Origin of the sequence: Allobosea sp. OK403, from assembly GCF_900113835.1 — a bacterium.
Lineage (GTDB): Bacteria > Pseudomonadota > Alphaproteobacteria > Rhizobiales > Beijerinckiaceae > Allobosea.
The window spans coordinates 1-57,671 of record NZ_FOQV01000011.1 but is presented as its reverse complement, the minus strand read 5'-3'; the positions used below and the strand labels follow the sequence as shown (position 1 = coordinate 57,671).

At 66.5% G+C, this 57,671-nt stretch carries 50 protein-coding genes (1 of these 50 running past the window's edge); 21 read left to right on the top strand and 29 right to left on the bottom strand.

The window, feature by feature from the left end:
* On the top strand, positions 1–504 hold the end of the coding sequence (locus BMZ97_RS25600) for an MFS transporter (RefSeq protein ID WP_210188331.1). Its footprint begins 735 nt before the window's first position; 504 of the gene's 1,239 nt are visible here — the last part of the coding sequence; the start codon falls outside the window, past its left edge; its stop codon occupies positions 502–504.
* Positions 505–513: 9 nt separating this feature from the next.
* Here BMZ97_RS25600 and BMZ97_RS25595 read toward each other — a convergent pair whose 3' ends face one another.
* Positions 514–834 carry a 2Fe-2S iron-sulfur cluster-binding protein gene (locus tag BMZ97_RS25595; protein ID WP_092176838.1) on the bottom strand — a complete coding sequence of 107 codons (321 nt, stop codon included), beginning with the start codon at positions 832–834 and terminating at the stop codon, positions 514–516.
* Between the two features lie 216 nt (positions 835–1,050).
* Positions 1,051–1,389 (bottom strand): Hpt domain-containing protein, encoded by a 339-nt coding sequence (locus BMZ97_RS25590; RefSeq protein ID WP_092176573.1) that lies wholly within the window; start codon positions 1,387–1,389, stop codon positions 1,051–1,053.
* A gap of 267 nt (positions 1,390–1,656) precedes the next feature.
* Here BMZ97_RS25590 and BMZ97_RS25585 point away from each other — a divergent pair, with 267 nt between their 5' ends.
* Both BMZ97_RS25585 and BMZ97_RS25580 read left to right on the top strand, forming a co-directional pair.
* Positions 1,657–7,458 (top strand): apolipoprotein A-IV repeat region-like domain-containing protein, encoded by a 5,802-nt coding sequence (locus tag BMZ97_RS25585; protein WP_092176570.1) that lies wholly within the window; start codon positions 1,657–1,659, stop codon positions 7,456–7,458.
* Between the two features lie 110 nt (positions 7,459–7,568).
* Positions 7,569–8,663, top strand: a complete 1,095-nt coding sequence (locus BMZ97_RS25580) for a serine hydrolase domain-containing protein (protein WP_210188330.1) — start codon at positions 7,569–7,571, stop codon at positions 8,661–8,663.
* A 167-nt stretch (positions 8,664–8,830) separates the two neighbouring features.
* Here BMZ97_RS25580 and BMZ97_RS25575 read toward each other — a convergent pair whose 3' ends face one another.
* From BMZ97_RS25575 to BMZ97_RS25550, 6 genes are all read right to left on the bottom strand, one after another.
* Positions 8,831–9,682, bottom strand: coding sequence for a hypothetical protein (locus BMZ97_RS25575; RefSeq protein WP_092176567.1), 852 nt, complete (start codon positions 9,680–9,682; stop codon positions 8,831–8,833).
* Positions 9,683–9,913: 231 nt separating this feature from the next.
* Entirely contained in the window at positions 9,914–10,462 is a 549-nt protein-coding gene (locus BMZ97_RS25570; RefSeq protein WP_092176832.1) for an ABC-type transport auxiliary lipoprotein family protein, read from the bottom strand.
* Between the two features lie 175 nt (positions 10,463–10,637).
* Positions 10,638–11,780, bottom strand: coding sequence for an MlaD family protein (locus BMZ97_RS25565; RefSeq protein WP_092176564.1), 1,143 nt, complete (start codon positions 11,778–11,780; stop codon positions 10,638–10,640).
* An 11-nt stretch (positions 11,781–11,791) separates the two neighbouring features.
* Positions 11,792–12,505: an ABC transporter ATP-binding protein gene (locus BMZ97_RS25560; RefSeq protein WP_244546597.1), complete on the bottom strand. Its 714-nt coding sequence runs from the start codon at positions 12,503–12,505 to the stop codon at positions 11,792–11,794.
* A gap of 151 nt (positions 12,506–12,656) precedes the next feature.
* The gene (locus BMZ97_RS25555) at positions 12,657–13,802 is read right to left on the bottom strand and encodes an MlaE family ABC transporter permease (protein WP_092176559.1); all 1,146 of its coding nucleotides are present in this window, start codon (positions 13,800–13,802) and stop codon (positions 12,657–12,659) included.
* Between the two features lie 4 nt (positions 13,803–13,806).
* Positions 13,807–15,039: an MFS transporter gene (locus BMZ97_RS25550; RefSeq protein ID WP_175525740.1), complete on the bottom strand. Its 1,233-nt coding sequence runs from the start codon at positions 15,037–15,039 to the stop codon at positions 13,807–13,809.
* A 121-nt stretch (positions 15,040–15,160) separates the two neighbouring features.
* On the opposite strand from BMZ97_RS25550, the gene BMZ97_RS25545 reads away from it, so the two are divergent.
* Complete coding sequence (locus tag BMZ97_RS25545) at positions 15,161–16,033, top strand: hypothetical protein (protein WP_092176554.1); 873 nt, start codon at positions 15,161–15,163, stop codon at positions 16,031–16,033.
* Between the two features lie 187 nt (positions 16,034–16,220).
* On the opposite strand, the gene BMZ97_RS25540 is transcribed toward BMZ97_RS25545, so the two are convergent.
* The 4 genes from BMZ97_RS25540 to BMZ97_RS25525 form a co-directional block, all read right to left on the bottom strand.
* Positions 16,221–17,609: an FAD-binding oxidoreductase gene (locus BMZ97_RS25540; protein WP_092176551.1), complete on the bottom strand. Its 1,389-nt coding sequence runs from the start codon at positions 17,607–17,609 to the stop codon at positions 16,221–16,223.
* A gap of 177 nt (positions 17,610–17,786) precedes the next feature.
* Complete coding sequence (locus BMZ97_RS25535) at positions 17,787–18,677, bottom strand: ABC transporter permease (RefSeq protein WP_092176549.1); 891 nt, start codon at positions 18,675–18,677, stop codon at positions 17,787–17,789.
* Positions 18,674–19,489 (bottom strand): ABC transporter ATP-binding protein, encoded by an 816-nt coding sequence (locus BMZ97_RS25530; protein ID WP_244546596.1) that lies wholly within the window; start codon positions 19,487–19,489, stop codon positions 18,674–18,676. The genes BMZ97_RS25535 and BMZ97_RS25530 overlap by 4 nt, the downstream gene beginning before the upstream one ends.
* 169 nt (positions 19,490–19,658) lie before the next feature.
* Positions 19,659–20,687 (bottom strand): ABC transporter substrate-binding protein, encoded by a 1,029-nt coding sequence (locus BMZ97_RS25525; protein ID WP_092176546.1) that lies wholly within the window; start codon positions 20,685–20,687, stop codon positions 19,659–19,661.
* A gap of 214 nt (positions 20,688–20,901) precedes the next feature.
* Between BMZ97_RS25525 and BMZ97_RS25520 the strand changes: the two genes are divergently transcribed.
* The 5 genes from BMZ97_RS25520 (at position 20,902) to BMZ97_RS25500 (ending at position 25,998) form a co-directional block, all read left to right on the top strand.
* Positions 20,902–21,696 (top strand): GNAT family N-acetyltransferase, encoded by a 795-nt coding sequence (locus BMZ97_RS25520; RefSeq protein ID WP_092176543.1) that lies wholly within the window; start codon positions 20,902–20,904, stop codon positions 21,694–21,696.
* A 26-nt stretch (positions 21,697–21,722) separates the two neighbouring features.
* Entirely contained in the window at positions 21,723–23,129 is a 1,407-nt protein-coding gene (locus BMZ97_RS25515) for an FAD-binding oxidoreductase (protein ID WP_092176824.1), read from the top strand.
* A 2-nt stretch (positions 23,130–23,131) separates the two neighbouring features.
* Complete coding sequence (locus tag BMZ97_RS25510) at positions 23,132–24,085, top strand: oxidoreductase (protein WP_175525739.1); 954 nt, start codon at positions 23,132–23,134, stop codon at positions 24,083–24,085.
* 53 nt (positions 24,086–24,138) lie between these two features.
* On the top strand, positions 24,139–24,798 hold the full coding sequence (locus BMZ97_RS25505; RefSeq protein WP_092176538.1) for an NAD-dependent epimerase/dehydratase family protein: 660 nt from the start codon (positions 24,139–24,141) through the stop codon (positions 24,796–24,798).
* Between the two features lie 399 nt (positions 24,799–25,197).
* Complete coding sequence (locus BMZ97_RS25500; RefSeq protein ID WP_092176535.1) at positions 25,198–25,998, top strand: creatininase family protein; 801 nt, start codon at positions 25,198–25,200, stop codon at positions 25,996–25,998.
* A gap of 103 nt (positions 25,999–26,101) precedes the next feature.
* Here the strand turns inward: BMZ97_RS25500 and soxR are convergent, their stop codons facing one another.
* Entirely contained in the window at positions 26,102–26,560 is a 459-nt protein-coding gene (gene soxR / locus BMZ97_RS25495) for a redox-sensitive transcriptional activator SoxR (protein ID WP_092176533.1), read from the bottom strand.
* A 74-nt stretch (positions 26,561–26,634) separates the two neighbouring features.
* Here soxR and BMZ97_RS25490 point away from each other — a divergent pair, with 74 nt between their 5' ends.
* Together BMZ97_RS25490 and BMZ97_RS25485 are read left to right on the top strand one after the other, a co-directional pair.
* Positions 26,635–27,225: an NADPH-dependent FMN reductase gene (locus tag BMZ97_RS25490; protein ID WP_092176530.1), complete on the top strand. Its 591-nt coding sequence runs from the start codon at positions 26,635–26,637 to the stop codon at positions 27,223–27,225.
* Between the two features lie 333 nt (positions 27,226–27,558).
* Positions 27,559–28,323, top strand: coding sequence for an MBL fold metallo-hydrolase (locus BMZ97_RS25485; protein WP_092176528.1), 765 nt, complete (start codon positions 27,559–27,561; stop codon positions 28,321–28,323).
* Between the two features lie 121 nt (positions 28,324–28,444).
* Here BMZ97_RS25485 and BMZ97_RS25480 read toward each other — a convergent pair whose 3' ends face one another.
* The 3 genes from BMZ97_RS25480 to otnK all read right to left on the bottom strand — a co-directional run bounded on the left by BMZ97_RS25480 (position 28,445) and on the right by otnK (position 32,726).
* A complete protein-coding gene (locus BMZ97_RS25480; protein WP_092176525.1) occupies positions 28,445–29,992 on the bottom strand; it encodes a malonate--CoA ligase in 1,548 nt (515 codons plus the stop codon).
* Positions 29,993–30,031: 39 nt separating this feature from the next.
* Positions 30,032–31,363 carry a malonyl-CoA decarboxylase gene (locus tag BMZ97_RS25475; RefSeq protein ID WP_092176522.1) on the bottom strand — a complete coding sequence of 444 codons (1,332 nt, stop codon included), beginning with the start codon at positions 31,361–31,363 and terminating at the stop codon, positions 30,032–30,034.
* Between the two features lie 97 nt (positions 31,364–31,460).
* Positions 31,461–32,726, bottom strand: a complete 1,266-nt coding sequence (gene otnK / locus BMZ97_RS25470) for a 3-oxo-tetronate kinase (RefSeq protein WP_092176520.1) — start codon at positions 32,724–32,726, stop codon at positions 31,461–31,463.
* Positions 32,727–33,087: 361 nt separating this feature from the next.
* On the opposite strand from otnK, the gene BMZ97_RS25465 reads away from it, so the two are divergent.
* From BMZ97_RS25465 to BMZ97_RS25445, 5 genes are all read left to right on the top strand, one after another.
* A complete protein-coding gene (locus tag BMZ97_RS25465; protein ID WP_092176518.1) occupies positions 33,088–34,593 on the top strand; it encodes an ABC transporter substrate-binding protein in 1,506 nt (501 codons plus the stop codon).
* Between the two features lie 184 nt (positions 34,594–34,777).
* Positions 34,778–35,722 (top strand): ABC transporter permease, encoded by a 945-nt coding sequence (locus BMZ97_RS25460; RefSeq protein ID WP_092176516.1) that lies wholly within the window; start codon positions 34,778–34,780, stop codon positions 35,720–35,722.
* Complete coding sequence (locus tag BMZ97_RS25455) at positions 35,722–36,627, top strand: ABC transporter permease (protein WP_092176513.1); 906 nt, start codon at positions 35,722–35,724, stop codon at positions 36,625–36,627. The genes BMZ97_RS25460 and BMZ97_RS25455 overlap by 1 nt, the downstream gene beginning before the upstream one ends.
* A 163-nt stretch (positions 36,628–36,790) precedes the next feature.
* Entirely contained in the window at positions 36,791–38,596 is a 1,806-nt protein-coding gene (locus tag BMZ97_RS25450; RefSeq protein ID WP_210188334.1) for a gamma-glutamyltransferase family protein, read from the top strand.
* Between the two features lie 13 nt (positions 38,597–38,609).
* Positions 38,610–39,338: a DUF1028 domain-containing protein gene (locus BMZ97_RS25445; RefSeq protein ID WP_092176508.1), complete on the top strand. Its 729-nt coding sequence runs from the start codon at positions 38,610–38,612 to the stop codon at positions 39,336–39,338.
* A gap of 185 nt (positions 39,339–39,523) precedes the next feature.
* On the opposite strand, the gene BMZ97_RS25440 is transcribed toward BMZ97_RS25445, so the two are convergent.
* Entirely contained in the window at positions 39,524–40,456 is a 933-nt protein-coding gene (locus BMZ97_RS25440) for a LysR family transcriptional regulator (protein WP_092176505.1), read from the bottom strand.
* 242 nt (positions 40,457–40,698) lie between these two features.
* Between BMZ97_RS25440 and BMZ97_RS25435 the strand changes: the two genes are divergently transcribed.
* The 3 genes from BMZ97_RS25435 to BMZ97_RS25425 all read left to right on the top strand — a co-directional run bounded on the left by BMZ97_RS25435 (position 40,699) and on the right by BMZ97_RS25425 (position 42,464).
* Complete coding sequence (locus BMZ97_RS25435; protein WP_092176503.1) at positions 40,699–41,286, top strand: chromate transporter; 588 nt, start codon at positions 40,699–40,701, stop codon at positions 41,284–41,286.
* Complete coding sequence (locus BMZ97_RS25430; RefSeq protein ID WP_092176500.1) at positions 41,283–41,813, top strand: chromate transporter; 531 nt, start codon at positions 41,283–41,285, stop codon at positions 41,811–41,813. The genes BMZ97_RS25435 and BMZ97_RS25430 overlap by 4 nt, the downstream gene beginning before the upstream one ends.
* 135 nt (positions 41,814–41,948) lie before the next feature.
* Positions 41,949–42,464 (top strand): DUF2345 domain-containing protein, encoded by a 516-nt coding sequence (locus tag BMZ97_RS25425; RefSeq protein WP_092176497.1) that lies wholly within the window; start codon positions 41,949–41,951, stop codon positions 42,462–42,464.
* A 33-nt stretch (positions 42,465–42,497) separates the two neighbouring features.
* Here the strand turns inward: BMZ97_RS25425 and BMZ97_RS25420 are convergent, their stop codons facing one another.
* The 11 genes from BMZ97_RS25420 to BMZ97_RS25370 form a co-directional block, all read right to left on the bottom strand.
* The gene (locus BMZ97_RS25420; RefSeq protein WP_092176495.1) at positions 42,498–43,574 is read right to left on the bottom strand and encodes a D-TA family PLP-dependent enzyme; all 1,077 of its coding nucleotides are present in this window, start codon (positions 43,572–43,574) and stop codon (positions 42,498–42,500) included.
* A complete protein-coding gene (locus tag BMZ97_RS25415) occupies positions 43,571–44,029 on the bottom strand; it encodes a RidA family protein (protein WP_092176821.1) in 459 nt (152 codons plus the stop codon). The genes BMZ97_RS25420 and BMZ97_RS25415 overlap by 4 nt, the downstream gene beginning before the upstream one ends.
* Before the next feature lie 43 nt (positions 44,030–44,072).
* A complete protein-coding gene (locus BMZ97_RS25410) occupies positions 44,073–44,552 on the bottom strand; it encodes a GNAT family N-acetyltransferase (RefSeq protein ID WP_092176492.1) in 480 nt (159 codons plus the stop codon).
* 121 nt (positions 44,553–44,673) lie between these two features.
* Complete coding sequence (locus BMZ97_RS25405; protein ID WP_092176489.1) at positions 44,674–45,837, bottom strand: amidohydrolase/deacetylase family metallohydrolase; 1,164 nt, start codon at positions 45,835–45,837, stop codon at positions 44,674–44,676.
* Between the two features lie 164 nt (positions 45,838–46,001).
* Positions 46,002–46,937: an N-carbamoyl-D-amino-acid hydrolase gene (locus BMZ97_RS25400; protein WP_092176487.1), complete on the bottom strand. Its 936-nt coding sequence runs from the start codon at positions 46,935–46,937 to the stop codon at positions 46,002–46,004.
* A gap of 218 nt (positions 46,938–47,155) precedes the next feature.
* Positions 47,156–48,055: an ABC transporter permease gene (locus BMZ97_RS25395; RefSeq protein ID WP_092176484.1), complete on the bottom strand. Its 900-nt coding sequence runs from the start codon at positions 48,053–48,055 to the stop codon at positions 47,156–47,158.
* Positions 48,052–48,993 (bottom strand): ABC transporter permease, encoded by a 942-nt coding sequence (locus tag BMZ97_RS25390; protein WP_092176482.1) that lies wholly within the window; start codon positions 48,991–48,993, stop codon positions 48,052–48,054. Before BMZ97_RS25390 ends, BMZ97_RS25395 begins: the two co-directional genes overlap by 4 nt.
* Positions 48,994–49,176: 183 nt before the next feature.
* Complete coding sequence (locus tag BMZ97_RS25385) at positions 49,177–50,775, bottom strand: ABC transporter substrate-binding protein (protein ID WP_092176479.1); 1,599 nt, start codon at positions 50,773–50,775, stop codon at positions 49,177–49,179.
* A 220-nt stretch (positions 50,776–50,995) separates the two neighbouring features.
* Entirely contained in the window at positions 50,996–52,408 is a 1,413-nt protein-coding gene (locus BMZ97_RS25380) for an amidase (protein ID WP_092176477.1), read from the bottom strand.
* Between the two features lie 16 nt (positions 52,409–52,424).
* Positions 52,425–53,654, bottom strand: a complete 1,230-nt coding sequence (locus BMZ97_RS25375; RefSeq protein WP_092176474.1) for a M20 family metallo-hydrolase — start codon at positions 53,652–53,654, stop codon at positions 52,425–52,427.
* 154 nt (positions 53,655–53,808) lie between these two features.
* Positions 53,809–55,272: an amidase gene (locus tag BMZ97_RS25370; RefSeq protein WP_092176472.1), complete on the bottom strand. Its 1,464-nt coding sequence runs from the start codon at positions 55,270–55,272 to the stop codon at positions 53,809–53,811.
* A 293-nt stretch (positions 55,273–55,565) separates the two neighbouring features.
* Between BMZ97_RS25370 and BMZ97_RS25365 the strand changes: the two genes are divergently transcribed.
* Together BMZ97_RS25365 and BMZ97_RS25360 are read left to right on the top strand one after the other, a co-directional pair.
* Complete coding sequence (locus BMZ97_RS25365; RefSeq protein WP_244546595.1) at positions 55,566–56,960, top strand: MATE family efflux transporter; 1,395 nt, start codon at positions 55,566–55,568, stop codon at positions 56,958–56,960.
* A 66-nt stretch (positions 56,961–57,026) separates the two neighbouring features.
* A complete protein-coding gene (locus BMZ97_RS25360; protein WP_092176469.1) occupies positions 57,027–57,440 on the top strand; it encodes a globin family protein in 414 nt (137 codons plus the stop codon).
* A 40-nt stretch (positions 57,441–57,480) separates the two neighbouring features.
* Here BMZ97_RS25360 and BMZ97_RS31465 read toward each other — a convergent pair.
* On the bottom strand, positions 57,481–57,671 hold a 191-nt coding region (locus tag BMZ97_RS31465; RefSeq protein WP_210188328.1), incomplete at its 5' end, for a hypothetical protein.

Sequence of the window (57,671 nt, the reverse complement as noted above, 5' to 3'; positions counted from 1 at the left end):
GTCTCGGCCACGGCGACGCTGCTGCTGGCGACCTATGGCATCAACACCTTCATGGGGCCGATGCTCGGCAAGCTCATCGGGCGGGTTGGCGAGCGCGCCACGATCCAGATGGAGAATGTCTCGCTGGTCGCGGTCTTCGTCGGCTATGCGCTGGCAAGCCGCGGGCATTTCGCCGAACTGGGTTATATCGTCGCCGGCTCTCTCTTCGTCATCGACGGCATCTTCACCACGCTGATGCTGGCCCAGCGAACCTATTTCCAGAAGATCGCCGATCCCGCCGACATCGCGCCGACCTCGGCGGTCGCCTTCACCATCAACCACATCGCGGCGGTCTTCCTGCCGGTGACCTTCGGGCTGATCTGGATCTACGATCCGGCGATCGTCTTCATCATCGGCGCAGGCGTCGCGACCGTGTCGCTCTCGCTCGCCTTCCTCGTGCCGCGCCATCCCGCGCCTGGCAACGAGACCTTGATGGCGCGGGCCGTTCCCGTCGCCGCGGAATGAGCCGAAGAGTCAGCCCTGCCGGGCCGGCGTACGGACGATCAATCCGTCGAGATCGTCCTTGACCCTGATCTGGCAGGACAGCCGCGAGGTCGGGCGCACGTCGAAGGCGAAATCGAGCATGTCCTCCTCCATCGATTCCGGGTGGCCCGTCTTGGCGGCCCAGGCGTCGTCGACATAGACATGGCAGGTGGCGCAGGCGCAGGCGCCGCCGCATTCGGCCTCGATGCCTGGAATGCCGTTGCGCACGGCGACTTCCATCACGGTGGAGCCGGTCTCGCCCTCGACGGTCCGGCTTTCCCCTTGAGCGTCGATGAAGGTGATCTTGGGCATCATGAACTCCGGCGGGCGAATGACGCGCTCCGCTTAGAGCATTTCCAATCGTCGAGGAAAGGACTTTTCCAACGGGAGCGGAAAGGAGCCGGAGCGTTTTCGAGCGAAGTGGGCACCGGTTCGCGTGAAGAAAACGCTTAAAAATTTAAGCCGGAGCGGTTGAACGATCCAATCGGATCGCAAACGGCTCTGGCGCCACTCAGGATTTGGCGCCGCTCAGGCCGCGCAATCGAGCCGCGAGATCGCGGCGCGCGCCTCCGCGGCGGCCAGGGCCAGCGCGTCCATCGCCGTTTCCGTCCGGCGAGAATCCGGCTCGGCCAAATGCTGCTCGATCGCGTCGGCCGCATCGGCGACCTGCCAGGCTCCGATGGCGCGGGCCGCGCCCTTCAGGGTGTGGGCTGCGTCCATCCGGGTCTGGGCGTCGGCGCCGGCATGGATGGTGCGCAGATGGCGGACGCATTGCTGCGCGAAGAGGGCGAGAAGCTCGCGCTCCAGCGCATGATCGCCGCCGCTCTGTCGGGCGAGATGAACAAGATCGATGGCGGTCTGGGGCATTTCAGGCTCGAGGCGATGACGTTTGGAGAGCCGCAGATGCGGCGGTTCTAGGCATTAACAAGCGCCATCATAGTGAACGAGGCGTTAACGACGTTTGTGAATCAGCCACTCAAATGGGTTTCCATCACCAGGTGCGTCCACTACCCTTCACAACTGGTAAATGATGGGCGCAGTGTCCTTCCGTAGCGAGAGAGCCAGAGGCGGCTCTCAATCGCGGCGAAGGCACGAGCGGGCGCCCATCGGCAGTGGCGTAGCGAGGCGGCAAGCATGACCCGGCAAAAAAAGCTCCAAGACCCGACCGAGGCCGCGATGTCGGCGATCGAGGAGGCGCTGCGGCTGGACCAGCCGAAAGACGACGCCGAGACCGGCACGGCAGCCGAGCCCAAGCTGCCCATGACTGCCGATACTGATCTGAAGATCGAGCTTCCCCGCGTCGAAGCCGCTGCGCCCGCCCAGCCGCAGCAGGCTGCACCTGCGCCGCCATCGACGCAGCGCCCGCTGATCGCGCCCGATACGAGCCGCGTCGCCAATGACGACAGGCGCGATTCGAGCTCGCTGGTCCAGGCCTTCTCCGCCCGCCCCTCCTTGCGTCCCTACTGGTTTGCTGCGCTCGCCTCGCTCGGCTGGCTCGGCGGCGCCTTCTTCCTGCTGGTCAGCCGCTACGGCACCCTCTCCAACGGCCTCTCCGAGCGTCTCACCGCCTTCGGTATCGGCGAGTGGACGCTGCTGGCGCTCTTCGCCGGCGCGCCCGTGATCTTCTTCTTCGTCCTGGCGGCGCTATACCGGCGCACCCAGGAGATGCGCCTCGTCTCGCGCGCCATGACCGAAGTCGCCCTGCGGCTGGCCGAGCCCGAGATCGTCGGCGCCGATTCCATCCTCTCGCTCAGCCAGACTATCCGCCGCGAAGTCGCCGCGATGGGTGACGGCATCGAGCGCGCCGTCGCGCGCGCCGGCGAGCTGGAGACGATCGTGCGCGGCGAGATCGCCACGCTGGAACGCGCCTATGCCGATAACGAGATCCGGCTGCGCTCGCTGATCGACGAACTCGTGACGCAGCGCGAAGCGGTCGTCGGCAATGCCGAGCGTGTGAAATTCGCCATCAGCGGCGCCCATGAGAGCCTGTCCAAGGACCTCGACAACGCCAGCCGCGTCATCGCCGAGGCCGTCACCCAGGCCGGCGACAGGGTCACCGGCTCGCTTGGCGAAAAGGGCGACCAGATCACGCTGGCGCTGGGACGCGCCGGCGAACGCATGGTCGACGAGATCAGCGGCCGCGGCAACGACCTCGTCGAGCGCCTGCAGATCACCTCCGGCGAGGTCAGCGAGCGGCTGGCTGGAGCCAGCGACAACCTGTCGACGCTGCTCGATGGCCGTGCCCAGGAGATCGCGACCTCGCTGGAACGCACCGGCGCCATCCTCACCGAGGGCCTGACCACGGGCGCCAAGGACGTGACCCGCGCCATCAGCGAGACCGGCACGCAGGTCGTCGATTCGCTGGCCCAGCGCGCCGAGACCGTCAACGAGACGCTGCGCCTCACCGGCGAGGGCCTCGCCAAGGAAATCTCCACCCGCGGCGCCGATGTCGCCGAGCGTTTCGAAACCTCCAGCCGCGGCATGATCGCGCTGATCGAGGGGCAGAGCGAGGCGCTGGGCGCCAAGCTCGCGGAAACCGGCGAAACCTTGCGCGCCTCGCTCTCCGAGGAGGGCGAGAGCGTCACGACGCGTCTTGCCGAGGTCGGACGCGGCGTCCACGGCCTGCTCAGCCGCCAGAACGAACATATCGCCTCGCGCCTGCTCGAGATCGGCGAGAGCGTGAACAGCCTGATCGGCACCCAGGGCGAGACCCTGGTGACGCGCCTGAACGACACGGCACGGACGGTCGACGACGTGCTGCGCGAGCGCAGCGACGCCATCATCCTGCGCGTCGACGAGGCCGGAAAGTCGATCGGCGAGACCGTCAGCCGCCATGGCCAGGACCTGACCTCGCGTATCACCGAGGTCGGCGCCTCCGTCCACGGGCTCTTCACCGAACAGGGCGGCAACCTGGTGACGCGCCTGGCGGAAACCGGCGAGACCGTCCACGCATTGCTCGACGGCCAGGCGGACAAGCTGGTCTCGCGCGTTTCGGGCGCCGGCAATGAGGCCGTCAGGCTGCTCGATGGCCATAGCGAGGCCCTGGTCTCGCGCGTTTCAGGCGCCGGCAACGAGGCCGTCAGGCTGCTCGATGGCCATAGCGAGACCTTGGTCTCGCGCGTCACCGGTGCAGGCCAGGAGGTGCAGGGACTGCTCGCGGCTCAAAGCGAGACCCTGGTCTCGCGCGTCACTGGCGCAGGCCAGGAGGTGCATGGGCTGCTCGCGGCTCAAAGCGAAGCCCTGGTCTCGCTTGTGTCCGGCGCGGGCAAGGATGTCGTCGCGCTGATGAACGAGCAGAGCGACGCTCTCGTCACGCGCGTCTCCAATGCCGGCGGCGAGACCGCCAGGCTGCTCGACAGCCGCAGCGAAGCGCTCGTATCGCGCGTTTCCGGCGCGGGACAGGATGTCGACAGCCTGCTCGAGGCGCGCACCCAGTTCCTCGTCTCGCGGCTCGGACAGGCCACGCAGGAGATCGACGTCCTTGTCGGCAAGCATGGCGACGCACTGGTCGAGCGCCTCGGCCTGGCGGGCGAGCAGCTTCACGGCCTGATCGGCACGCAGAGCGCCGCCCTGATCTCGGGCCTGTCGGAGACGGGCTCGCGCGTCAGCGCGCTGCTCGACGAGCAGGCTGGCGCGATGACCGTCAAGGTTTCGCAGGCCGGGCTTGAGATCAAGGACCTGCTCGGCAATGAGAGCCAGGCCCTGGTGATGCGCATCACCGATGTCGGCCGCTCCGTGCATGGCGTGCTGGCCGAGCGCAGCAGCGCCCTGATCACCAGGCTCGGTGAGACCGGCGATTCCGTGAACCGCCAGCTCGACGAGCAGGCGGCGGCGCTGACTGAACGTGTCAAGCAGGCGACCGACGGCGCTCGTGCCGCGCTCGATGAGCAGCAGAACGGCTTCCTCACCAGACTGGGCGAGACCGGCGACCAGGTCGGCGCGCTCCTGGGCGGGCAGCGTGAGGCGATGGTCCGCGATCTCGTCGCGACCGGCCGCGAGGTCCACGGCCTGCTCGGCGAGCAGAGCGAGGATCTGGCCCGCCGCATGACGGACGCCACCCGCACCTTGACCGAGACCATCAATGTCGACGGTCGCCATGTTGCCGAGCGTGTCACCGAGGCCACGCAAACCCTGCGCGACACCTTCACCATCCATGCCGAGGATGCCCGGACCCTGCTCGCCGGCACCGGCCGCGAGATCGTGCTGGCCCTCACGCAGCAGGGTGGACGCGTCAACGAGGCGCTCGCCGCCAACGCCGAATCGATGCTGCGCTCGGTCGAAAGCCGCTCGCAGGCGCTCAATGAGGCGCTCGCCGGCAAGCATGACGCGCTGATCCAGCTCTTCGACGCGCAGGGCCGCGAGATCACGGACGGTCTCGGCGCACGGCTCGCAGCCTTCGAGGATATCGTGCTCAACCAGGGCGGCGCGCTTGCCTCAAGGCTCGCCGACAATGCCCGCGGCTTCACCGACACCGTGACCACGCGCCTCGCCCAGGTCGAGCGCCTGCTCACCCAGGAGGGCCAGGCGCTCGCCGACAAGGTCGGGGCGCGCTCCAACGAGGCCTCCGAGCTCCTGGCGGCGCGGACGACCGAGGCCGCCCAGGCGATGGAACTCCAGATCCGGGTCTTCGAGGAGCGCTCCAGCGCCAAGAGCGCCGAGATCGGGCAGTCGCTCGACGGGCTGATCGCGCGGATCGACGGCAATCTCGGTTCGCGGGCGACCGCGCTCAACGAGGCGCTGGTCGAGCGCACCGTCGATATCGCGCGCGTGCTTGCCGAGGGCGGCCGCGAGGTCACCCGCGCGCTCGCGGCCAAGGCAGACGAGATCGGCGAGGTCGTGACCTCCAAGAGCGAGTCGCTGACGCGCACGCTCAGCGACAAGGCCGATGCTATCAATGCGACGCTGGGCGGCCGCGCCCTGCAGATCGCCGATACGCTCGACCAGAGCGTGGCGCGCTTCGAGGAGCGGGTCGTCAACCGTCTCGACACCGTCTCGGGCACGCTCGACGTCCGCAGCCGCGAATTCGCCGACACGCTGCAGACCAAGTCGGACGCGATCACGGCCGCGCTCGGCACCCGCGCCGACGAATTGCGCGTCATGTTCGACGAGACCGGCGGCGGCATGCTCGGCGCGCTGAGCCAGCGCGGCGAGGCCATCGCCGGCGAAGTCGCCAATGTCGGCCAGACCGTGGTGCGCGCCATCGAGAGCCGCGGCACCTCGATCATCGAGGGGCTGCGCGATCGCGGCGCCGAGATCACGAGCGCGCTCGACGCCTCGTCCAGCGGCCTGCGCGAGACGCTGGAATCCGGCACGCGCCAGTCGGTCGACACGCTCGTCAGCACCAATGAGCAGCTGCGCGACGAACTCGGCGGCATGCTGGGACGCCTCGGCGAGGCCAACAAGCTGATGCAGCAGATCGTGACCGGGGCGAACAAGAACCTCGGCGCCGTCGAAGGCAGCCTCTCGGCCCGCGTCGGCGAATTGCAGAGCGTTGTCGCCACGGTGATGGAGGAGACCGGGCGCGCTTCCGAGCAGGTCGCGGCCCAGGTCTCCGAACTGAAGACCTTCTCCGAGGGCACGCTGCGGCAGACCACCGCGCTCGTCGGCCAGCTCGATGACAAGGGCGCCTCGCTGACCGAGGCGACGCAGGCGAGCGCTGCCGCGCTTCACGCCGTCGCGACACGGCTGGAGCAGGTCGAGGCCCGCGTCGGCAAGGCCCTCTCCGATCGCAAGGACACGCTGGAGGAGCTGCATGGGCTGATTGCCACCCGCACCGACGACGTGGAATCGATCACGCGCTCCTTTGCCGCCCTGATCGACGATTCGCTGAACTCGGCCGAGGCGCGCGCGCGCCAGATCGGCGGCGTGCTGAGCGACTCGGCCGAAGCCACAGCCACCGCGCTGACGCAGCAGTTCGAGCTGATCCGCGCCACGACCGGCAAGGAGCGCGAACGCACCGCCCATGCGCTGCGCTCGGCTTATGAGCAGGTCACCAACGAGGTCGGCGGCGAGCTCGCCAAGGTGACCGAACGCTTCCAGGGCGCGGCCCAGGACATGCGCTCCGTCACAGCCGACATCAAGCGCGAGCTGGAAGCGACGCGCGCCGAGCTCTCGCGCGGTGTGCTGGATCTGCCCCGCGAGACGCAGGAATCGACCGCCGCCATGCGCCGCGTCGTCTCCGAGCAGATCAAGGCGCTGAACGAGCTGACCGAGATCGTCACCAAATCGGGTCGGCGCAACGACGTCACCCTCCCCGCCGAGGCTCCAGCCCGTCGCGCCGCCCCGGTGCAGACGGTGACGGCGCCGGCCTATACGACCGTGACGCAGACACGCCTGCCCGCGGTCAGCGAGCCGCCGCAATTGCGGCCTTCCTTCGACGCGGCGCCCCAGCAGCCTGCCCGCAGCGAAGCGCGGGTCGAGGCTCCCAAGCCGACACCGGTGCCCCGCCCCGCCCCTGCCGAGGAGGCGCCGCGACGCAGCGCGGCGCCGCAGCCGGAGGTCCAGCCGCCGGCGAAGGCGGGCTGGCTCTCCGACCTGCTCAACCGCGCCTCGCGCGAGGAGCAGCCCAGCGAGGCCAGCAAGCCGACCGCGCATTCGATCGAGAAGCTCGATTCGCTCTCCGTCGACATCGCCCGGATGATCGACCACGAAGCGGCTGTCGAGTTGTGGGACCGCTACAAGCGCGGCGAGCGCAACGTCTTCACGCGCCGGCTCTACACGTTGCAGGGCCAGCAGACCTTCGACGAGATCCGGCGCAAATACCGCCGCGACACCGAGTTCAAGGAGACGGTCGACCGCTATATCGACGAGTTCGAGCGCCTGCTCGGCGAGGCGGCCAAGGACGATCGCGACTCGATGGTGGCCAAGACCTACCTGACCTCCGAGACGGGCAAGGTCTACACGATGCTGGCGCATGCCAGCGGACGCTTCGAGTAAGCGCGAGCGGACGGACGAAAGCCAAAGGCCGCCCCGGGGGGCGGCCTTTTTCGTTTGAGCGCAGCGTCGCGTTCGCGGCCTATTGGACGAACTCGCTGGAGAACGACCTCGTGTCAGTCAACCGCCGCAGCCTTCTGGCACTGCCCCTCGCCTGTCTGACATTACGCGGCTCTCCGCTTCGCGCCGCGCCGTTGTCCCATCTCGATGACTGGCCGGGGAGCGAGTGGGATCGCACAGCACCCGAGCAGGCGGGGTGGGATACGGACATCCTGGCCCAGGCACAGGCCTATTCACTCTCCATCGGCACGGCGAGCTGCATCGTCGTGCAGCATGGCCGCATCATCGAGAGCTGGGGCGATATCGGCCGCCGGCTGCAATTATACTCGGTGCGCAAGAGCCTTCTGAGCGCCCTGATCGGCATTGCCGTGGCGGAGGGCAAGATCGAGCTCGACACCACGCTGGGTTCGCTTGGCATCGATGATGTTCCGCCCGTCCTCACCGAGGTCGAGAAACAGGCGACGGTTCGACAGTTGCTGCAGTCCCGGTCGGGCATCTATCGACCCGCCCTTGCCGAGATGCCGAGCCAGGTCGCGCGCCGCCCCGTTCGGGGAAGCCATCCACCAGGCGCGTTCTGGTACTACAACAACTGGGACTTCAACGTCCTTGGAACGATCTACGAACGCGCTGTCGGCGCGTCGATCTTCGAGATGTTCCAGCAACGCATCGGCAATCCCATCGGCATGCAGGATTATCGGCCGCGCGACGGTCGCTACATCAGGGGCGAGGCTTCGCTGCATCCCGCCTATCCGTTCCATATGAGCGCGCGGGATCTGGCGCGGTTCGGCCTGCTCTATCTGCGTTCCGGGCGCTGGCGCGACAGGGCCCTGATCTCGCCATCATGGGTCAAGGAGAGCACGACCGCCTCGTCGCAAACCTATCTTCGGTCCGGCTACGGCTATATGTGGTGGACCGGTTTCCCTGACCGGCGCGTCGCGGTCATGAACCTGTCTCCCGGCGGCTTCTGGGCCGATGGGAATTATGGACAGTTCATCATCATCGACCCGGTGAACGATCTCGTCGTCGTCCACCAGACCGATACGGCCAAGGTCAATGAGCGGCAGATGGGCCATTTGATGTGGCTGCTTCTGACGGCGGCGCGCGCCCGCGATCCGGGACGCGACCCCAACGCGACGACGCGCCGGTAGAGTCCCGACGTGCTGGCGGCTCACCACGCCCAGCGCATGATCTCGATCAGCACCTGCAACAGCGCTCTGCCAAGCCCCTGCGCGGCCGTGCCGCCATCTCCGGCGCTCGCCGGCACGCGAGCCATGAACACGCATGCGTGCTCGACCTTGCTGGACCAAAGCCGCGCTCAACTATCCGGCGGACTCGCAAATGTGAGGTTGGCGGGCTCAAAGCACATCAGCCGCTTCCATTCATGCAAACCGCGCGAGCCATGTTCCATGGCGCCGTACATGTACCAACGCAGGCACTGGACTTCAGGAGCTTGCCGATCCATCAGCCAGCGAGCCACCTCGAGGAACAGACGTTTCATGGCTCCGGCTTGCAGATAGTCGCCATGGCACATGAGTTCGTGCGTGCGGCACATGTCGCCTACGCGTCTCAGCGAGAGATATGCGACCAGCCTCGGACCCGCCGATTCCTGGACGAAGGCGCCCCATGCCAAGGTCCAATGCGAGGGGCAGGCCGGCGCCGCGGGAGCGTCCCGCGTGTCGACGCGCTTGGACCCGGCGCCGAACCAGGCGGACAGGACCGGCCCACCGGATCGGAAACGCTTCGACTCGGAGATGGCCGCCATGCTCGCCGCATAGCTTTCCAGTTGAATGGGCGCGCAGTTGATGCCGAGGCGGGCTGCTTTCCTGGCTGCCCTGGCGATATTGCCATGGGAGCGCTTCGAGACGGCGCGCATATAGGCGTCCGACGTCGGATAGCGGGCCAAGTCCAGCAGCATTGCGGTCGGCACGAACCGGCGCCTGAAACCCGGTCGAGGCGCGTTGCGTTGATGGAATCGACGCGCATCGGCAATCAAATGGCCGCAGAGAGGATGTTTGCAGCGATGAGGCGCTTCGGGCCGCAGATGCGCGATCGACAGCACGTCGTCCGGTGTCAGATCGAAATCCCGCAGGCGCACCTTCCGAGCCGCAGATTGCCAGGGCTCAAGCAAGTTGTGCAGCCGGCTCGTGAAAAGTTTTGCAAGCGTCATGGCGAGCGCGCCGATGTCCTCGAAGAATTGATCAGCAGCCTCCTAGAGCGGTTCCCAATACAATTTGATCGTTGAACAGCTCCAGCTCTTTGTCTTAATGCGGTTTCTTCACGCGAACCGGTGTCGACTTCTCTCGAAAACGCTCTAACGCCAATCGCCGCAAATCCGCGATGGCACAAAGAGCATGGATCGAATCAACTCAGCATAGCGAACCCGTTGCTGGGCGCGGGCTCACCGCGCCCAGCGCACGATCTCGATAAGCACCTGCGACAGCGCCCGGTCGAGCGCCTGCGCGGCTGCGCCGCCATCGCCCGCAGCGGCCGGCACGCGGGCCGTGAACAGGCGCGCGCGCTGCACCTTGCCGGAGCGGTCGCCCACCAGCTTGGCTGTGATCTCGACGACGGCAGCCCCGCTCGCAGTGTCGATGTTGAAGCTGCGGATATCGGTGTTGAGCTGGGCGTCGGGCACGATGCGCCCGCCGGGGCGCGCGACGGAACCGAGGCGATTGCCGTTCTCGAAGGTCTGGATGAGGCGCGTCTGCACCAGTTTCGGCACGCTGTCGGCCCATTGCGCGCCGCCGAGGAAGGAGAGCGCGCCCGATGCGTCCTTGACGATGAGGCGGTCGGAATCGAGCGCCTGCACCGTCGTCGGCTCGGCGACGACAAGGAAGACGCGCGAGCCAGCGATGCGGCCGAAATCGCGCGGTGCCGAGAGATCATAGGTCGTCGGCGTGGATCCGCCGCCGCAGCCGGCGAGCATCAGTACCGCAGCGAGCAGCATCGTCGGGACGGCAAGAGCATTGCGCGAAAAAGTGGGAACCGGTTTTTCGCTGGAGCAATGCTCCAAGCTTCTAGAATCGATCACGTTTTTCGCATTCGGACGGAACCGTCCGAATGCGATGTGATCGAGACGGGCGGGCCGCGAGCGCGCAGGCGGGATCGACATCGTCATGAGGCTAGCGCGACCCACCATATTGAGGAAGCGGCGGCTTGCCGCCGAAGATGAATTGCTGCGGATTGCGCTCGATATTGCGCAGCGTCCGGTTGAGATCGGTCAGCGTGCGCTTGCCGTCGCTGGCGAGCGTCTCGATGTCGCGCAGGCCCGGGCCGGTGAAGCGGCTGATGCCGGCGGTGATCTCGGCGGTGCGCTTGTCGAGATTGTCGGCCAGGACGCGGATCGACCGCGCCGCCTCGCCGATATCGGTGAAGGCGCTCTTGCCGTCCGGCCCGGCGGCCGTGTTCAGGAAGGCCTGCGCGCCCTTGAGCACGCCTTCGACCTGATCGGCGGCCTTGTTGAGCTTTTCGGTGATCGAGGCGACGTCCTTGACCGCCTTGCCGACATCCTCGCTGGAGCCGCCCAGCGCCGCGGTGAACCTGTCGACATTGTCGACGATGTTGGTGACCTTCTTCTGGTCGACCGAGCGCACGATCTGGGTGAGTTCCTCGCTCAGCGTGCCGAGCTTCAGGGCGAGTGGCGAGATCGTCTCGGCGATCTGGCCAAAGCTCTTCATCAGCTTGTCGACACCATCGGAATTGTCGCCGAGCGCGGCCGAGAAGCGCTCGACATTCTTGACGGTGTTGCTGATCGAGCCGGCATTGTCCTTGACCAGCCCCTCGACGCTGCCGAGCACCTCGTCGGCGCGCTTGGCGATGGTGCGGACGGTCTCGAGGATGTCCTGGAATTCCGAGCGCTCGGCGATGATGGTCGGCAATTGCTGGCCGGGCTGCGCCTGCAGGACAGGCGAGTTCGGCTCGCCGCCGAGCAACTGCACCGCGACGACGCCGGCAAGCCCCTGCGCCTCGATGCGGGCGCGGGTGTCGACACGCAGCGGCGTCGTGTTGTCGACCTGGATCACCGCATAGATGCGACGCGGATCATCCGGCAGCAATTCGATTCGCGTCACCTCACCGACCCGCAGGCCGTTGAAGAGCACGCTGGAGCCGCGCCCGAGCCCGGTCACCGTGCCGCTGAAAATGACGCGCACATCCTGCCGCCGGCCGGCGCCGCCGCTGTTGAACCAGTAGATGAAGCCGAACGCCGCTGCGAGGACCGCAAGCGTGAACAGCCCGACCAGCGCGTAATTTGCCCGCGATTCCATTGTCTAGCGCTTCATTCCTGCATACCCGCCGGCAGACGCGCCCTCGCCCGCTCACCACCAAAATAGGCCTTCACCCAAGGGTGATCCGACGCCAGCATGGTCGCAAGCGTGCCGACCGCAACGACCCGTTTGTCCGCGAGCGCCGCGATTCTGTCGCAAGCCGAATAGAGGCTGTCGAGATCGTGGGTTACCATGAAGACGGTCAGCCCCAAAGTCTGCTTCAGCGTCACGATCAGCTCGTCGAACTCGGCGGCGCCGATCGGATCGAGCCCCGATGTCGGCTCGTCCAAGAAGACGATCTCCGGATCGAGCGCCAGCGCCCGCGCCAGCGCCGCGCGCTTGATCATGCCGCCGGAGAGCTCGGAGGGCGCCTTGTCGGCGGCGTCGGGCTTCAGGCCAACGAGATCCAGCTTCACCATCGCCAGCTCATCGAGCAGGGCCGGCGACAGCTTGAGATATTCGCGCATCGGCACCTGGATGTTCTGCTTGACGCTCAAGGCCGAGAACAAGGCGCCATGCTGGAACATCACGCCAAAGCGGCGCTCCAGGGCGCGGCGCTGCACCGGGTCGAGCCCATCGACATCGTCCCCCAGCACCTCGATCGTACCGCGCGACTTGCGCACCAGGCCCAGGATGGTGCGCGTCAGCACCGATTTGCCCTGGCCCGACCCGCCGACGAAGCCCAGAATCTCGCCGCGCATCACGTCAAGGTCGAGACCGTCCATGATCACCTTGTCGCCGAAGGCGACCTTGAGATCACGCACGCGGATGGCCTCCGGGGGGCCCACCTCCGTCCCGCCGTCAGACGTCACGTCCCGCGCGCGCCCCTGCTCGCCTGGCTCGGCCGATCGCTCGTTCATGGCCGGGTTACGATCCTCAAAACGCGATAGATGCAAAAAACATGGCGAAGAGACCGTCGACGACGATGACCATGAAGATCGCCTTCACCACCGAGGCCGTGACCTGCCGGCCGAGCGACTCGGCTGAGCCCTGAACCGCCAGGCCCTCGATCGAGGCAATCAGACCGATGACGAAGGCCATGAAAGGGGCCTTGATGAGGCCGACCGCGAAATGCTTCCAGGTGATGACCGATTGCAGCCGGGCCAGGAAGGTGTCGATGCCGATGCCGCCATAGAGCCATGTGACGAGCGCCGCGCCGGTCAAACCCGACATCGACGACAGGAAGGTCAGGATCGGCAGCGAGATGATCAGCGCCAGGATGCGCGGTACGACGAGGACTTCGATGGGATCGAGCCCCATCACGCGCAGCGCATCGATCTCCTCGCGCATCTTCATCGAGCCGATCTCGGCGGTGAAGGCGGAGCCCGAACGGCCGGCGATCATGATCGAGGTCAGCAGCACCGAGAGTTCGCGCAGGATCAGGATGCCGGTCAGGTTCACGACGAAGACGGTCGCGCCGAATTGCTGGAGCTGGAAAATGCCCTGCTGGGCGACGATGCAGCCGACCAGGAACGAGATCAGCATGATGATCGGCGCGCCGTTGAAGGCGATCAGCTCGATCTGGTTGACCAGCGAGGGCCCGCGAAACTTGCGCGGACCGAGCACGACGCCGATCGAGCCGACCACGACCTCGCCGAGGAACATCGCACCACCGACCATGTCGCGCCCGAAGCTGACGACCGCCGCGCCGATATCGACCAATACGCTGACGACGCCGAAATGGCCGGGCTGCGCCGGCATCTCGTGATCTCTGACCGCGACCTCAGCGAGCAGGATTCCATGTTCGGGCCGGTCGCTGACGATGTCGACGGCCGCGCCCTTGGCCTCCTGCTGCAGTTTCAGCCGGTTGAGGACATAGGCGCCCATCGTGTCGAGCCGCGTCACGGCCGAGAGATCGAGCCGGGACGACGCGCCTTTGCCGATGCGTCCGCCGATCTCCGCGATCAGCGCCTCGACCCGCGGCGCGCGGTCGGCGCTCCACGAACCCGCGAGCGCGACGGCAAGCGTGCCGGCATCGTCGCGGAAGACGGCTTGCGGTTCGGCGGTGTCGAGGCTCGCCATGTCTTTAAGTCAAACCCTTCGCTGGAGCGGTCTCGCGACCTGCCCGCAGCGCCCGTCCGGTCGATTTGCCCCTGCTGCCTGTATCGCCGGGCAGATTGCGCTTTGCAAGCAGGAGCAGGACGAGACCGACCAGCGCCAGCGGAACCATGGCGAGAAACGCCAGCGAACCATGACGCTGGTAGAGATAGCCCGACAGAATCGTCATCGCGGCGCTGGCGAGCGCAGTCAGCGCCACGAGGCCGCCCTGGGCGGCGGCGCGCCGCCCCTCGGGCGCCAATGCGGAGAGGACCGCCAGCGCGCCGAGATGGGCGCAACCGAAGGTCAGGCCGTGCAGCAATTGCAGCAGCAGCGTGACGCCGAGCCCGGGATCGAGCGCCATGACGCCGAATCGGATGATGGCGGCGACAGCGCCCGCCGCGATCCAGGCGAAGCCGGCCGTGCCGCGCGCGACGATACCGCCGGCGAACAGGAACAACGCCACCTCCGCCACGACGCTCACGGCCCAGAGGCCGCCGATGATGGTGTCGCTGAAACCGAGGCTGCGCCAGTGCAGCGAGCCGAAGGCGTAGAGCGCGGCATGCGTCGCGTTCACGCAGGCGATGGCGACCAGCGCCAGCCGGAAGGCCGGGCTGAAGCCGGCCGGAGCGGGGCTCGCTTCCTGCGCCGGCCTGGCGCGCGGCGGCGGCGCGGGGGCCGCGAGCGCCGCAAGCGCCGCCAGGCCTGTGCTCGCGGCCAAAGCGAGCGGAATGATGCCGGCTCCGAGGTGGGCGATCAGGTAGCCACCGAGCAGGTTCGCCGCAAAGAAGCTGACCGAGCCCCATAGCCTGACCCGGCCATAGTCGATCGCGGCGCCCGCTTTGATCTGCGCCGTCGTCAGCACGTCGGCCAATGGCACGACGCCGGAGATGGCGGCGGCATTGAGCGCCATGGTCAAGCCGATCAGCCAGACGCCATGCGCCGGCAGCAAGGCGAGATAGAGCAGCGCCGCGAGCCCGTTGAGCGCGGCCAGCAGCAGGACTGGCGGAAGGCGGCTGTCGGCGAGCCCTGTGACCCATGACGTAGCGACGACGCGCATCAGGATCGGAATCGTCAGGACGACGCTGATGGCGACGTCGCCGAGCCCTCTGGAGGCGAGCCAGATCGGAAAGAACGGCACGTAGATGCCGACGCCGAGGAAATTCAGCGCATGCATCAGCGACAGTCGCGGCCCGACCCCACCCTGCGGAAGCAGCGCCATTTTCAAGCCCGATCGCATGGCGCCGGCAGCACTTCCTTAAGCAATACGGGGGCACGGTTGGAGATGGTGCATTTCGACTGACGAATGGCGATTCGGCCAGTCCTTCACGAACAGGTTGGTCATGGGTGAGGCGCGTTCGCTGACGCCGCTGAGCGAAACCGACTACGAGGCCATCGCGGCTGCCGTCATGGAGACGGCGCGCGGACGCTGGTTCATGGCCGAATTCGCCAAACGCAACCGTCAGGCCGACACGGCCCAGCTCCTCACCGCCATCGGCCGGATCGAGCGCGTCGTCGGCATCAGTGCCCAGCCCGCGCCGCCCGAGCCCAGCCTGCGCGAGGCCGCCGCGCTGATCACCGATCTCAGGCTCGACCTCGAACGGATCAGCGGGCGCAGCCAGGAGCCGTCGTCGGGCCTGGCAGCGCGCATCGAGGCCGCCTCCGGCAGCATCGCCGCCGCGGTCGAAAGCGTGCAGGAGGCGGCCTGGGGTCTGCGCGAGACCGGCGCGGACGAGGCCCTCTGCGACATGCTCGACCGGCGCGCCACCGAGATCAACGCCGCGACCGCCAGCATCGACGGCACGGCCCAGCAGATCGGCAAGATCGCCGACACGATCGCCATGCTCGACAGCAGCCTGCGGGCGTTCTGCGAGGGCGCGCAGGGCGAAGGCGACGCAGGGCCGGCCCAACCGGCGCGCGGGCTCAGCCTGCGGGACGCTGCGCCGCTAGGCGCCTATGACGACATCGAGATCATCGAGATCGACGAGGCTCCGACCTCGGTCGTGGCCGCGCCGCGCAAGGTCTCCGCGCGGCCGACGAGCGAGCTCAAGTATCAGGTGAACTCCCTCATCCACGACGATGTCGATTTCGAATATATTGACGTGCCTGACGAGGCGCCGCCTCCCGCTCCCGCCGTCCCCCCAGCCACCTCGGAAGCCGATCTGCGCGACATCGACGCGCTGCACGCCGACAAGAAGCTCGCCTATTTCGCTTAGCTGGATTTCAATCCCATCCAAGCCGTCATTGCGAGCGCAGCGAAGCAATCCAGGGGGCGTCGAGCTCGGCCGCGCCTGGATTGCTTCGTCGCTTTGCTCCTCGCAATGACGGTGTGGTTCAAGCTAAAATCCCCCCAAACAGCATTGCTCTCGCGAAAAACCGATGCCCACTTTTTCGCGCAATGCTCTAAACCGCTCCCGCGGCGACATAGCTCGCCATCTTGCCGGGGTTGAGCAGGCCGAGCGGATCGACCTCGCGCTTGAAGCCGAGCTGGTCGGCATCGGCGCGCTTGTGCCGGCTGCCAGCCTCAAGCGAGACCACATGCGGATTGGCGATCATCACGCCCGCCTCCTCATGCAGGGCGATGATCTCGTTCAGGCGTTCGGGTGTCGAATAGCGCAGGATAGGCAGCGCGCTCGCCGTCATGCGCCCGCCGAAGCGGATGAATTCGTGATGCGCCAGAACCTCGTCGGGAAAACGCGCGATCATCTCGGCCGCGCTCTCGAGCAGCCGGTCATGCGGGAACATGCATTGCAGATAGGTGATCGAGCGGTCGCCCTTCAGCCATTGCAGCGTGGTGTGGTTCCACGTGTATTCATAGAGCGGCACCGTGCCCGGCCCCTCCTCCGAGGGCGCCTCATAAGTCACCACGCCGCGCTGGCCGATGATCGCCTTGAACGGCCCGAGCGAGGCTTCGGCGATCATGCAGATCAGGATGCTTTTGCCCTCGGGGCAATGCTGCTTCAGCGCGCCGAATGTCGCCGGGATCGGCCATGAGATCGGCGTCACCAGCTTCTTGACCACGCCGTCGGCGAGCGCGACGGCGTAGCCTGCCTGGAAGGCGTCCATATAGTCGTCGAAGGCGACGATGACGTCGATCCAGGGCCAGGCCGGAGCGAGCGGCATTTCCAGCGCCGTGATGATGCCGGTCGTACCATAGGCGCGATTGACCTTCTGGGCCGCGTCGTCGCGCAGTTCGAGGATGCGCGGCTCCTCCTCCATCGTGACGATGCGCGCGGCCAGGATATTGCCGGGCTCGCGCAGGCCGCCATAGGTGACCGAGCCGACGCCGCCCGAGCCGCCGGCAACGAACCCGCCGATCGTGGCCGAGCGCTTGGTCGAGGGGTGCATGCGCAGCTCGAAACCCGCTTCGCGCGTCGCCAGGTCGATATCGAGCAGGCGCGAGCCGGCGGCGACCCTGACCACGCCCGGCTTTTGCCAGGCGATGCCGCTCAGCGCCGTGACGTCGAGCAGAACACCGCCTTCTAGCGGCACAGCCTGGCCGTAATTGCCGGTGCCCGCCGCGCGGACCGTCAGCGGGATGCGCCGTTTCACGCAGGCCGCAGCGACCCGCACCACCTCGTCCTCGTCGCGCGGGCAGGCGATGATGTCGGCGGATTTGTCGGCCAGCTCCTGGTTCAGGATCGGCGAATACCAGAAGAAATCGCGCGAGCGCTTGCGCACCACCTGCGGCTCGTCGATCAACGGTACGCCGTCGAGATCGGCCTTCAGCCCGGCGATGTCATAGCGCGAGGGCTGCGGGGACTTGGTTCTGCGGTCTGTTGCTGAGGTCATCTCACACCACTGCTCTTTGGCGTACCACCGTCATGCTCGCCCTTGTGGCGAGCATCCACGTCTTGAACACCGCCCTTGCCGCACGAAGACGTGGATGGTCGGGACAAGCCCGACCATGACGTGGCGGCGCTCCTAGGCTCGGGCTGGCTGCGTCTCCTCGCAATGACGACAGGGGCCTCAATTCTCCCGTTTCAGCGCGCTCTCATGCCAACGCCGCAGCAGGAGATGCGAGATCCAGCTCGTCGCGAGGAAGATCGCTATCCCCGACAGTGAGATCATGATCAGCGCAGCAAAAACGCGCGGGATCTTGAGCTGATAGCCCGCCTCCAGGATGCGATAGGCGAGGCCAGACGAGCTGCCGCCCGTGCCGGCGACGAATTCAGCGACGACCGCCCCGATCAGCGCCAGGCCGCCTGAAATCTTCAGCCCGGCGAGGAAATAGGGCAGCGCGGCCGGCAATCTGAGATGGCGCAGCGTCTGCCAGCGCGTCGCCCCATAGAGCTGGAACAGGTTGATCAGGTTGTGATCGGCCGAATTCAGCCCGAGGATGGTGTTCGACAGGATCGGGAAGAAGGCGACGATCCAGGCGCAGATCAGGAGCGAGAGGTTGATGTCTCCGGCCCAGATGATGATCAGCGGCGCGATCGCCACGATCGGCGTCACCTGCAGGATCACCGCATAGGGCAGCAGCGACATCTCCAGCCATTTCGACTGGGTGAACAGCACAGCCAGCGCCACACCGACGATGACGGCCGCCGCCAGCGCCATGAAGGTGATGCGCAGTGTGATCCAGAGCGAACCCGAAAGCGTGCCCCAATCGGCGATCAGCGTCTGGCCGATCAAGAGCGGCCCGGGCAGGACATAGGGCGGAATCTCCTTCCAGCGGACCAGCAACTCCCACAGGCCAAGCGCCAGCACGCCGATGACGATCGGCGCCAGGAGGCGCGGCCAGGCGCTGGCCGGCAGGCCAAGGATGCGCGGCTCCGTCGCGAAGACGGGGAGGGCTTCGGCGTCTGTGCCGTCATGGGCGGGGGGCGGCAGGGCTGTCTCGAGGGATGGCGCGCTCATGAGCCGATCGCTTCCTTGAGCTTGCCGGAGACGACGCGGCAGAGATGGGCGTATTCCGGCGAGGTGCGGAAGAGATCGTCGCGTGGATAGGGCGCGTCGACATCGAGATCGGCCATGACCCGGCCGGGACGCGCCGCCATCACCACGATGCGCTTCGACAGATAGACCGACTCGAAGACCGAATGGGTGACGAAGACGGCGGTGAACTTCTCCTTCCACCAGAGTTCGAGCAGGTCGTCATTGAGGCGGTGGCGGGTGATCTCGTCGAGCGCAGCGAAAGGCTCGTCCATCAGCAGGATCTTTGGCCGCAGCACGAGCCCGCGCGCGATCGAGACACGCATCCTCATGCCGCCGGAGAGCTCGCGCGGATAGGATTTCTCAAAGCCCTTGAGCCCGACCAGCGCCAGCATCTCGGCGGCGCGCTCTTGCGCCTCGCGCTTGCGGACGCCTTTCAGCGTCAAGGGCATCATGACGTTGGCGAGCGCGGTCGCCCAGGGCATCAAGGTCGGGTCCTGGAAGACGAAGCCGAGATCGCGCTCGGGCTCGCCCGAGGCGTCATGGCTGGTCGTCGGCCATTCGATCGTGCCGGTCGAGGGCGCGCCCAGCCCGGCGATCATCCGCAGCAGGGTCGATTTCCCGCAGCCCGACGGGCCGAGCAAGCTGATGAACTCGCCGGCGCCCAGATGCAGGTTGACGTCGCGCACGGCGAGCGTGCCGTTGGCGAACTGTTTCGAAACATGGCGCACGCAGACGAGCGGCTTCGCGTCGCTGCTGCGGACGGCATGGGGTGTGCTCAGATAGGCTGTGTCCAAAGCCTGATGATCCGTTGATTGGCGCCCTGCTTCGTCATTCCGGGGCAAGCCATTGGCTTGAACCCGGAACCCACGACTGGGCGAGCGTTGTTCATTGTGCCCGACCGGGGCCTCACCCGGTCGTGGGTTCCGGGTTCAGCGCTGCGCGCTGCCCTGGAATGACAAGGCATTACGCCTTGCCCACGCCCTTGTTGACGAACTCCAGGCTGTAGGCCTTCTTGATATCGACGCCGGGCGGGAAGACGCCCGCCTCCGTCATGGTCTTGTAGAAGCTGGCCCAGCGCGCATCGGTCATGGCGCCGATGCCCAGCGTCAGCGCGTCGCCGGAGAGCACGATGCCCTTCTCGTTCATGACCTTGACGGCGTAGTCGATCTTCTCCTGATCCATGTCGGGATTGTCCTTCAGGATCTGGGCGTTGGCGGCCGCCGCGCTCGGCCCGGCCTTCATGTATTCGGCCCAGCCCTCCAGCGAGGCGGTGACGAAGCGCTGGACCAGGTCCTTCTTCTCCGCGACCATCTTCTGCGAGATGTTGATCGTGGTGTTGTAGTTTTCGAAGCCGGCATCGGCGATGAGATGCACCACCGGGTTCACCCCACCCTTCTGGATGGCGAAGGGCTCGGACGACAGGAAGCCCTGCTGCGAGATGGTCTTGTCGGCCAGGAAGGGCGCCATGTTGAAGGTGTAGGGCCTGATCTGCTCGTCGGTGTAGCCGAACTTCGCCTTCAGGAAGGGCCAGTAGCTGGTGCGCCCGGCAGCGCCGACCAGGATCGGCTTGCCCTTCAGCGCAGCCAGCGTGTCATTGCCCTGGCCGGGATGCGAGATCAGGACCTGCGGGTCCTTCTGGAAGATCGAGGCGATGCAGAGGAAGGGGATGTTCTCCTGGGCGTAGCGGATCGCCTCGAAGGAGTTCGACATGATCATGTCGACGCGCCCGCCGAGCAGGAGCTGCGAGGGGTTCTGCTGCGGTCCGCCGGGGCGGATATCGGCGTCGATGCCGTATTTCTTGTAGATGCCGTTGGTGACGGCGAGATAGAAGCCGCCATGCTCGGCCTGGGCGCGCCAATTGGTCTGGTAGGAGACCTTGTCGAGGGTCTGGGCGCTGACCTTGCTGCCGGGCACCGGCACCAGAACGGAGGCGGCCGAGCCGCCGATGAGGCCCAGCGCCGCGCGCCGGTTGATGCGATACTTCATCATCATGCTGGAGACCTCCTGGATAACGCTTTCATGCAGCTGCGCCTTGGTCGCGGGCCAGCAACATACATGCCATGGGCGACGGCAAGCAGGAAATGCGGAGCAACAGGCTTGCGCACAGAGAACGTGCAATTGCCCAGGCCGCAGGCAGAAACGCCGCGCGCTCCATGGATGCAGGCAGCGGACTTCCCCGGCAGGCGGTTCCGGCTAGGCTGGCGCAATGCGCTCCGAACACGCCATCTCGGATACCGTGCTCGCGGTGCTCAGGCGGGCGCCCCTCGACAATGTCGTCCTCCTGAAATTTCTGCTCGCCTCCCCGCAGGCCGCGACCGTTCATCAGATCGTCCGGGGCGATGATGCGGCGACAGTGCTGCTGCTCGACCATCGCTTCAGCGATTTCGATCGCGAGACCTATCCAGCAGCCAGCGCGTCGGCCCTCATCGCCAGCAACAGCCCCAAACTCACACGGGATCTGCTGGCTTTCGTGCCACGGCGGGAGACCCTGGTCTTCAAGCTGACGAGCCAGGCCGATCGGCTTGTCGTCGCGGAGGAATTTCCCCTGGAACGGCGCACCGCCTTCCTGTCCTACACCGCATCAGCCACGGCCCCGCCCGGTGCGGAGGCAGAGATCGAGACGACCACGGCCGAGACGCCGTTCGAGATGCTGGCGGCGCAAGGCCACAGCGCCGCGTGGCTGGGCCCTCTCATCGAAAGCGGGCGCGCCTTCATCTGCGTGCTCAGGGACGGCCCCAGGCCTCTATCGGCGTGCTTTGCCTTCCAGATCGACGGCCCGGTCTGGGAGGTTGGAGGCGTCTTCACGCAGCCCGTAGAGCGCGGCAAAGGCCTGGCCTACCGCGTCGTCCACACGGCGCTGGCGGAATTGCAGCGTCGCGGCCATGTTGCGCGCTATCAGGTCGCCGAAGAGAACACGGCTTCCATCCGGCTGGCGGAGACCCTAGGCATGAAGCGCTATCTCACCCTCACCCATTATCTCAGCGCGCCGGACATGCGATGACCAGCCCCGCCATGACCCGCCCTGCCATGACCCGCCCTGCCCTCGCTGCGCTGCGCGCCGAACTCGCCGATCTGACCATTTATCAGGACGCGCCGAGCTTACGCATGCATAGCCGCGACTTCTTCTGGTTCTCGCCGGTGTTGAAGCCCGATCTCGAGGGCAAGCAGGCCGAGCTGATCATCCTGCCCAGCGACAAGGCGGAGGTCGCCCGCATCGCCTCGGCCTGCGCGCGCCATCGCGTGCCCCTGACGGTGCGCGGCGGCGGCACCGGCAATTACGGCCAGGCCGTGCCGCTGGAGGGCGGCGTGGTGATGAACCTGACCCGGCTCAACCGCGTCGTCTCGACCACGCTCGGCGCCGGCCGCTTCGAGGCTGGCGCAAACCTGCTCGATATCGACAAGGCGCTGGCTCCCCTCGGTCAGGAGCTGCGCATGCATCCCTCGACGCGGGCGCAGGCGACGCTGGGCGGCTTCGTCGCGGGCGGCGCTGCCGGCGCCGGCTCCTGCACATGGGGCCAGATCGACAATCTCGGCGCGGTGATCGCGCTCGAGGTCATGACGGTCGAGCCCGAGCCGCGCCTGATCGAATTGCGCGGCAAGGAGATCCTCAAGGTGATGCACGCCTATGGCGTCAACGGCATCATCACCGAGGTCGAGGTGCCGCTCGCGCCGGCCCATGCCTGGGCCGAGCGGATCGCGACCTTCGACAGCCTGAAGGCCGCCGCCGCCTTCGGCCAGACCTTCACCGAATGCGACGGCATCGCCAAGAAGCTCGTCAGCATCCACGCCCCGGCAATCGCGCCCTATCTCAAGCGCCTCGGGCCTTATCTCGGCGAGAACAAGGCCTTCGCTATCCTGATGGTGTCGGAGCCGCAAGGCGATGAACTCGACCGGCTGATCGCCGAGATGGGCGGCATCGTGACCTTTGCGCGCGGGGCGCAGGCTGCAAGGGCTGCCGCCTTCGGCGAACATCGAGAGAAAGGCGCGCCCGGCCCGCTCTACGAATACACTTGGAACCACACCACGCTGCACGCGCTCAAGCTCGATCCGACGATCACCTATCTGCAGCTTCGCTTTCCACCCGGCCGCAATCTCGAACTGCTCGATTGGGCCGAGGAGGCCTTCCGCGACGACGTGATCTTCCACATCGAATTCCAGCGCCGGCAGGGCAAGGTCTATCATTCCAGCCTGCCGCTGGTGCGCTTCAGCACGGCGGAGCGCCTATACGAGATCATGCGCCTGGCCGAAGAGGCCGGCATCCAGGCCTCGAACCCGCATACATGGGTCCTGAACAATGCCGGCTGGAAGCGCACCGACGCGCCGCAGCCGGAGTTCAAGCGCCTCGCCGACCCCTATGGGCTGATGAACCCGGGCAAGCTGCTGGACTGGGAGGCCAAAACCACGGAGACGAAGGCCTCGGAGGCGGCGGAATAGCTGTGGCCGCCACGGACGCCCCGCCGCATACAGGCAAGCTCGCTATCGTCACAGGTACGGGCGGGCTCGGCTTCGAGACCGCATTGGGACTGGCGCGCGCCGGCATCGCGGTCGTCCTCGCCGGTCGCGACCCCATCAAGGGCGAGGATGCGTGCGCCCGCATCGCAGCAGCCGTGGCAGGCGCGCACGTCTCCTTCATGCAGCTCGACCTGGCAAGCCTCGCCTCGGTGGCGGCTTTCGCCAGCGCCTTCGCCGCGCGGCATGATCGGCTCGACATCCTGGTCAACAATGCCGGCGTGATGGCCCTGCGAACCCGCAAGACCACCACTGAGGGCTACGAGATGCAGTTCGGCACGAATTTTCTCGGCGCCTTCGCCTTGACCGGCCATCTGCTGCCGCTTCTGCGCCGGAGCAGCGCCGCGCGCATCGTCCAGCTCAGCAGCCTCGCCCATCGCCGTGGCCGGATCGATTTCGACGACCTGCAGGGTGAGCGGCGTTACCGCCCGTGGAAGGCCTACTGTCAGTCGAAGCTCGCCATGCTGATCTTCGCGCTGGAGCTGCAGCGTCGCAGCGACCGCCACGGCTGGGGCCTGACCAGCCTCGCCGCCCATCCCGGCTGGGCGACCAGCGACCTGATCGCAAATGGCCCGGCCCATGGCCGCCGTGGTGTTTCGGGACTGCTCTGGCTGCTTGTTCCGCTGCTGGCGCCACTGCACAGCCAATCGACCGCCGCCGGCGCCCTGCCGACGCTCTATGCGGCAACGGCCGCCGACGTCGCCAAAGCCGGCTATTACGGGCCTGACGGCCTGCGCGAGGTCAGAGGCCTTCCCGCCCCCGCGGCCATCGTCGGCGAAGCCAACGATCCCGCCGTGGCAGCACGGCTTTGGGACATCGCTGAACAATCGACCGGCTCGCCCTTTGCCAATACCGCGGCCACACCCATCTCCAAGCCTTGACGCGCCGGCCCCGCGCACTCGGCCGGACCTGTGGCCGCGGAAGGTGATCATCGATGCGAATCCTGATCTTCGGCGCGACCGGCATGGTCGGGCAAGGCGTGATGCGCGAATGCCTGCTCGATCCCGGCGTGGGCGAGGTCGTCACCATCGGCCGCAGCGCGACCGGGCAGAGCCATGCCAGGCTGCGCGAGATCGTTCACGCCGATCTGACGGATTACGCCGCGATCGAACCGCAGCTCACGGGCTTCGACGCCTGCTTCTTCTGCCTCGGCATCGCATCAGCGGGGATGAGCGAGGCCGATTACCGCCGCATCACCTATGACATCACGCTCGCCGCGGCCCGGACGCTGGTGCGGCTCAATCCGACGATGGTGTTCGTCTATGTCTCGGGCGCCAGTACCGACAGCAGCGAAAAAGGCCGCTGGATGTGGGCGCGGGTAAAGGGCGCGACCGAAAACGCCATCATGCGCCTGCCTTTCAGGGCCTCCTACATGTTCCGCCCGGGCGCGATCCAGCCGCTGCACGGCATCCGCTCGAAGACCAGGCTGTATCGCGTGATCTACGACCTGACCGCGCCGCTGCTGCCCTTGCTGCAGCGCTGGTTGCCTGATTCCATCACCACGACCGAGCAGATCGGCAAGGCAATGCTCAAAGTGGCAAGGGACGGAGCGCCCAAGCCCATCCTCGAGAATGCCGACATCAACCGGCTTTGACGGTCCACCTGTTCGATCTCTTCGAGCCCTCAACCTGAGCGGCTGGACTGAGATGAAAGCCGCTGATTTCTCTGGCTCTGTCTTGATCATCTACGCGCCGTCATTCCGGACGCAGCAAAGCGGAAATCCGGAATCCATCGGACGGCCAATCCTTTGATGGGCTTGGCTCTACGATGGATTCCGGAGCGGCGCCGCTAACGCGGCTTGTCCGGAATGACGGTGCGGGTGATGGCGAGCGATGAGACGCCTTTGATATGCTGGATTTATTGCGGGTCAGCCTCTGAGGTGCCAGGCAGCGGCGTCTTTTGATCTTGCGTCGGCTTGCCCCGAAAACCGGTTCCCACTTTTCGGGCCGATGCCCTAGGATTGCGCCCTGACACTGGCTGCAAGGACGAAACCATGACCGCGCGCTTCTGGGGCGAGCTGAAGACCACCGAATTCGAGGGGCTGTCCGCCGACGACACCGTCGCAGTCCTGCCGCTAGCGGCGATAGAGCAGCATGGCCCGCATCTGCCTGTTTCGGTCGACACCACGATCATGAACGCGATGCTGACTGAGGCGATGCCGCTCGTTCCGGCCGGGCTCGACGTGCTGGTGCTGCCGACCATGGCGATCTGCAAATCGAACGAGCATCTGCATTCGCCGGGCACGCTGACCTTGTCCTGGGAGACCGCGACCAGCGCCTGGATCGAGATCGGCGAGAGCGTCAGGCGCGCCGGCTTGCGCAAGCTCGTCATCGTCACCTCGCATGGCGGCAATGTCGACCCGATGAAGGTGGTCGCGCGCGAATTGCGCGTGCGCCTCGGCATGCTCACCGTGACCACGGCCTGGCGCGCCTTCGGCCTGCCTCAGGGCCTTTTTGCCGATCTCGACGCCAATCACGGCATCCATGCCGGCGATATCGAGACCTCGCTGATGCTGCATTTCCGGCCAGACCTCGTCGATATGAGCAAGGCCAAGCGCTTCGAGCCCTTGACGATCGCGATGGCGACGGAGGGCTACACTTGGCTGCGGCCGACCGGGCTGCACGCCTTCGCCTGGATGGCGCAGGACGTTCACGCCTCGGGCGCGGCCGGCGACGCCAGCCTCGCCACGGCAGAGAAAGGCAAGGCGACGGCGGCGTTCCAGGCGAAGGGTTTTGCCGAGCTTCTGGCCGATGTTGCACGGTTTCCGTTGGCGAAGCTGCACAAGGCGGATTGAGGCGCGGCAGCCGACAACGTCATGCTCGGGCTCGACCCGAGCATCTCTTTCAGGAGATTCTCGGGTCGCGCCGCAATGCGGCGACCGAGAATGACGGGAATCCTCAATCCGGATCGAGCAGGCGTGGCCCCGCCCCCTGCTCGGCCAGCCTGTCCCAGGGATTGTGCAAGGGGCAACCCTTCACCGAGAGACAGCCGCAGCCTATGCAGTCGGTCAGGTGGTCGCGCAATCGCGTCAATCGGTCGATGCGCCGCTCCAGCTCCGTCTTCCACGACGCGGAGAGCTTCGCCCAGTCGGCGACAGTCGGCGTGCGCTCGGCCGGCAGCGCCTTGAAGGCCTCGCGGATCGTCTTCAATGGCATGCCGGTGCGCTGCGCCACCTTGATGATCGAAACCCGCCGCAAGACCTCGCGCGGATAGCGCCGCTGATTGCCGGCGCTGCGATGGCTGCGGATCAGACCCTTCGCCTCATAGAAATGGATCGCGGAGACGGCGAGCCCGGTGCGGCGCGCGACCTCGCCGACGCTCAATTCGTCCAGGGGAGATGCATGCCCGTTCGCCATTTGCGCTCTTGACCTCAACTATAGTTGAGGTCTTATACAGCTGGCTCCCGACACGCAAACCGGAGCACATCCCCATGCATCGCAGGCTCGAACCCAGGATCAAGCTGGCGCTGATCTATGGCAGCACCCGTGAAGGCCGCCTCTGCGACAAGGTCGCCGGCTGGGCCGCAGCGCAGATCGAAGGCGACGGCCCCTTCGATCTCGACATCATCGACCCGGCCGCGCTCGGCCTGCCGGAGCGGCATCCGCGCGGCGAGCACGATGCCGTGCGAGCGCTCAGGCAGCGCATCGGCCATGCCGACGGCTTCGTCATCGCGACGCCGGAATATAATCGCGGCTATACCGCCGCCCTGAAGTTCCTGATCGATCTGGTCGGCGAGGAGTGGCGCGGCAAACCGGTCGGCTTCGTCTCCTATGGCGGCGTCTCGGGTGGCCTGCGCGCCGTCGAGCAACTGCGCCTCGTCTTCGCCGAGCTCCACGCCATGACGATCCGCGACGGCGTCTGCTTCGCCAATGTCTGGAGCCGCTTCGACGCGTCGGGCAGGCTCCTGGATGCCGACCCGTCGGAGAAGGCGATGGCAATGATGCTGGCGCAATTGCACTGGTGGGCGACAGCCCTGCGCAACGCCCGAAACAGCGTGCCTTACGGGCAATTCGCGGCATAAAGCGTTTTCAAGCGAAGTGGGCACCGGGTCGCGTGAAGAAAACGCGTCTGAACAATGATCCAGAGCAAGACGATCCAGACCGTCATTGCGAGCGCAGCGAAGCAATCCAGGGGGGCGTAGAGCTCTGCCGCCCCTGGATTGCTTCGTCGCTTTGCTCCTCGCAATGACGGTGTGGTTCAGGCTGAAATCCTCTCCCCTCTGGAGCCGGTTTTGAACCTCCAAGGGCCTGCCGTCACTTCACGGATCTGTGGCCATAGCCGCACAAATTCGAACTGGTTGCCGGGAGGCGATGACGGGACAATGCCGCCATCACTACCGAAACCAGGAGCGACAATGCAGCTTCAGCTTCTCCGCAACGCCGCGCTCAAGCTCAACTATGCCGGCAGGACGATCCTCGTCGATCCCGATCTCGGGGCGCGCCACAGCCGGCGCTCCCTCGCCGGCCGCTCGAACAATCCCATGGTCGATCTGCCGCTGCCGATCGAGGACATCCTCGCCGGGGTCGACCTCGTCATCGTCTCGCATCTGCATGCCGACCATTTCGACGAGGTCGCCAAGGAGCGCCTGCCCAAGGACCTGCCGCTGATCTGCCGCGCCGGCGACGAGGAGACCATCGCCAAGGCCGGCTTCCGCGCGATCACGCCGCTGGACTGCTATCTCCGGCTCGGCCCGATCATCCTCAAATCGCATCCCGCCCAGCACGGCACCGGCGCGGTCGTCGAGACGATGGGCCCGGTGATGGGCTTCGGCCTGGAGGCGCCGGGCGAGCCCGCCTTCTATTGGTGCGGCGACAGCGTGCTCTACCCGCCCTTGCTCGACGCCGTGAAGGCGACCGACCCCGACATCATCGTGACGCATTCCTGCGGCGCGCTCTGGGACGGCACATTGATCGTGATGGATGCTGGGCAGACGCTCGACCTCTGCGAGGCCGCGCCGCGCGCCACCGTGATCGCGACCCATATGGAAGCGCTCGACCACGCCACGGTCAGCCGCGCCGCCCTGCGGCAGGCCGCAGAGGCGCGCGGCATCGGCAGCGAGCGCCTGCTGATCCCGCGGGATGGCGAGACGATCGAATTGCGGGCCAGCGTCGCGGCTTGAGGCTGCGTTGTCGTCTTGATGGGGAACCGCGCCGTCATTGCGAGCGTAGCGAAGCAATCCAGGAGACGTAGAGCGCTGCCGCCTCTGGATTGCTTCGCTACGCTCGCAATGACGGAGCGCCCTACTCCCCCGCCTTCATCTGCCTGGCGTAGATGTCCTTATAGGTCTCGCGTAGCAGATTCTTCTGGACCTTGCCCATGGTGTTGCGCGGCAGATCGTCGACGATGAAGACCTGCTTGGGCAATTTGAACTTGGCCAGGCGCTGCTCCAGCGTCTTGGCGATCGAGGCGGCGGTGATCGTCGCGCCGGGCTTCACCACCACGACGGCGGTGACGCCCTCGCCGAAATCGGGATGCGGGCAGCCGATGACGGCGCTTTCGACCACGCCCTGCATCTCGTCGATCTCGGTCTCGACCTCCTTGGGATAAACATTGTAGCCGCCGGTGATGATCAGGTCCTTGCCGCGCCCGACAATGTGGACATAGCCGGCCGGGTCGATCTTGCCGAGGTCGCCGGTGATGAAGAAGCCATCAGCGCGGAACTCGGCCGCCGTCTTCTCCGGGTTGCGCCAATAGCCCTTGAAGACATTGGGGCCCCTGACCTCGATCATGCCGATCTCGTCGGCGCCCAGCACCTTGGCCGTCTCGGGGTCGGTGACGCGGGCACTGACGCCCGGCAGCGGGAAGCCGACCGTGCCCGCCACCCGCTCGCCCTCATAGGGGTTTGAGGTGTTCATATTGGTCTCGGTCATGCCGTAGCGCTCGAGGATGGCATGGCCAGTGCGCTCGCGCCATTCGCGATGGGTCTCGGCGAGCAAGGGGGCCGAGCCGGAGACGAAGAGGCGCATATGCTGCGTCGCCGCCTTGGTCAGGCGCGCATCCTGCAGCAGCCGGACATAGAAGGTCGGCACGCCCATCATGCAGCTCGCCTGGGGCAGATATTTGAAGACCTGGTCGGGATCGAATTTAGGCAGCAGGATCATCGCGCTGCCCGAGAACAGCACGACATTGGTGGCGACGAAGAGCCCATGCGTGTGGAAGATCGGCAGCGCGTGCAGCAGCACGTCGCTCTTGGTGAAGCGCCAGTAGTCGACCAAAGCGAGCGCGTTCGAGGCCAGATTGTCATGGCTCAGCATCGCGCCCTTGGAGCGCCCGGTCGTGCCCGAGGTGTAGAGGATCGCAGCAAGATCATCGGGCCCGCGCGCGACATCGGCGAAATCGGTCGCCGCAGCCAGAGCCTTGTCGGAGAGCGTGCCGGCGGAGACATCGGCTGAGCGCCAGACGCCGAGCGTCTCCAGCTTCGCACCGGCCTTGTCGGCATAAGGCTTCAGCGCGGCGGCCTTGGCGGGATCGCAGACGAAGACCGCGGGCTCGGCATCGCCAAGGAAATACTCGATTTCGGCGGGGGTATAGGCGGTGTTCAGCGGCAGGAAGATCGCGCCCGCACGCACCGTGCCGAGATAGAGCATCAAGGCCTCGATGCTCTTCTCGACCTGCACCGCGACGCGGTCGCCGGGCTTCACGCCGAGTGCGACCAGCGCATTGGCGAAGCGGGCGGAGACCGCGACCATGTCGGCATAGCTGTAGCTGCGGCCGTCATCGAGCGTCGCGAAAGGCGCAGCCTGCGCGGGGATACGCGACCTGACGAGGTCGAACAGGTGATTGCCCATGATTTCGGGTCCTTTCAGGCGTTTCCGGTCAGTCGGAATTCAGTTTGCGGCCGGCCGCAGCAGCTTGCGCGCGCTCGAGGAGGCGACGACCGTGTTGCGGGTGGCAAAGGCTTCGTGATTGGTCTCGATATCGCCGAGGTCATAGCGATAATTCACCATCACGCCATGGGCTTCGCGCAGGCCCCGCGCCGAGAGGTTGCCGCCGACATTGATGCGCTCCAGCCTGGCGCCATTGCCGAGATGGAAGCGCGCCACGGGATCGATGACGCGTCCCGAGGCCGTGCGGGCCCGCAGCAGATATTGCGCCGCCATCTGGCCGAGCAGCTTGTCGCGCCTTGCCTTGGCCGGATCGTCGAGCAGGCCCGTCTCGCTGGCCGGGCGCGCCAGCTCCGAGCGCTCCTCATTGCTCAGATGGAAATCGCCGGGATCGGCGATGATGCCGTCGAGCCAGCGCGCGAAACCCGGCACCGGCGAGAGCGTGACGAAGGTGTCGAGCCCCGGCAATTCGCGCTTCAGGTCCTCGGCCACCTGCTTGATCAGGAAATTACCGAAGGAGATGCCACGCAGGCCCTCCTGGCAGTTCGAGATCGAATAGAACACGGCCGTCGTCGCCGCCTGGGCGGACAGCACCTCGCGCTCGCCGCTCAGGAGCTCGCCGATGCTGTGCGGGATCGCGCCGGTCAGGGCGACCTCGACGAAGATCAACGGCTCGTCGACGAGTTGCGGGTGGAAGAAGGCGAAGCAGCGCCGGTCGGCCGGCTCCAGCCTGCGGCGCAGATCGTCCCAGCCCTGGATCTCGTGCACCGCCTCGTAGCGGATGATCTTTTCCAGGACATTGGCGGGCGTGCGCCAGTCGATCCGGCGCAGGACCAGGAAGCCGCGATTGAACCAGGAGCCGAAGAGATGGCGGAAATCGCTATCAACGGCCTTGAGCTCGGGCTCGGCCTCCATCGCCTCGAACAGCGCCTCGCGCATCCGCACCAGAACATGCGTGCCGTCGGGCGCGAGGTTGAGCCGGCGCAGCAATTCCTGCCGGCGCGGTTCGGAGGCGAAATGCAAGGCAGCGATCGCAGCCGTGCTGGGCTCCTTGCGATAGGCCTCGATCGCCTTGCCCAATCGCTCCTGATCCGGCCCGAAACGCTCCTGAAGCATGATGAAGAAGGCCTGCCGGCCCTGCCGATCGAGCCCTTCCCAGGCGTTCAGGACGGCTTGCGCCAGCGCCATGCCCGAGGCTTCGCCGCGCCCCGACAGCAGATCCTCGCAGAGCCGGTCGATCGGCCGGTTGCGCCCGGCAAAGCGTTCGAAGCCAATCAGCGCCCGGCCGCGATCCGCCACGCTGGTCAGAAGGTCTCCGAGAAACGCCATGTCCATGCGGACCTCCAGTTGAACGCCAGGCAATCCTATACGAGTTTCGTGACGCGGGAACCGCGCGCCAGCAAAGCGCCCCCCCGAAACCGGACCGAAACCCTCAATCCAGCAAGGCCCAGGCCTTGAGGAAGAAGTCGGACGTGCCGAAATTGCCGGATTTCAGCGCGATCACGAGATCGGGACCGGCGACGACGCGCGTCCAGGGCACACCCGGATCGATCTCGGGGCCGATCTCCAGCGTCCTGATGCCGAGCCCCTGGACGACGGCCCCGGAGGTCTCGCCACCGGCGACGAGCAGCTTGGAGACGCCGCCATCGGCGAGGAGTCGCGCGGTCTCGGCGAAGGCGTGCTCGACCGTCTCGCCCGCCTTGTCGCGGCCGAGCTTGTCCTGGATCGCGGCGACCTCGGCCGGATCATCGCTGGAATAGAGCAGGAAGGGCTTGTCCTGCGGCTGCGCCAGCGCCCAGGCGGCAAGTAGCGCCGCCGTCTGCGTTCCGGCCGCCAGCGCCAGCGGGTCGACCTTCAAGGCGGGGTAGCCCGCCGCGACCGCCGCCTTGATCTGCCCGCGCGTCGCCGTCGAGCAGCTGCCGGAGATGATGCCGGCGCGCCCCTTCGGCGCGCTCAGGCTCACAGGCGCGGCGCGCTGCCGCAGCAGCCCGGCCGCGCGGAAATTCTGCGGCAGGCCCATCGCGATGCCGGAGCCGCCGGTCAGCAGGACATGACCGGCAACGGCCTCGCCCAATACCATCAGATCATCATTGGTCAGCGCATCCGTGACGACATAGCGCGCGCCGTCTCCTGCCAGCGCGGCGAAACGCGCCTTCACGGCCTCGGCGCCCGCCAGCACCGTGGCACAGCCGACATGGCCGACAGGCGCCTTGGTTTGCGCGGCCATCAAGCGCATCAGGTTCGAATCGCGCATCGGCGTCAGCGGATGGTCCTTCATCGAGCTTTCATGCAGCGGCACTGCACCGACGAAGAGATAACCCTGGTAGATCGAGCGGCCATTGGCGGGAAAGGCCGGGCAGATGATCGCCATCTCCGCGCCGAGCCGCCGCATCAGCGCATCCGCGACCGGGCCGATATTGCCCTGCGCCGTCGAATCGAAGGTCGAGCAGTATTTGAACAGGATCTGCTTCGCGCCGGCCGCCAGCAGCGCCTCGCAGGCGGCAAGTGAATCCGCCACCGCCTCAGCGACCGGGTTGGTGCGCGATTTCAGCGCCACGACGACCGCATCGGCATCGGGAAGCGATGCGCCGGCGCTCGGCGCGCCGATGACCTGGACGGTGCGCATGCCGGCGCGGTTCAGCATCAGCGCGACATCGGTCGCACCTGTCATGTCGTCGGCGATCACACCCAGCAGCATCGGCTTCGTTCCATTCCCTGATCACAACATGGTGCGCTTCGCGCCATCCTTGCCGTGTTGTTACCAGAGATCGCGGCTCGAACGACAGATGCGAACGCATGGCGTGTCCTCGACATGGCAGGCTCCTTGGCCATCAACTTGCATGCAAGGGCGCGCGGCAAAAGCATGCGGGATTGCGGCACAGGCGACAGGATAGCCATCGACGCCGCGGCGAAATTGCGCCAGCCTAGTACCGAGTGGAACGAAATCAGGCGCCCCTGCCGTTCACACAGGCGCGAAGCAACGGGTCATCAGAACCCGGCTCGCGACGGAACGGAAGAGCGGCGCCCTGAAACCGAGCGAGACGAGAGGGGACCACCGCATGAAGCTCCTGACCACCCTGGCCTCGGCCGGCCTGCTGGCGCTGGCGGCGCTCCCTGTCGCGGCGCAGGCGCCTTCGACCCTGCGCATCGGGCTGCAGGAAGACCCCGACATGCTCGACCCGCACAAGGCGCGCACCTTCGTCGGCCGCATCGTCTTCAAGGGGCTCTGCGACAAGCTGCTCGACATCACGCCCGAGCTGAAGCTGGTGCCGAGACTCGCAACCGCATGGAGCTTCTCGGCGGACGGGCTGACGCTGACGATGAAGCTCAGGACCGACGCGAAATTCCATGACGGCGACGTCTTCAACGCGGAGGCCGCCAAGGCCAATCTTGAACGCGCCCGGACCCTGCCCGACTCGCTGCGCAAATCCGAGCTCGCCTCGATCGACAGCATCGAGACGCCCGACGCCTCGACCATCGTGCTGAAGCTGAAGCGCCCTGATGCGACGCTGCTGGCGCAGCTCACAGACCGCGCCGGCATGATGCTGGCGCCCAAGAGCCTGGGCGGCGACGTCGCGGCCAAGCCGGTCTGCTCCGGCCCCTATAAATTCGTCGAACGCGTCCAGAACGACCGCATCGTGCTGGAGAAGTTCAAGGAGCATTGGGAGGCGGCGAATTATCACTTCGACCGCATCATCTATCGCTCGATCCCCGACACCACGGTGCGGCTGGCAAATCTGCGCGCCGGCGAATTGGACATCCTGGAGCGGCTCGCGCCGACCGATGTGAAATCGGCGCAAGCCGACAAAACGCTGAAGGTCGCAAGCACCGCCAATCTCGGCTATCAGGGCATCACCATCAACACCGGCAATGGCGAGGCCGCCAACCAGCCGATGGGCAAGGACAAGCGCGTGCGCCAGGCGCTCTCGCTCTCGATCGACCGCAAGGTGCTGAGCCAGGTCGTGTTCGAGGGGCTCTACGAGCCGATGGTCCAGCCCTTCAACCCGGGCAACCCCTATGTCAGCGCCGAATTCCCGGTGCCGGCCCGCGACGTCGCCAAGGCCAAGGCGCTGCTCAAGGAGGCCGGGCTGTCGAAGGTCTCGGTCGAGCTCTTCGTCACCAACAACCCGGTCGACGCCCAACTCGGCCAGGTCGTCCAGGCGATGGCGCAGGAGGCCGGCATCGACGTGCAGATCCGCTCGACGGAATTCGCCAGCCAATTGCGCGACCAGCAGCAGGGCAAGTTCCAGATGAGCCGCATCGGCTGGTCAGGCCGCATCGACCCGGACGGCAACATCCACCAGTTCGTGACCACGAAGGGCAACCAGAACGACGGGAAGTATTCGAACGCCGAGGTCGACAGGCTGCTCGACGAGGCCCGCACGGTCTACGACGTCTTCGAGCGCAAGAAGCGCTATGACGCTGCCCAGAAGATACTCGAGGACGAATTGCCGATCATCTATCTCTACAACCAGACGGTCTTCTTCGCGATGCGCGCGAACCTCCAGGGCTTCGTGATCAATCCCGACGGGATGATCCGCCTGTCGGGGCTGAAGCGGCAGTGAGTGGGGTGAAGTCGCTGTGTGTGACCTCACCGTCATCCCGGGCGACCGAAGGTCGTCCCGGGATCCATCGTAAGGCTCTGTGCCCTCCGATGGATCCCGGCGCTCCGCGGAGCCTGTCCTTGGGCTGGCCAAAGGCCGGACCCGAGGGCTCCGGCCAGGATGACAGTGCGCCTTTGGGGTCGTCATGCTCGCGCTGATCGGCCGCCGCGTCCTGATCGCGCTGCCGACGCTGTTCCTGGTCTCGCTCTTCGTGTTCGCGCTGCAGCGGGCGCTGCCGGGCGATCCGTTCCTCGTCATCGCCGGCGAGGAGCGCGACCCGGAGGTGATCGCGCGCCTGCGCCATCTCTACCGGCTCGACGATCCCGTCGTGGTGCAGTTCTTCGCCTGGCTCGGCCAGGTCGTGCAGGGCGATTTCGGCCGCTCGCTGCGCACCGGCGAGCCGGTGCTCGGGCTGATCTGGCAGAAGCTCGGCGTCACCGTGCAGCTCGCCGTCGCTTCGATGATCGTTGCGATCGGCATCGGCCTGCCGGCGGGCATCATCGCGGCGCGGCGCAAGGACACGCTGGCCGATTATGCGGCGAGCGCGGTCGCGCTGTTTGGCCTGTCCATCCCGCATTTCTGGCTCGGGATCATGCTGATCCTGGTGGTCTCGGTCGAACTGAAATGGCTGCCGGCCTCGGGCTTCGAATCGATCTTCGTCGATCCGAAAGCCTCGATCGAGCGCCTGATCATGCCGGCCTTCGTGCTCGGCGGCGGGCTCGCCGCCTTCATCATGCGCCATACCCGCTCGGCGATGCTGGAGGTGCTGCGCTCCGACTATGTCCGCACCGCCCGTGCCAAGGGGCTCGACGAGGACACGGTGGTGAACCGGCATGCGCTGCGCAATGCGCTGGTGCCGATCATCACGCTCTCGACGCTGCTCTTCGGCGAATTGCTGGCCGGCGCGGTTTTGACCGAACAGGTCTTCACCATCCCAGGCTTCGGCAAGCTGATCATCGACGCCGTGTTCAACCGCGACTATGGCGTGGTCCAGGGCGTCGTGCTCTGCACCGCGATCGGCTTCATCCTGATGAACCTCCTGGCCGATGTGCTCTACGTCCTCGTCAACCCGCGCCTGAGGAGCGGCTGATGGCGGATGTGATCCTCGAAACGGCTAAGCCCGAAACGTCTTCGCCCGCCAGCGCCACCGAGCCTGCTCCGCGCCCGCGCCGCAGCGCGCTCGCCAAGCTCCTGCGCAATCGCTCGGCGCTGATCGGCGGCACGATCGTGCTCGTCTTCGTGCTGATGGCGCTACTCGCCCCGCTGCTGCCGCTCGCCGACCCGCTGAAATCGAACTTCCTCGCCATCCGCAAGCCGCCCTCCGAGATCCACTGGTTCGGCACGGACGAGCTCGGCCGCGACCAGGTCTCGCGCCTGTTCTACGGGGCGCAGACCTCGCTGCTCGCCGGCATCGTCTCCGTCCTGATCGCGCTTGCCATCGGCATCCCCTTCGGCCTGCTCTCGGGCTGGTATGGCGGCTGGATCGACATCGCGATCTCGCGCGTGACCGAGGCGATGCTCGCCTGCCCCTTCCTGATCCTGGCGATCGCCTTTGCCGCAATCCTTGGCCCCTCGCTGACCAATGCGATGATCGCGATCGGCCTCTCGGCCGTGCCGATCTTCATCCGGCTGGTGCGCGGACAGGTGATGAGCGTGAAGGCGGAGGATTTCGTCGAAGGGGCGCGGGCCGTCGGCGCGCGCGACCTGCGCATCATGTTCGTGCATGTGCTGCCCAACACGATGTCGCCCATCGTGGTGCAGTCGACATTGTTCATGGCGCAGGCGATCATCCTGGAAGCCTCGCTCTCCTTCCTCGGCCTCGGCCAGCAGCCGCCCTCGCCTTCCTGGGGCCAGATGCTGAACGTCGCCAAGAACTTCATGGAGCAGGCGCCCTGGATGTCGGTCGCGCCCGGCATCGCCATCTTCCTGGCCGTGCTCGGCTTCAACCTGCTCGGCGACGGCCTGCGCGACGCGCTCGATCCAAAGGAGGGGTGATTTGCGTTCGATCCTCCTCCCGTCATTCCGGACGCAGCGAAGCGGAGATCCGGAATCCATCGTGGAGTTCGGTGGCCTCCGATGGATTCCGGATCTGCGCCGCGAGCGGCTTGTCCGGAATGACGCCGCATTTTGTTTCTGGCCTTCATTGCCCTGAGGAAGACTGACCATGTTCACCACCCGCCCCGAAATCCTCGGCACCTTCGGTGTCGTCACCTCGACGCACTGGCTCGCCACCGCCTCGGGCATGGCGATGCTGGAAAAGGGCGGCAACGCCTTCGACGCATGCGCGGCGGCAGCTTTCGTGCTGCAAGTGGTGGAGCCACACCTCGTCGGCCCCGCCGGAGACATGCCGGCGGTGTTCTACTCGGCCGAAAAGAAGAAGGTCGAGGTTCTCTGCGCGCAGGGGCCTGCTCCCGAGGCGGCGACGATCGAGGCCTTCAAGGCGCTCGGGCTCGACCTGATCCCGGGCTCCGGCCTGCTCGCCACGGTGGTGCCTGGCGCCTTCGGCGGCTGGATGACGCTGCTGCGCGACCATGGTCGCCTGACGTTGCGCGAGGTGCTCGAACCCGCGATCGGCTATTTCGAGAGCGGCCACCCGATGCTGCCGCGCGTCTCGGCTTCGATCGCTGAACTGACCGAGCTCTTCACCGGGGAATGGCCGACATCGGGCGCGGTCTATCTGCCCGGCGGCAATGTGCCCAAGGCCAAGGAGCTCTTCCGCAACCAGGCCGCCGCCGACACCTACAAGCGCCTCCTCTCCGAAGCCGAGGCCGCCGGCTCCGACCGGCAGGAGCAGATCCAGGCAGCCTTCGACGCCTGGTACAAGGGCTTCGTCGCCGAGGCGATGGACAAATTCTGCCGCACGACGGAGGCGATGGATTCGTCTGGGCGCCGCCACAAGGGCCTGCTCACCGCCGACGACATGGCGCGCTGGCAGCCGAGCTACGAGACGCCGGCGAGCGTGACCTATCATGGCTGGGAGGTCTTCAAGATCGGCCCCTGGGGCCAGGGTCCGGTCTTCCTGCAGACGCTGAAGATCCTGGAGGGTATCGACATCGCCGGGATGGGGCCGACGAGCCCGGAATTCGTCCACCATGTCGCGGAGGCGATGAAGCTCGGCTTCGCCGACCGCGAGGCCTATTACGGCGACCCGGATTTCGTGAAGGTGCCGCTCGCGACGCTGCTCTCCGAGGATTATGCGAGCGGCCGGCGCAAGCTGATCGGCGAGCAGGCCTCGCATGAACTGCGGCCCGGCACGATCCCCGGATATGAGGAGCAGGTCGGGCGCATGCTCGCCGGCGTCCGCATTGCCGGCCAGTCGGGCAAGGGCGGTGCCAGCGTCGGCGAGCCGACCATGGCCTCGATGGTCGCGGCCGGGCGGCGCGGCGACACCGTCCATATCGACGTCATCGACAAATGGGGCAACATGATCGCGGCGACGCCTTCGGGCGGCTGGCTGCAATCCTCGCCGGTGATCCCTTCGCTCGGCTTCCCGCTGAATTCGCGGGCGCAGGCGTTCTGGCTCGAGGACGGGCTGCCGGCCTCGCTCGCCCCGTTCAAGCGGCCGCGCACGACGCTGACGCCGACGCTCGCCTTCGAGAATGGCGAGCCGCGCCTCGTCTTCGGCACGCCGGGCGGCGACCAGCAGGAGCAGTGGCAGCTCGGCATGTTCCTGCGCCGGGTGCATCACGGCCTCAACCTGCAGGAGGCGATCGACCTGCCGCTGTTCCACACCCAGCACTTCCCCTCCTCGTTCTATCCGCGCGAGGCACGGCCGGGGCATCTGATGGTCGAGGAGAGCATCGGCGAGGCGGCGCTCGCCGATCTCATTCGGCGTGGCCACGCCTTGGAGCGCGCCCCGGCCTGGACGGTCGGGCGCCTGACCGCCGCCGAGAAGAGCCGCAACGGCCTCTTGCGCGCGGCGGCCACCCCGCGTCTGATGCAAGCCTACGCTGCCGGACGCTGAAGGGGTTGCACGCATGACATGGTCCATCGTCGCCCGTGACGCCGCCACCGGCGCCTATGGCGTCGCCGTCTCGACCTGCGCCTTCGCCGTCGGCTCGCGCGTGCCCTATGGCGGCGGGCGCATCGGGGCGATCGCGACCCAGGCCTTCGTCAACCCGCTCTACGGGGTCGACGGCCTCAGGCTGCTGCAGGAGGGCCGCTCCGCCGTCGAGATCATCGCGACGCTGACGGCCGCCGATGACGGCCGCGCGCATCGCCAGCTCCATCTGATCGATCGCGAGGGCAAGATCGCCGCCCATACCGGCTCGGCCTGCATCGACTGGTGCGGAGCCGTGCATGGGCCGCAGATCTCCGTCGCCGGCAACATGCTGGCCGGACCGGAAGTGATCGAGGAGACGCTGAAGGCCTATATCGCCGCGTCGGCGCTCGATTTCGACGAGCGCCTGCTGGTCGCGCTCGAGGCCGGCGAGAAGGCCGGCGGCGACAAGCGCGGGCGGCAATCCTGTGCCATACGCATCTGGGCCGGCGAGCCGATGCCGAGCTTCGACATCCGCGTCGACGACCATGCCGATCCGCTCGTCGAGTTGCGCCGGCTCTGGCGCATCGCGCATCAGCGCTATGTGCCCTTCCAGCAGGCCTCGCCCTCGCGCGCAAGGCCAGCCGGCGTCACCGACCGCGTCGAGCTCGACCGGCTCTGCACCGATTATGCGGCGGCCTGGAACGCTCGGCACCCGGAAGGGTGAGACCGCTCTGGATCAGGTTGCGATCAGACAGGAACACCAGGCCTGTCATCCCGGGCGTAGCGAAGCGGAGACCCGGGATCCATTCCTGAGCCTTGCCGATCAGTGCTCCGGAATGGATCCCGGATCGGCGCCGCTAACGCGGCTTGTCCGGGATGACCAAGCCGTTTCAACCTCGATGCGAAACGCTATGACGCATCGCCGCTGCGCCTGACGCAGTCGATGAAGCGTTCCAGCGCGCCGGACGGCTTTTCCTCGCGATAGGCCAGATGCAGCGGCGCCGTCAGCCGGGGCAGGTCATCGAGGCGGGCATAGGCGATGCCGTTCGTCTCGAGACGGGCCATCGATGCGGGAATGACGGAGACTCCCAGGCCGGCGGCGACGAGGCTCAGCGTCGACACCATTTGCGGGGCTTCCTGACCGATCCGGGGGCTAAACCCGGCGGCTCGGCAGGCGGCGATGATGCTGTCATAGAGGCCCGGCCCCGAGGGACGCCGATAGAGGATGAAGGTCTCCTCAGCCAGTTCGGCCAGAGCGATGCGCCCCTCCAGCATTCCTTGACCCGAACGCTTGGCGAGGCGTTCCGCGATCGCGTGCTGGTCGGGCAGCGCAACCAGCATCTCCTCGGCCAGCAGCGGCTCGACGACAAGCCCGACCGGCCGCTCGACCGGCGAGCGGACGAAGGCCGCATCGAGCCGCTCGGAGCGCAGCTCCCCGATCAGATCGCTGGTATTGCCCTCACGGAGCGCCAAGGTGACGCCCGGCGCGGTCTGCCGCAGCAAGCGGACCACGGACGCCACCAGCGGATGAAACGCGGCCGAGCTGGTGAAGCCGATGACCAGCCCACCCTGCTCGCCGCGCGCCGTGCGCCGTGCGGCATCGAGCGCCAGATCGACATCGGAGAGGACGAGCCTCGCCTTCTCCAGCAGCGTGCGCCCGGCATCGGTGAGTTCGACGCCGCGCGGCAGGCGACGGAACAATTGCGCGCCGACTTCCCTCTCCAGCGCGCGGATCTGCTGGCTGAGTGGGGGCTGCTGGATTCCCAGGCGCGCGGCGGCTCGCGTCACATGGCCTTCCTCGGCGACCGCCACGAAATAGCGGAAATGGCGCAGCTCGATCATAATCATATTCTATAAGTATGGATCATGCACATTTCATATATTAGACGCACGGTTTTCGAAAGCATATGGATGCCCTGGCCGTCCCGTTCCGCCTACGAGCAGGATGCGAAAAAGTGGGAACCGGTTTTTCGCATTGATCCTGCTCTCACTCTTAGTTGAGAGACGGATTCAGATGTCAGATGGGATCACTGCGTGAGCCCATCTGACATCATCCGGCTCTCGTGGACGGCCTGGAACAGATGATGAGCACGCCAGCCAGCCTCGCAGATCCCGAAATCGCCCGTACGGAACCGACCGTCGCCCAGCTCTTCAGCGGCTTTCTCTACCTCGGGCTGATCGGCTTCGGCGGGGTCCTGCCGATGGCCAGGACCATGGTCGTCGATCAGCGCCGCTGGATGAGCGGCAAGGAGTTCACCGAGCTGCTCGGCCTCTGCCAGTTCCTGCCGGGCGGGAACATCATCAACATCTCGGTGGCGATCGGCCTGAAATTTCGCGGCCCGGTCGGAGCGCTCGCCGCGCTGCTGGGCCTGATCGCGGCGCCGACAGTGATCGTGATCGGGCTCGGCATCCTCTACGACCACTACCAGGACGATCCGCATATCCGCCATCTCTTTGCCGGGCTGGCGGCGGCCGCTGCCGGCTTGCTCGTCTCCATGGCCGTGAAGATCGCCCTACCCTTGCGCCGCAAGCCCGTCGCCATCGCGATCGCCCTGCTCTGCTTCCTCGCCATCGCGATCCTGCGCTTGCCGCTGCTTGCGACGATGCTGGTGCTGGCGCCGATCAGCGTGCTCGCCAGCTGGAAGCTCGACAAGGGAGAGAACACCCGATGAGCTCGGTCCTGATCGCGCTGGCGCTGATCTTCACGCAGCTTTCGCTGCTCGCCTTCGGCGGCGGCAACACCATCCTGCCGGAGATGCAGAGGCAGGTTGTCGAGATCCATCACTGGATGACGGCGCAGCAATTCGGGGCGATGTTCGCCCTCGCCCAGGCCGCGCCCGGACCCAATATGATGATCGTGCCGCTGGTCGGCTGGCATGTCGCGAGCTGGCCCGGCGTCCTCGTCACCACGCTGGCGAAGTTCGGCCCTTCATCGCTGCTGGCGGGCATCGCGATGGGGCTTTGGGAGCGCTTCAAGGACCGGCCCTGGCGCCGCATCGTGCAGGCCGGGCTGGTGCCGATGACAGTCGGCCTCGTCACGGCGAGCGCGGCCGTGATCACCCAGGCCTCGGCCCATGAATGGATCCTGGCCGCGATCGTCGCGGCCTGCGCCAGCGCCGCATTGACGACGCGCCTGCATCCGCTGCTGCTGCTCGCCTTCGGCGCCCTGGTCGGGCTCAGCGGCATCGGACAGATCTGACCGGCCCTGCTCTAACTCCTTGGTGAGAGCCGGATGATTGACAAGCGGCCGCCACTCTGGCGCGATTGAGCCTGCGGTCTCGGCCGGCACACCCAACGCGCCACGCCGGGCATCGCATGGGGAAGGAACAGAGCAATGGCACCTGGCGAAAGCGACATGCTCGCCCGCAGGATCGCGAGCCTCGAAGCCCAGCTGCAGGCACTGCGGCAGGTCATCGACGTCAGCCCCTCCGGCCTGAAGATCCGGACAGACGGCTCACTCAGCATCACGGCGGGAGGCGCGGTGCAGGTCACCTCCGGCGGTGCGACCGCGATCAGCGCCGGCGCCTCTCTTTCGCTCAAGACCTCGGCTGCCCTCGATGTCAGGGCAGCCACGGCGATCACCATCGCAGGGTCTCACACCATCTCGCTGGCGAGCTACACACTGAGCGCGTCGCTGATGAAGGATGTCGATGTCAGCGTCGGAAAGAAGCTCTCCATCACCGCCGGCGAGCGAGTGGCGCTGGAGGCCGGCGACGCCGAGATCGACATGAAGAAGGATGGCTCGATCAGGATCCAAGGTCGGGACATCGACATCAAGGGCAGCGGCAAGATCGACGTCAAAGCCAGCGGCGATGTCGTGATCAAAGGTGCGAAGGTCCTGCAGAACTGAGGTTCAACAGGACCAGATGCACAATCGCCGCGATCAGGTGAGCTTGCCGCGCGCCGCCACCGGCATCTCGCCGATGAGCTTGTCGCCGCGCACGGTGATCAAGCGGTCGACCATGTTGACCACCACGCAGACATGGTTGGGGATGATGCGCACGACCTCGCCGACATTGGGCCGTTCATTCGAAGCCGCGAGGTCGAGGAAGCCGTGCTCCTCGGCAAATTTCGCGATCCTCGCCGCCGGATATTCGAGGATATAGCCATGGCCGTCGAGGCCGCCGGTATCGCTGGTCAGCGTCTTCGAGCCGGAATCGAGGATGCCGCGCTCAGGCCCGGCCCGGCTCACCACCGTGGCGTAGACTGAAAGCGCGCAATCCTCCAGCGTCGCCACCCCGGCGGCGACCTGCATGCGGTCGTTGAAGATCGAGGTGCCGGAGCGGTGCTCGGTCGCGCCCTTGAGCTTGCCGATATTGGGGATGTTGGGCGAGCCGCCGGTCGAGACGATGCCGGCCTCCAGCCCCGCCTCGCGCAGGCCGGCATTGGCCGTGTCGAGGAAGATCTGTGTGCGCTCCCAGCCATCCTCGGGCGGGTACATCAGGAAGCCCGCAAAGGTCAGGCCCTTGGAGCCCGCGATCAGCTTGGCGAGCTCGACCGCCTCGCCCGGCGTCTCGACGCCGGCGCGCTTGCGGCCGGTGTCGCATTCGACGACGACCTCGAGATTGCGGCCGGCTATCTCGGCCGCGCTCGGCAGGCCGGCGATGGTGACCGGACTATCAGCCGCGACGATCATGCGCACGCGCCGCTGCAACGCGCCCAATCGGCCGAGCTTCTCCTCGCCGAGGATGTTGTAGCTGATCATGATGTCGTCGATGCCGCCATCGGCCATGATCTCGGCCTCGCCGAGCTTCTGGCAGGTGATGCCGCGCGCGCCGGCCTCGACCTGGAGGCGGGCGAGCTCGGGCGATTTATGCGTCTTGATATGGGGGCGGTTGGCGACGCCCTTCGCATCGCAGACGGCCTGGAGCCGGGCGATATTGGCCTCGACCTTGTCGAGGTCGATGACGACGGCCGGCGTGCCGTAGACGCGGGCGATTTCCTCAGCCAGCGCGGTCATGGCAGCACCTTGATGATCACTTCGATCTCGACCGTCATGTTGTTGGGCAGCGAGCCCATGCCGACAGCCGAGCGGGCATGCCGGCCACGTTCGCCGAGCACCGCGACGAACAGGTCCGAGCAGCCATTGATGACCTTGGGCTGATCAGCGAAATCCGGCGCCGCATTGACCATGCCGAGCAGCTTGACGACCTCGACCTTGTCGAGCGAGCCAGTCGCCTTCTTCATCGCCGCAAGCAGGCCGAGGCCGGTCTGCTTGGCGTGCTCATAGGCTTCCTCGATCGTGACGTCCTTGCCGACCTTGCCGGTCGGATAGGTGCCGTCCGCCCGCTTCGGGCCCTGGCCGGAGAGGTAGACGATGTCGCCGACCTGCTTGAAGCTGACATAGGTGGCGACCGGCGTCGGCACGTCGGGCAGCGTCAGTCCCAACTCCTTCAGTTTTTGTTCGGCGCTCATCGGCGTCTCCTCATGCATGTCTTCGTCGGCGACGCGCGCGGCGTCAGGATGTCAGGTCGCGCACCATGTAGCGCGCGGCATCGTCATAGCTGCCGAGCTTCTCGGCAAGGGCGGCGTCATGCGCCACGCGAAAGCCGTGGCGCTGCCAGAAGCCCAGCGAGGCATTGACCGCGACCAGCGAGATGCTGGCGAGGCCTTCGCTGCGGGCAAACGCGACCAGTCGGTCGACGACCCGCCCGGCAGCTCCCGACCCGCGCGCGTCCGGCAGGAGCGCGAGGTCGTGGATGTAGTAGCTCGCCGCGTCAGCGAGAATCCCGCCGAGCAGGCTGTTCAGGGCCGGCGGCTGGCCAAGCCGCCAGGGATGGCTGACGACATAGCCGAGCAGGCCACCCGGGCCGGCGAGAGCGAGGCAGCCGGCCGGAAACAGCCGCAGGCGCTCGGCGAAGACGGCCTCGTCCTCCGGATAGGCAGGATGCACAACGCCCGCGACCGCAAGCACCGCCGGCAGGTCGGCTGCCGTCATCGGGCGCCAGCTGGGACCGCTCGCGTCATGCTCGGGCTCGACCCGAGCATCTCCGTCAGGAGATTCCCGGGTCTGCGCTTCGCTTCGCCCGGGAATGACGCTCCCGCCTCGCCCCACCGAACTACGCCGCGACCTTCTTGAACTTGCTCGTGCGCTTGGGGTGCCACCAGGCGCCCTTCAGCACCACGCCCTCGGAGACGATCTTCTTGTCGCCGGTCATGTGCTCGCCCACGACGTCGGCATAGTCGAACTTGCCTTCCTTGACGGTCAGGATCGTCGCGTCTCCGAGCGAGCCGACCTTGAGCGAGCCGTATTCGGGCCGCTTCAGCGCCATCGCCGCATTCACGGTCGAGGCGGCGATGACGTTGTTCAGGCTCATGCCCATCAGCAGGAACTTCGACATGGTGGTGACCTGGTCATAGGCCGGGCCGTCGATGCAGAGCTTGTGCACGTCCGAGGAGATCACATCCGGCTCGAAACCATTGGCCAGCATGGCGCGCGTCGTCTTGAAGGAGAACGACCCCTTGCCATGGCCGATGTCGAAGATGACGCCGCGCTTGCGGGCGGCCAGCACCTCGGGCTTGACCGTGCCCTGCGCGGTGCAGGGCGCATTCGGGAAGGGGCGGAAAGCATGGGTGAGCACATCGCCCGGCCGCAGCATGTTCACCACCTCCTCATAGGACGGAGGCGGATGGTCGATATGGCACATCAGCGGCATGCCGACCTCGTTGGCGACCTGCAAGGCGATGTTGAGCGGCACCGTACCCTGATCGCCCGAGGCGTGCAGACCGACGCGGACCTTGATGCCGACGATGAGGTCGCGATTGGCGTCGGCGACCGCGACGGCGTCGATCGGATTCATCAGGCGCAGATCGCCGCTCTCGCCGACCATGACGCGATGGTCGAAGCCATAGATGCCGGCATGCGAGACATGGAGATAGGCAAGGATGCGGGCCTGGCTCCTCTCGATGACATGCTTGCGGAAGCCCGGCCAGTTGCCGGGGCCGGCCGAGCCGGTGTCGACCGAGGTGGTGACGCCGGACGCCCGGCAGAACTCGTCGGCGTCGATGCCGAGCGAGGTGCCGCCCCAATAGACGTGGGTGTGCAGGTCGATCAGGCCCGGCGTGACGATGTAGCCGGAGACGTCGCGGATTTCCTTGGCGCCCTTCAGATCCTTGCCGAAGCCTGAGACCTTGCCGTCGGTGAAGGCGACATCGAGCACGCCGTCATGCTTCTGCGAGGGGTCGATGACGCGACCGCCCTTGAGGATGAGATCATGGGTCATTTCAGTTGCAGGCCTTCACGTTCGACATAAAGGAGATGGAGCGCCGTCATCCAGGCCGGCGCGAAGCGGAGCGCCGGGATCCATCGTAGGGCGCTGAGCCCTGTAACGCATCTCGGGACGACCTTTCGGCCGCCCAGGATGACACGTTGGAAATCGTGCAGCCATCACACTGGCCCCACAGCACCCTTGCGCTCGACGATGAGCCCATAGGCCTGCGGTTCGCGATGCTTGGCGAAGTTGAAGGTGGAGTTCTTGTAGCTCTTGCCGAGATCCATGTCGCAGCGGGCGATGACGAGCTCGTCGCCCTCGGTCACGGCCTGCGCCACGACCTCGCCGGTCGGCGCGATGATGCAGGAGCCGCCGATCTGGTCGACACCGGCCTCCAGCCCCGCCTTGGCGACGCCGACGACCCAGCTCGCATTCTGATAGGCGCCGGCCTGCATCACGAGCTGGTTGTGGAAGTTGCCGAGCCGGTCATGGTCGGGCGCCGGCGGATTGTGCTTGGGCGTGTTGTAGCCGAGCACGATCAGCTCGACATCCTGCAGGCCCATCGACCGATAGCTCTCGGGCCAGCGCCGGTCGTTGCAGATCATCATGCCGAGATTGGCATCCATTGCGCGCCAGACCGGCCAGCCGAGATTGCCGGTCTCGAAATAGCGCTTCTCCAGATTCTGGAACGGCGCATCGGGACGATGCTCGGGATGGCCGGGCAGATGGATCTTGCGGTACTTGCCGATAATCGCGCCGGTCTTGTCGACCAGGATCGCGGAGTTGAAGCGGCGCTTACGGCCCTCCTCGAAGGCAAGCTCGCAGAAGCCTAGATGGAAGCCGATGCCGAGGCGCTGGGCTTCTGCGAAGAGCGGCGCGGTCTCGTTGCCGGGCATCGCGCTCTCGAAATAGCTGTCGATCTCGTCCTCGTCCTCGATCCACCAATGCGGGAAGAAGGCGGTCAGCGCAGCCTCGGGATAAACCACGAGATCGGCGCCATGGCCCTTGGCCTGGCGCATCAGCTCGATCAAACGGGCAACCGCCGAAGCACGGCTCTCGTCGCGCTGGATCGGCCCGAGCTGGGCCGCGGCGACGGTCAGGATACGGCTCACGTCAAACTCTCCCCGGGCGAGCGGCTGGCGATGCCGCGATGGGTTGCGGCATGTGTCGCATCCGAGACGGCGGTGTCGCCGCCGCCTTGCTCAGTCCAGCAGGAGCAATGACGACGCATCGGCTTGCCCCGAAAGCCGGTTCCCACTTTTCGGGCCGATGCTCTGGCCCCGCCGCGCGCCATACGGCGCCGGCCCCGGCCGACATGTCAGGCATGGTCTCAGAGGCTCTTGGCCAGGCGTGGATCGAGCGAGTCGCGCAAGCCGTCGCCGAGCAGGTTGACCGCGAGAACGGTGATCGAGAGGAACAGCGCCGGGAAGAAGATGATATGCGGCCTGACCTGCCAGAGCGCCCTGCCCTCGGCCATGATGTTGCCCCAGGACGGGGTGGAAGGCGGCACGCCCGCGCCGATGAAGGACAGGATCGCCTCGACGATCATGGCGCTGGCGCAGATATAGGTCGCCTGCACCATCATCGGCGCGACCGTGTTGGGCAGGATGTGGCGGAAGATGATGCGCGGCACGCGCGCGCCCTGCGAGATCGCCGCCTCGACATAGGGCTGCTCGCGCAAGGAGAGCACGACGCTGCGCACCAGGCGGGCGACGCGCGGAATCTCGGCGATGGTGATGGCGATGATGACGTTCTGGACCGAGCCGCGCGTCAGCGCCATCAGCGCGATAGCGAGCAGGATCGGCGGAATCGACATCATGCCGTCGATGATGCGCATGACGATGCCGTCAGCCCAGCGCACGAAGCCGGCAAAGAGTCCGACCGCCAACCCGATGACGGAGGCCAGGAACGCCACGCTGAAACCGACCAGCAGCGAGACCCGCGCGCCATAGGTGACGCGCGAATAGATGTCGCGCCCGAGCATGTCGGTGCCGAACCAGTAGAGTTCGGACGGCACGCGCGTCCGGCGCGAAGTCGAGATCGCTGTCGGATCGACGGTCCACAGCAGGGGCGCGAAGATCGCGATCAGGATCATCAGCAGCAGGAGGACGCCACCGACCGTGACGGCAGGGTGCTTGCGCAGATAGGAGCGCTTTTTGGGCGGCGAAACAGGTTCGCTGCCGGTGGGAGCCGCGAGCGGCGCGGCGATGGTGTTGGATTGAGCTGTCAATACCGTATCCTCGGATCGACCAGAGTATAGACGAGGTCCACGAGCAGATTCACGAGGACGTAGACGAAGGAGAAGATCAGCACGACGCCCTGGATCACGGGGTAGTCGCGCCGCAGGATCGCATCCAGCGTCAACCGCCCCAGCCCCGGAATGGCGAAGACGCTCTCGGTGACGACGGCGCCGCCGATCAGGAGCGCCACGCCGATGCCGATGATGGTGATCACCGGAACGGCCGCATTCTTGAGCGCGTGCACGAAGAGCACGTTGCGCTGTTCGACGCCCTTGGCGCTGGCGGTGCGGACATAGTCCTGCTGCAGCACTTCGAGCATGGTCGCCCGGGTGATACGCGCGATCAGCGCGATATAGACGAAGCCGAGCGTGATCGAGGGCAGGATCAGGTTCTTGAACCAGGGCCAGATGCCTTGCGAGATCGGCGTATAGCCCTGCACCGGCACCCAATCGAGCTTCAGGGCGAAGACATAGGCGAGCATGTAGCCGACGACGAAGACCGGAACGGAGAAGCCGAACACGGCAAAGCCGACGACGCAGCGGTCGATCCAGGAGCCTGCCTTCCAGGCCGCGATCACGCCCATCGGCACGGCGACGACGACCGCGAAGATCAGCGTCAGCAGCATCAATGAGACCGTCGGCTCGATGCGCTGGGCGATGAGCTGCGTCACCGGCAGCGAGGTGAAGATCGAGGTGCCGAGATCGCCCTGGAGCACATGGTAGAACCATTCGCCGAAGCGGATGAGATAGGGCCGGTCGAGACCGAGACTGGCCCGGATCCTCTCGACATCGGCCGGCGAGGCCTGGTCGCCAGCGATCACCGCGGCGGGATCGCCCGGCGCGATGTAAAGCAGCGAGAAGACGAACAGGGCGACGAAAGCCATCACGGGTATGGTCGTGATGATCCGTCTGACGATGAAAGCGAGCATTCTGGCGCTTAGCCTTGGTTATGGTCGATCAGAACTGTTGCAACGCGAGCCGCCATTTCGGCGGCTTACGTTCAGGGGAGTGCCGGCTTCCGAAGGTCCGGCACTCTGCGACAAATCCCAGCTCGGCGCGCCTTTGCCGCTCGTCCGGGATGGACGGGGCAGCCACGAGAGCCGCCCCTACCGTCAGGCCTTCGACACGCCCCAGAAGAAGGGCAGAGGGCCGCTGGTGACGCCGGAGAGATTCGACCGCCAAGCCTGGTAGCCGAGATAGAAGCCGGTCGGCGCGTAGACGACCTCCTCCATCGCAGCCTTGTTCAGCCTGGCGATCGCGGCCTTCTCCTCGGCCATGTCCTTGGCGTCGAACCAGTTGGTCACCTCAGTCTCGACAGCCGGGATATTGGGCCAGCCGAACCAGGCCTTGTCGCCATTGGCGCGGATGGCGGTGTAGGCGGCGGGATTGATGCAGTCGGCGCCGGCATGCCAGGTGTGGAACATGCTCCAGCCACCCTGGCCGGGAGGCGTCTTCTGGGCGCGGCGCGCACCGACGGTGCCCCAGTCGGTGGCGACGAAATCGACCTTCATGCCGATGCTCTTAAGCAGCTCGGCGGTGACGTCGCCCATCGACTTGGTGGCAGCCATGTCCTGCGCGACGACGCAGACCACGGGCTCGCCGTTATAGCCGGATTCGGCCAGCAGCTTCTTGGCCGCGTCGACATTGCGCTGCTTCAGGATGTCGCCACCCTCTTCGGTGTAGAGCGGCGTGCCGGGGGTGAAATAGCTCGGCAGGTTCTTCCAAAGCTTGTCGTCGTCGCCGACGATCGAGCGCATGTAGTCTTCCTGGTTCAGCGCGGTCAGCACCGCGCGGCGCACCTTCACATTGTTGAAGGGCGGGAAGAGATGGTTCATGCGGAAGGCGCCGATATTGCCGAGCGGATCGCCGATATCGACCTTGACGTTCTTGTTGGCCTTGAGCACCGGCACGAGGTCCGACAGCGGGGTCTCCCACCAGTCGACCTCGCCGTTCTGCAGCGCGGCCGAGGCCGTCGCCGGATCGGGGATGATCACCCATTCGATCCGGTCGACCAGGATCTTCTTGCCGCCAGCGAGCCAGTCGGCCGGCTCCGAGCGCGGCACGTAGTCGGCGAACTTCTCGAACACCGCCTTGGCGCCCGGCACCCATTCATTGCGCATGAACTTCATCGGGCCCGACCCGATATATTCGGTGATCTGCGTGAACGGATCGGTCTTGGCGATGCGCTCGGGCATGATGAAGGTGCAAGGCGCATTGTTCTTGCCCAGCGCCAGCAGCATCTTCGGGTAAGGCTTGTTGAGCGTCCACTTCCAACTCATGTCGTCGATCGGGGCAAGCTCGACCTCGATCGCCTTGATCATCAGGCCCATCGGGTCGCGGGCCTGCCAGCGCTTCAGGCTCTGGACGACGTCCTTGGAGGTGACCGGCGCGCCGTCATGGAATTTGAGACCCGGGCGCAGCTTGAAGGTCCAGACCAGGCCGTCGGCGGAGACCGTCTCCGACTCGACCATCTGGCGCTGCGGCTGAAACTTCGAATCGATGCCATAGACCGTGTCCCAGACCAGGGCGGCCGCGTTGCGCACGACATATTGCGTGCCCCAGATGGGATCGAAATTGGCGAGGTTGGCCTGCGGCACGAAGCGCAGGGTCTTGGCTGCCGCGCCTTGCGACAGGGCCGGCACGGCCAGCCCACCGGAGGCGGCCAGGGCGCCCGTCCCCACGGCGGTCTTCAAAAATGTCCTGCGGTCCATCACTCACTCTCCCCTGTAACGGCAACCTCTGCGCGGGCGACCTTGGCGCGAGTTTGGGCAGAAAACTTCTGCGCTGACAACACGCTTGACCGGCCCTTCTTGGCCGGCGGGCAGCTTGCAGACTTCGTGCCAAACGGAACTGAACCGTCGGGGGCGCGCGGAATTCGGCAATCTCTGCCCGCCCCGCAGCGTTACGAGCAGAAAATTGCGAAATAAGCAGCTAAACCGATTTGATCGGCGCATCGACCCGCGCAAAAGGCCTTGCAAATTCGAAGGCCGCCGCGGCGCGCAAAACCAGCGCATCCCGCCCGAAAGCGCCGACGATCTGCAGGCCCGCCGGCAAGCCCGCCTTCGTCAACCCGCAAGGCAGCGAAATCGCCGGCGCCTGCGTGATGTTGAAGGGGTAGGTGAACGGGGTCCAGCGCGTCCAGTCCTCGCCATAGCCGCCATGGGCGGGGGTGTCCCGCCCGACCTCGAAGGCCGGCAAGGGCAGCGTCGGCGTCAGCAACAGATCGAAGCGTGCATGAAATTGCGCCATGCGGTGCGCAAGCGCATTGCGCTGGTTGAGCAGCGCGTCGACATAGGCCGTGCCTGACACCTTTTCACCGGCTTGCGCCACCGCGACGAGGCCGGGATCCATCCGCTTGCGGTCGTCCGGGCCGGCATTGCGCAAGGCGAGCGCCGCTCCCGCCCCCCACAGCGTCATCAAGGTCTCGATCGGGTCGGCAAAGCCCGGATCGACCTCCTCGACCGTCGCGCCGAGCTCCCTGAACGCCATGGCTGCCGCTTTCGTGAGCGCCGCGATCTCGGGATCGACCGCGACATCGCCGCCGAGCTTCGGCGACCAGGCGAGGCGCAGGCCCTTCACGCCGCCGGGCAGGCCGGCGACATAGTCCAGCGGCTCGTCGAGCACCGCCGTCATGTCGCGGGCATCGGGCCGGGCGATCGCGTTCATGGCGAGCGCGGTGTCGGTCACGGTGCGCGTCAGCGGGCCGAGATGGGCGAGGAACCCCATGGTCGAGACCGGGAAGGCCGGCACGCGGCCATAGGTGGGTTTCAGGCCGACAACACCGGTGAAGGCGGCGGGGATGCGCACGGAGCCCGCGCCATCCGTACCGATATGGATGCAGCCGAGATTGAGCGCGGCACAGACGGCAGCGCCCGAGGACGAGCCGCCGGGCCCCGTCCCGGTGCCCCAGGGGTTGCGCGTGATCCCGGTTTGCGGGGAATCGCCAACACCCTTCCAGCCATATTCCGGCATCGTCGTCTTGCCGAGGAAGACCGTGCCCGCCTCGCGCAGCCGGGCGGTTGCCGGCGCATCCTCGGGCCAGGGCGCGTCCGAGCCCACGGCCGAGCCGCGCCGCATCGGCCAGCCGGCGACACCGATATTGTCCTTGATGGTCACGGGCACGCCGTCGAGCGGGCCGAGCGGCTCTTTCTTGAGGTAACGCGCCTCGGCAGCCGCCGCCATGGCGAGCGTGACCTTGTCGTCGCGCACGGTGAAGGCGTTGACCTCAGGCTCGAAGCGCTCGATGCGCTGAAGCGCATCCTTCGTCACCTCGACGGGAGAGAGCTCGCCGCTGGCGTAGAGGGGTTGGAGTTCGGCGGCGGAAAGCGAGGCGATGGAGGTCATCCGCGATCTGTCCTTCTCAAGCATTCGCGACGCGCCAGGCGGCGCTGAGCAACACATTGGCGCCGGCGACCATGTCGTCGTCGGTGCTGAATTCGGCCGGGTTATGCGAGAGACCGCCGATCGAGGGGATGAACACCATGGCCGTCGGGCACAGGCGCGACATCATCTGCGCGTCATGCCCCGCGCCCGAGATCATGCGGCGGATCGGCAGACCGAACTCGGCCGCACTCTGCTCGACGCTCGCGATCAGTTCCTCAGTGAAGGGCGTCGCCGGGAAACGGGCGAGATCGCGGATCGAGATCTGAATGTCGTCGCGCTCCGACAGCTCAGTGCAGAAGGCGCGAACCGCCGCCTCCGCCTGCGCCAGCGGCGCATCGAGCGGGTTGCGCAGATCGAGCGACATCACCACGGTTTCGGGCACGACATTGACGTTGCCGGGCTGGACGCGGATGACGCCGGAATTGGCGAGCTGCCCGGGGATCGTCTTGGTCAACTCATTGGCGAAGATGTTGATCCGCGCCGCCGCCAGGCCTGGATCCTTGCGATAGGCCATCGGTGTCGTGCCGGCATGGCTCGGCCGGCCCTTCAGCGTCAGTTCGAGCCAGCAGATTCCCTGGATGCCGGTGACCGCGCCAAGCCCGCCGCCTTCGCTCTCGAGGACCGGCCCCTGCTCGATATGCATTTCGAGATAGGCATGCGCCTTGAGGAAGCCTGGCTCTTCCTGCCCCTCATAGCCGATGCGCCTGAGCTCGGCGCCGAGGCCGACGCCCTCGGAATCGGTTTCCGCATGGGCGGCGGCAACGCTCATGCCGCCGGCCCAGACATAGGAGCCGAGCATGTCGGGGTGGAAGCGCGCGCCCTCCTCATTGGTGAAGGCGATCACCGCCATGTCGCGCTTGGGCGTGAGACCGGCGTCGCGCAGCGCCGCCAGCACCTCGACGCCGGCGATGACGCCGAGCGCGCCGTCGAAGCGCCCGCCGGTGCCGACCGTGTCGATATGCGAGCCCATGATGACGGCCGGCCCCTCCTGCTGCCCCTTCAGGATGCCGACGATGTTGCCGATCGCGTCGATCTTCACCTCGAGCCCGAGCGCCTGCATCTGCCCGACCAGCCAATCGCGGCCCTGCTTGTCCTCATCGGTCAAGGCGAGGCGCCGGCAGCCGCCCTCGGGCGTCGCGCCGATCATCGAGAGCGCCGTCAGGCGCGACACCAGCCGCGCGCCATCGATCCGCAGATTGCTGCTCATTCGTCTCAAGTCTCCGTGAAGGCCATCGCCGGGCAGGTTAGAGCAATTTCCGATCCAATGGGATCGTTCAATTACTCTATCTCTTTGTTTTAACGCGTTTTCTTAACGCGAACCGGTGTCCACTTCGCTCGAAAACGCTATTGATGCAAGCCGCTCACCCGTCGAGCAAGCCGGGCCGGCGCCTGTCGACCCAGCCGGTCGCATCCTCATAGGCTTGCGCGACCTGGAGCAGCAGCAATTCGGACTGGTTCGGACCCCAGAGCTGCATGCCCATCGGCAGGCCCGCCGCATTGAAGCCGACGGGCACGCTGAGCGCCGGACAGCCCGACATCGTCACCGGGATCACCACCTGCATCCAGCGGTGATAGGTGTCCATGGCGCGGCCGGCGACCTCCCTGGGCCATGGCGTCTCGACCGCGAAGGGGAAGACCTGGGCGCTGGGCAGGACCAGGATGTCGTAGCGTCCGAAGAGCCCATGGAGATGCTGGTACCAGCGCGAGCGGAGACCTGAGGCCTGCATCACCTCGAAGGCGGAGACCTTGAGCCCCTGCTCGACCTCCCAGCGCGCCTCGGGCTTGAGCAGGTCGCGCCGGGCCGGATCGGCATAGACAGGGGCAAGGCCCGAGCCCGCCTGCCAGGCGCGCAGCGTGAGCCAGGCCTGCCAGATCGCTTCCGGATCGAAGCCGAGCGCGACGTCCTCGACGATCGCGCCCATGCCCTCGAACGCCGCCAGGCCTTGCCGGCATAGGGAGAGAACGCCCTCCTCCATCGGCAGATGGCCACCGAGATCGCCGAGCCAGCCGATCTTCAAGCCCGTGACGTCGCGCTCCAGCGGCCCGAGAAAGGCCGCCGGATCCTCCCGCAAGGACATCGGCACGCGCGGATCATAGCCGGACTGAACAGCAAGAAGAGCCGCGAGATCGCGGGTCTTGCGCGCCATCGGCCCGGCGACGCCCAGTTGCGGGATGAAGACCTCATCCGTGCCCGACAGCACCCGGCCATAGCTCGGGCGCAGGCCCAGCACATTGTTGAAGGCGGCGGGGTTGCGCAGCGAACCGGCATGGTCGCTGCCATCGGCCACCGGCAGCATGCGCAGCGCCAACGCCACCGCGGCCCCGCCGCTGGAGCCGCCCGAGGTCTTGCTCTGGTCATAGGCGTTGCGCGTCGCCCCGAAGACTGGATTGAAGGTCTGCGAGCCGAGCCCGAATTCGGGCGTGTTGGTCTTGCCGATGATGATGGAGCCTGCGGCCTTCATCCGCTCGACGAAGATCGCATCGGTCTGCGCGATGATGTCCTTGAACAGCGGCGAGCCTTGCGTCGTCGCAAAGCCCTTGGCGGCAGAGAGATCCTTGATCGCCTGGGGGAAGCCATGCATCCAGCCGCGCGAATGGCCGGCCGCGAGCTCGGCATCGAGCACCGCAGCCTCCTTCAGCAGATCGCCACGCTCGCGCTGCGCCACGATCGCGTTGACGCGCGGGTTCAGCCGCTCGATCTGGTCGAGGAAAGCCGCCATCACCTCCACGCAGGAGAGCTTTCGCGCATGGATCGCCTGCGAAAGCGCGATCGCATCCAGCGCCACGATATCGCTGGTCGCCGCACTGCTGACTGCATCTGGCATGCCTGGCCTGTCTCCTGCCGGGAAGAATCGCGCTGATGATGGCCGCAGCCCGCGCGCGCCGCTAGAGCCGGATGATTTCAGATGAGATCACACAGTGATCCCAGCTGAAATCTGAATCCGTCTCTCATCAAAAAGTTAGAGCAGGATCAATGCGAAAAACCGGTTCCCACTTTTTCGCATCCTGCTCTAGCGGCGTTTCCGGGCAGAGCCTGTGCGGAGGGCGCATCACGCGGGGCGGCCCGGCGTGCAGGCGGCTGTTCCCCGCACGCGAGGGCGGCTAGAAGCGACGCCCCATGTCAGATCTCGCCCTCCCGCTCCGCCAGACGGCCCCTTGGCTCACCGAGGCCAGGGCCATGCTCGCACTGAGCTGGCCGCTGGTGCTGACCAATGTCGCGCAGACGGCGATGACGGCGACGGATGTGATGATGATGGGTCATCTCGGCCCTGACGCACTGGCCGCCGGCGCGCTCGGTTCCAATCTCTACATGGCCGTGCTGATCTTCGGCATCGGCGTCATGGCGGCCGTGTCGCCGATGATCTCGATCGAACTCGGCCGCAATCGCCACGCCGTGCGCGAAGTGCGCCGCACGGTGCGGCAGGGCTTCTGGGCCGCCGTGGCGCTGGTCGGCCCGATGTGGCTGTTTCTCTGGCAGGCCGAGGCGATCCTGCGCGCGATGGGCCAGGACGCGACGCTGGCAAAGGCCGCGGCCTCCTATGTGCGGACGCTGCAATGGGGCCTGCTGCCGTTCTTTCTGTTTCTCGTGCTACGCGGCTTCGTCGCCTCCCTGCAACGCCCCTTCGCGGCCTTCGTCGTCGTCCTGCTGGCGGTCGGTTTCAACGCGCTGGCGAACTGGTGCCTGATGTTCGGTCGTCTCGGCTTCCCGGCGCTGGGCCTGCCGGGCTCGGGGCTGGCGACGACCTTGTCCTCGGTGTTGATGGTGCTCGGGCTCAGCCTGGTCGTCAGCTTCGACCGCCGCTTCCGCCGCTACCGCCTGTTCGGCCGCTTCTGGGTCGCGGACTGGCCGCGGTTTTGGGCCTTCTGGCGGATGGGCCTGCCGATCGGCACGACGCTCGCCTTCGAGGTGGTGATCTTCAACGGCGCGGCCTTCCTGATGGGGCTGATCGGCCCGGCCTCGCTCGCGGCGCATGCGATCGCGATCCAGATCGCTTCGCTGACCTTCATGGTGCCGATGGGCATCGGCCAGGCTGCCACGGTCAGGGTCGGCCGGGCTTTTGGCGCCGGCGACAAGGACGGCGTCGCGCGGGCCGGCGCGACGGCGCTCGTGCTCGGCATCGGCTTCATGGCCCTGACCGCGCTCGTCATGCTGTTTGCGCCGCAATGGCTCGTCGTTCCCTTCCTCGATGTCGAGAAGCCCGGCGCGGCCGAAGTCGCGGTCCTGGCGGCGTCCTTCCTGCTCTATGCCGCGATCTTCCAGATCGCCGACGGGGCGCAGGTCGTCGGCTCCTGCCTTCTCAGGGGGCTCGGCGATACGCGGGTGCCGATGCTCTTCGCCGGGCTCGGCTATTGGGCGATCGGGCTGCCGCTTTCGATCGCGCTCGGCTTCTTCACGCCGCTCGCCGGCATCGGCATCTGGATCGGGCTTGCGATCGCGCTCGCCATCGTCGCGGCCTTGATGCTCGGCCGCTGGCGGGCCCGCGACAGGCTCGGCCTCGTTACCGCCCTCTGATTGCATTGGCGCGGTTCGTGCTATCGTTGCTGCATTGCGGATTTCGCCTTTGGGGGGAGGCAGATCATGTTCAAGGACGACGACGTTCAACGTATCCGGGAGAGTTTCGCCCATCTCCACCGCCGCAAGGCCGAGACCGGAGAGATCTTCTACAACCGGCTCTTCGAGATCGCTCCCGAGGTCAGACCCTTGTTCAAGGGTGACATGAAGGCGCAAAGCGTCAAGCTGATGGAGATGCTGACGGTCGCCATCGCCACGCTCAACGACCGGGAGGGGCTTGCCATCCTGCTGCGCAAGCTCGGCCGCGAGCACAAGGGTTACGGCGTCAAGGACAGCCATTACGACCGTGTCGGAGAGGCCTTGATCTGGACGCTCCGGACCTCATTGGGCGACGCGTTCACGCCGCGCCTCGAGCAGGCCTGGACGCAGCTCTACACCGATATCGCCGACGTCATGATCGCCGCGAGCCACGCGGGCTGAACGAGGAGGCGTCAGCCGTTACAGGCCCGCCTTCCCCGTGTCAGAACTCTTCCCATCCAGCATCACTAGCGCGGCTGTTGACGACTTTCCTCGCCGGAGCGGATCTCTCCGGTGTCGCCACCCTGGTCTGGCCGAAGGCGGCCTCGGCGAGCTTGCGCAGGCGCGCGGGCTCGGAGGCCGGTTCATGAGCCTGGGCAGCGCTTGCCCTGGCAGCCGGGCGCGACGCCGGGG

Coding starts and splice junctions, on each gene's coding strand:
- BMZ97_RS25595 (WP_092176838.1), bottom strand. CDS start 834: ATGCCCAAGATCACCTTCATCGACGCTCAAGGGGAAAGCCGGACCGTC.
- BMZ97_RS25590 (WP_092176573.1), bottom strand. CDS start 1,389: ATGCCCCAGACCGCCATCGATCTTGTTCATCTCGCCCGACAGAGCGGC.
- BMZ97_RS25585 (WP_092176570.1), top strand. CDS start 1,657: ATGACCCGGCAAAAAAAGCTCCAAGACCCGACCGAGGCCGCGATGTCG.
- BMZ97_RS25575 (WP_092176567.1), bottom strand. CDS start 9,682: ATGACGCTTGCAAAACTTTTCACGAGCCGGCTGCACAACTTGCTTGAG.
- BMZ97_RS25570 (WP_092176832.1), bottom strand. CDS start 10,462: ATGCTGCTCGCTGCGGTACTGATGCTCGCCGGCTGCGGCGGCGGATCC.
- BMZ97_RS25565 (WP_092176564.1), bottom strand. CDS start 11,780: ATGGAATCGCGGGCAAATTACGCGCTGGTCGGGCTGTTCACGCTTGCG.
- BMZ97_RS25560 (WP_244546597.1), bottom strand. CDS start 12,505: ATGGACGGTCTCGACCTTGACGTGATGCGCGGCGAGATTCTGGGCTTC.
- BMZ97_RS25555 (WP_092176559.1), bottom strand. CDS start 13,802: ATGGCGAGCCTCGACACCGCCGAACCGCAAGCCGTCTTCCGCGACGAT.
- BMZ97_RS25550 (WP_175525740.1), bottom strand. CDS start 15,039: ATGGCGCTGCTTCCGCAGGGTGGGGTCGGGCCGCGACTGTCGCTGATG.
- BMZ97_RS25545 (WP_092176554.1), top strand. CDS start 15,161: ATGGGTGAGGCGCGTTCGCTGACGCCGCTGAGCGAAACCGACTACGAG.
- BMZ97_RS25540 (WP_092176551.1), bottom strand. CDS start 17,609: ATGACCTCAGCAACAGACCGCAGAACCAAGTCCCCGCAGCCCTCGCGC.
- BMZ97_RS25535 (WP_092176549.1), bottom strand. CDS start 18,677: ATGAGCGCGCCATCCCTCGAGACAGCCCTGCCGCCCCCCGCCCATGAC.
- BMZ97_RS25525 (WP_092176546.1), bottom strand. CDS start 20,687: ATGATGATGAAGTATCGCATCAACCGGCGCGCGGCGCTGGGCCTCATC.
- BMZ97_RS25520 (WP_092176543.1), top strand. CDS start 20,902: ATGCGCTCCGAACACGCCATCTCGGATACCGTGCTCGCGGTGCTCAGG.
- BMZ97_RS25515 (WP_092176824.1), top strand. CDS start 21,723: ATGACCCGCCCTGCCCTCGCTGCGCTGCGCGCCGAACTCGCCGATCTG.
- BMZ97_RS25505 (WP_092176538.1), top strand. CDS start 24,139: ATGCGAATCCTGATCTTCGGCGCGACCGGCATGGTCGGGCAAGGCGTG.
- BMZ97_RS25500 (WP_092176535.1), top strand. CDS start 25,198: ATGACCGCGCGCTTCTGGGGCGAGCTGAAGACCACCGAATTCGAGGGG.
- soxR (WP_092176533.1), bottom strand. CDS start 26,560: ATGGCGAACGGGCATGCATCTCCCCTGGACGAATTGAGCGTCGGCGAG.
- BMZ97_RS25490 (WP_092176530.1), top strand. CDS start 26,635: ATGCATCGCAGGCTCGAACCCAGGATCAAGCTGGCGCTGATCTATGGC.
- BMZ97_RS25485 (WP_092176528.1), top strand. CDS start 27,559: ATGCAGCTTCAGCTTCTCCGCAACGCCGCGCTCAAGCTCAACTATGCC.
- BMZ97_RS25480 (WP_092176525.1), bottom strand. CDS start 29,992: ATGGGCAATCACCTGTTCGACCTCGTCAGGTCGCGTATCCCCGCGCAG.
- BMZ97_RS25475 (WP_092176522.1), bottom strand. CDS start 31,363: ATGGACATGGCGTTTCTCGGAGACCTTCTGACCAGCGTGGCGGATCGC.
- otnK (WP_092176520.1), bottom strand. CDS start 32,726: ATGCTGCTGGGTGTGATCGCCGACGACATGACAGGTGCGACCGATGTC.
- BMZ97_RS25465 (WP_092176518.1), top strand. CDS start 33,088: ATGAAGCTCCTGACCACCCTGGCCTCGGCCGGCCTGCTGGCGCTGGCG.
- BMZ97_RS25460 (WP_092176516.1), top strand. CDS start 34,778: ATGCTCGCGCTGATCGGCCGCCGCGTCCTGATCGCGCTGCCGACGCTG.
- BMZ97_RS25455 (WP_092176513.1), top strand. CDS start 35,722: ATGGCGGATGTGATCCTCGAAACGGCTAAGCCCGAAACGTCTTCGCCC.
- BMZ97_RS25445 (WP_092176508.1), top strand. CDS start 38,610: ATGACATGGTCCATCGTCGCCCGTGACGCCGCCACCGGCGCCTATGGC.
- BMZ97_RS25440 (WP_092176505.1), bottom strand. CDS start 40,456: ATGATCGAGCTGCGCCATTTCCGCTATTTCGTGGCGGTCGCCGAGGAA.
- BMZ97_RS25435 (WP_092176503.1), top strand. CDS start 40,699: ATGAGCACGCCAGCCAGCCTCGCAGATCCCGAAATCGCCCGTACGGAA.
- BMZ97_RS25430 (WP_092176500.1), top strand. CDS start 41,283: ATGAGCTCGGTCCTGATCGCGCTGGCGCTGATCTTCACGCAGCTTTCG.
- BMZ97_RS25425 (WP_092176497.1), top strand. CDS start 41,949: ATGGCACCTGGCGAAAGCGACATGCTCGCCCGCAGGATCGCGAGCCTC.
- BMZ97_RS25420 (WP_092176495.1), bottom strand. CDS start 43,574: ATGACCGCGCTGGCTGAGGAAATCGCCCGCGTCTACGGCACGCCGGCC.
- BMZ97_RS25415 (WP_092176821.1), bottom strand. CDS start 44,029: ATGAGCGCCGAACAAAAACTGAAGGAGTTGGGACTGACGCTGCCCGAC.
- BMZ97_RS25410 (WP_092176492.1), bottom strand. CDS start 44,552: ATGACGGCAGCCGACCTGCCGGCGGTGCTTGCGGTCGCGGGCGTTGTG.
- BMZ97_RS25405 (WP_092176489.1), bottom strand. CDS start 45,837: ATGACCCATGATCTCATCCTCAAGGGCGGTCGCGTCATCGACCCCTCG.
- BMZ97_RS25390 (WP_092176482.1), bottom strand. CDS start 48,993: ATGCTCGCTTTCATCGTCAGACGGATCATCACGACCATACCCGTGATG.
- BMZ97_RS25385 (WP_092176479.1), bottom strand. CDS start 50,775: ATGGACCGCAGGACATTTTTGAAGACCGCCGTGGGGACGGGCGCCCTG.
- BMZ97_RS25380 (WP_092176477.1), bottom strand. CDS start 52,408: ATGACCTCCATCGCCTCGCTTTCCGCCGCCGAACTCCAACCCCTCTAC.
- BMZ97_RS25375 (WP_092176474.1), bottom strand. CDS start 53,654: ATGAGCAGCAATCTGCGGATCGATGGCGCGCGGCTGGTGTCGCGCCTG.
- BMZ97_RS25370 (WP_092176472.1), bottom strand. CDS start 55,272: ATGCCAGATGCAGTCAGCAGTGCGGCGACCAGCGATATCGTGGCGCTG.
- BMZ97_RS25365 (WP_244546595.1), top strand. CDS start 55,566: ATGTCAGATCTCGCCCTCCCGCTCCGCCAGACGGCCCCTTGGCTCACC.
- BMZ97_RS25360 (WP_092176469.1), top strand. CDS start 57,027: ATGTTCAAGGACGACGACGTTCAACGTATCCGGGAGAGTTTCGCCCAT.